The organism is Geodermatophilus sp. SYSU D00700 (genome assembly GCF_054050255.1).
The window spans coordinates 1-57,671 of record NZ_JBJGZA010000026.1 but is presented as its reverse complement, the minus strand read 5'-3'; the positions used below and the strand labels follow the sequence as shown (position 1 = coordinate 57,671).

At 75.7% G+C, this 57,671-nt stretch carries 45 protein-coding genes (1 of these 45 running past the window's edge); 13 read left to right on the top strand and 32 right to left on the bottom strand.

Features of this window, described 5'->3' with window-relative positions; translation table 11 throughout:
- The 6 genes from ACI79V_RS17290 to ACI79V_RS17265 all read right to left on the bottom strand — a co-directional run.
- Nucleotides 1-218, bottom strand: partial view of a hypothetical protein gene (locus tag ACI79V_RS17290; protein WP_456891144.1) — the beginning only. 712 nt of this gene lie to the left of the window's left edge; 218 of the gene's 930 nt are visible here — the first part of the coding sequence; the start codon lies at nucleotides 216-218; its stop codon lies beyond the left edge, outside the window.
- 136 nt (nucleotides 219-354) lie between these two features.
- Entirely contained in the window at nucleotides 355-1,356 is a 1,002-nt protein-coding gene (gene meaB / locus ACI79V_RS17285) for a methylmalonyl Co-A mutase-associated GTPase MeaB (protein ID WP_456891143.1), read from the bottom strand.
- A complete protein-coding gene (gene scpA / locus ACI79V_RS17280) occupies nucleotides 1,356-3,563 on the bottom strand; it encodes a methylmalonyl-CoA mutase (protein ID WP_456891141.1) in 2,208 nt (735 codons plus the stop codon). The genes meaB and scpA overlap by 1 nt, the downstream gene beginning before the upstream one ends.
- Nucleotides 3,560-5,455: a methylmalonyl-CoA mutase family protein gene (locus ACI79V_RS17275; RefSeq protein WP_456891139.1), complete on the bottom strand. Its 1,896-nt coding sequence runs from the start codon at nucleotides 5,453-5,455 to the stop codon at nucleotides 3,560-3,562. Before ACI79V_RS17275 ends, scpA begins: the two co-directional genes overlap by 4 nt.
- Before the next feature lie 38 nt (nucleotides 5,456-5,493).
- Nucleotides 5,494-6,753: an amidohydrolase gene (locus ACI79V_RS17270; RefSeq protein ID WP_456891138.1), complete on the bottom strand. Its 1,260-nt coding sequence runs from the start codon at nucleotides 6,751-6,753 to the stop codon at nucleotides 5,494-5,496.
- Nucleotides 6,750-7,955, bottom strand: coding sequence for a glutamate--cysteine ligase (locus ACI79V_RS17265; protein WP_456891136.1), 1,206 nt, complete (start codon nucleotides 7,953-7,955; stop codon nucleotides 6,750-6,752). Before ACI79V_RS17265 ends, ACI79V_RS17270 begins: the two co-directional genes overlap by 4 nt.
- Before the next feature lie 146 nt (nucleotides 7,956-8,101).
- Between ACI79V_RS17265 and ACI79V_RS17260 the strand changes: the two genes are divergently transcribed.
- On the top strand, nucleotides 8,102-8,359 hold the full coding sequence (locus ACI79V_RS17260) for a hypothetical protein (RefSeq protein WP_456891134.1): 258 nt from the start codon (nucleotides 8,102-8,104) through the stop codon (nucleotides 8,357-8,359).
- A gap of 134 nt (nucleotides 8,360-8,493) precedes the next feature.
- Here the strand turns inward: ACI79V_RS17260 and ACI79V_RS17255 are convergent, their stop codons facing one another.
- Together ACI79V_RS17255 and ACI79V_RS17250 are read right to left on the bottom strand one after the other, a co-directional pair.
- Nucleotides 8,494-12,909 (bottom strand): nSTAND1 domain-containing NTPase, encoded by a 4,416-nt coding sequence (locus ACI79V_RS17255; RefSeq protein ID WP_456891132.1) that lies wholly within the window; start codon nucleotides 12,907-12,909, stop codon nucleotides 8,494-8,496.
- A 168-nt stretch (nucleotides 12,910-13,077) separates the two neighbouring features.
- A complete protein-coding gene (locus ACI79V_RS17250; protein WP_456891130.1) occupies nucleotides 13,078-17,526 on the bottom strand; it encodes an nSTAND1 domain-containing NTPase in 4,449 nt (1,482 codons plus the stop codon).
- Nucleotides 17,527-17,697: 171 nt separating this feature from the next.
- Between ACI79V_RS17250 and ACI79V_RS17245 the strand changes: the two genes are divergently transcribed.
- The gene (locus ACI79V_RS17245) at nucleotides 17,698-17,979 is read left to right on the top strand and encodes a hypothetical protein (RefSeq protein WP_456891129.1); all 282 of its coding nucleotides are present in this window, start codon (nucleotides 17,698-17,700) and stop codon (nucleotides 17,977-17,979) included.
- 97 nt (nucleotides 17,980-18,076) lie between these two features.
- On the opposite strand, the gene ACI79V_RS17240 is transcribed toward ACI79V_RS17245, so the two are convergent.
- A complete protein-coding gene (locus tag ACI79V_RS17240) occupies nucleotides 18,077-19,555 on the bottom strand; it encodes a hypothetical protein (protein ID WP_456891127.1) in 1,479 nt (492 codons plus the stop codon).
- Nucleotides 19,556-19,628: 73 nt separating this feature from the next.
- On the bottom strand, nucleotides 19,629-20,912 hold the full coding sequence (locus ACI79V_RS17235) for a hypothetical protein (protein ID WP_456891125.1): 1,284 nt from the start codon (nucleotides 20,910-20,912) through the stop codon (nucleotides 19,629-19,631).
- Between the two features lie 175 nt (nucleotides 20,913-21,087).
- Between ACI79V_RS17235 and ACI79V_RS17230 the strand changes: the two genes are divergently transcribed.
- Genes ACI79V_RS17230 through ACI79V_RS17220 form a run of 3 tightly spaced genes read left to right on the top strand, consistent with a single transcriptional unit; the run spans nucleotide 21,088 to nucleotide 24,241 of the window.
- Nucleotides 21,088-21,900 (top strand): purine-nucleoside phosphorylase, encoded by an 813-nt coding sequence (locus tag ACI79V_RS17230; RefSeq protein ID WP_456891123.1) that lies wholly within the window; start codon nucleotides 21,088-21,090, stop codon nucleotides 21,898-21,900.
- Entirely contained in the window at nucleotides 21,897-23,546 is a 1,650-nt protein-coding gene (locus tag ACI79V_RS17225) for a phospho-sugar mutase (protein WP_456891121.1), read from the top strand. The genes ACI79V_RS17230 and ACI79V_RS17225 overlap by 4 nt, the downstream gene beginning before the upstream one ends.
- A 2-nt stretch (nucleotides 23,547-23,548) precedes the next feature.
- A complete protein-coding gene (locus ACI79V_RS17220; protein WP_456891119.1) occupies nucleotides 23,549-24,241 on the top strand; it encodes a haloacid dehalogenase type II in 693 nt (230 codons plus the stop codon).
- Between the two features lie 109 nt (nucleotides 24,242-24,350).
- Here ACI79V_RS17220 and ACI79V_RS17215 read toward each other — a convergent pair whose 3' ends face one another.
- The 3 genes from ACI79V_RS17215 to upp all read right to left on the bottom strand — a co-directional run bounded on the left by ACI79V_RS17215 (nucleotide 24,351) and on the right by upp (nucleotide 26,447).
- Nucleotides 24,351-24,818, bottom strand: coding sequence for a DUF805 domain-containing protein (locus ACI79V_RS17215; protein ID WP_456891117.1), 468 nt, complete (start codon nucleotides 24,816-24,818; stop codon nucleotides 24,351-24,353).
- A 112-nt stretch (nucleotides 24,819-24,930) separates the two neighbouring features.
- Entirely contained in the window at nucleotides 24,931-25,821 is an 891-nt protein-coding gene (locus ACI79V_RS17210; RefSeq protein WP_456891115.1) for a Gfo/Idh/MocA family protein, read from the bottom strand.
- 2 nt (nucleotides 25,822-25,823) lie between these two features.
- Nucleotides 25,824-26,447: a uracil phosphoribosyltransferase gene (upp, locus tag ACI79V_RS17205; protein ID WP_456891114.1), complete on the bottom strand. Its 624-nt coding sequence runs from the start codon at nucleotides 26,445-26,447 to the stop codon at nucleotides 25,824-25,826.
- A gap of 106 nt (nucleotides 26,448-26,553) precedes the next feature.
- On the opposite strand from upp, the gene deoC reads away from it, so the two are divergent.
- From deoC to ACI79V_RS17185, 4 genes are read left to right on the top strand one after another with little or no spacing between them, the layout of a single operon-like run.
- Nucleotides 26,554-27,549 (top strand): deoxyribose-phosphate aldolase, encoded by a 996-nt coding sequence (gene deoC, locus ACI79V_RS17200; protein ID WP_456891112.1) that lies wholly within the window; start codon nucleotides 26,554-26,556, stop codon nucleotides 27,547-27,549.
- A 2-nt stretch (nucleotides 27,550-27,551) separates the two neighbouring features.
- Entirely contained in the window at nucleotides 27,552-29,015 is a 1,464-nt protein-coding gene (locus ACI79V_RS17195; protein WP_456891110.1) for an aldehyde dehydrogenase family protein, read from the top strand.
- Nucleotides 29,015-29,881 (top strand): aldehyde dehydrogenase family protein, encoded by an 867-nt coding sequence (locus tag ACI79V_RS17190; RefSeq protein WP_456891108.1) that lies wholly within the window; start codon nucleotides 29,015-29,017, stop codon nucleotides 29,879-29,881. The genes ACI79V_RS17195 and ACI79V_RS17190 overlap by 1 nt, the downstream gene beginning before the upstream one ends.
- 54 nt (nucleotides 29,882-29,935) lie before the next feature.
- Nucleotides 29,936-31,414: a hypothetical protein gene (locus ACI79V_RS17185; RefSeq protein ID WP_456891106.1), complete on the top strand. Its 1,479-nt coding sequence runs from the start codon at nucleotides 29,936-29,938 to the stop codon at nucleotides 31,412-31,414.
- Between the two features lie 141 nt (nucleotides 31,415-31,555).
- Here ACI79V_RS17185 and ACI79V_RS17180 read toward each other — a convergent pair whose 3' ends face one another.
- From ACI79V_RS17180 to ACI79V_RS17135, 10 genes are all read right to left on the bottom strand, one after another.
- Entirely contained in the window at nucleotides 31,556-33,064 is a 1,509-nt protein-coding gene (locus ACI79V_RS17180; RefSeq protein WP_456891104.1) for a DEAD/DEAH box helicase, read from the bottom strand.
- Nucleotides 33,065-33,286: 222 nt separating this feature from the next.
- Entirely contained in the window at nucleotides 33,287-34,363 is a 1,077-nt protein-coding gene (locus ACI79V_RS17175; RefSeq protein WP_456891102.1) for an adenosine deaminase, read from the bottom strand.
- Between the two features lie 160 nt (nucleotides 34,364-34,523).
- Nucleotides 34,524-35,345, bottom strand: coding sequence for an ABC transporter permease (locus ACI79V_RS17170; protein WP_456891100.1), 822 nt, complete (start codon nucleotides 35,343-35,345; stop codon nucleotides 34,524-34,526).
- Entirely contained in the window at nucleotides 35,342-36,322 is a 981-nt protein-coding gene (locus ACI79V_RS17165) for an ABC transporter ATP-binding protein (RefSeq protein WP_456891098.1), read from the bottom strand. The genes ACI79V_RS17170 and ACI79V_RS17165 overlap by 4 nt, the downstream gene beginning before the upstream one ends.
- 83 nt (nucleotides 36,323-36,405) lie before the next feature.
- A complete protein-coding gene (locus ACI79V_RS17160; protein WP_456891096.1) occupies nucleotides 36,406-37,686 on the bottom strand; it encodes a thymidine phosphorylase in 1,281 nt (426 codons plus the stop codon).
- Nucleotides 37,686-38,129 (bottom strand): cytidine deaminase, encoded by a 444-nt coding sequence (locus tag ACI79V_RS17155; RefSeq protein ID WP_456877500.1) that lies wholly within the window; start codon nucleotides 38,127-38,129, stop codon nucleotides 37,686-37,688. Before ACI79V_RS17155 ends, ACI79V_RS17160 begins: the two co-directional genes overlap by 1 nt.
- On the bottom strand, nucleotides 38,130-39,410 hold the full coding sequence (locus tag ACI79V_RS17150; RefSeq protein ID WP_456891094.1) for an ABC transporter permease: 1,281 nt from the start codon (nucleotides 39,408-39,410) through the stop codon (nucleotides 38,130-38,132).
- Entirely contained in the window at nucleotides 39,407-40,618 is a 1,212-nt protein-coding gene (locus ACI79V_RS17145; protein WP_456891092.1) for an ABC transporter permease, read from the bottom strand. The genes ACI79V_RS17150 and ACI79V_RS17145 overlap by 4 nt, the downstream gene beginning before the upstream one ends.
- Nucleotides 40,615-42,210: an ABC transporter ATP-binding protein gene (locus tag ACI79V_RS17140; RefSeq protein WP_456891090.1), complete on the bottom strand. Its 1,596-nt coding sequence runs from the start codon at nucleotides 42,208-42,210 to the stop codon at nucleotides 40,615-40,617. Before ACI79V_RS17140 ends, ACI79V_RS17145 begins: the two co-directional genes overlap by 4 nt.
- A 246-nt stretch (nucleotides 42,211-42,456) precedes the next feature.
- The gene (locus ACI79V_RS17135; RefSeq protein WP_456891088.1) at nucleotides 42,457-43,527 is read right to left on the bottom strand and encodes a BMP family lipoprotein; all 1,071 of its coding nucleotides are present in this window, start codon (nucleotides 43,525-43,527) and stop codon (nucleotides 42,457-42,459) included.
- Between the two features lie 261 nt (nucleotides 43,528-43,788).
- Between ACI79V_RS17135 and ACI79V_RS17130 the strand changes: the two genes are divergently transcribed.
- Nucleotides 43,789-45,138 (top strand): D-alanyl-D-alanine carboxypeptidase family protein, encoded by a 1,350-nt coding sequence (locus ACI79V_RS17130; RefSeq protein ID WP_456891086.1) that lies wholly within the window; start codon nucleotides 43,789-43,791, stop codon nucleotides 45,136-45,138.
- On the opposite strand, the gene ACI79V_RS17125 is transcribed toward ACI79V_RS17130, so the two are convergent.
- The 4 genes from ACI79V_RS17125 to hisC all read right to left on the bottom strand — a co-directional run bounded on the left by ACI79V_RS17125 (nucleotide 45,023) and on the right by hisC (nucleotide 48,952).
- On the bottom strand, nucleotides 45,023-46,039 hold the full coding sequence (locus ACI79V_RS17125) for a YihY/virulence factor BrkB family protein (protein WP_456891084.1): 1,017 nt from the start codon (nucleotides 46,037-46,039) through the stop codon (nucleotides 45,023-45,025). The genes ACI79V_RS17130 and ACI79V_RS17125 overlap by 116 nt on opposite strands.
- A 160-nt stretch (nucleotides 46,040-46,199) precedes the next feature.
- Nucleotides 46,200-46,772: a 2'-5' RNA ligase family protein gene (locus ACI79V_RS17120; RefSeq protein WP_456891082.1), complete on the bottom strand. Its 573-nt coding sequence runs from the start codon at nucleotides 46,770-46,772 to the stop codon at nucleotides 46,200-46,202.
- Nucleotides 46,769-47,791, bottom strand: coding sequence for a tryptophan--tRNA ligase (gene trpS, locus ACI79V_RS17115; protein ID WP_456891080.1), 1,023 nt, complete (start codon nucleotides 47,789-47,791; stop codon nucleotides 46,769-46,771). Before trpS ends, ACI79V_RS17120 begins: the two co-directional genes overlap by 4 nt.
- A gap of 15 nt (nucleotides 47,792-47,806) precedes the next feature.
- Nucleotides 47,807-48,952: a histidinol-phosphate transaminase gene (gene hisC / locus ACI79V_RS17110; protein WP_456891078.1), complete on the bottom strand. Its 1,146-nt coding sequence runs from the start codon at nucleotides 48,950-48,952 to the stop codon at nucleotides 47,807-47,809.
- Between the two features lie 59 nt (nucleotides 48,953-49,011).
- Between hisC and galE the strand changes: the two genes are divergently transcribed.
- Nucleotides 49,012-49,974, top strand: a complete 963-nt coding sequence (gene galE, locus ACI79V_RS17105; RefSeq protein WP_456891076.1) for a UDP-glucose 4-epimerase GalE — start codon at nucleotides 49,012-49,014, stop codon at nucleotides 49,972-49,974.
- Between the two features lie 45 nt (nucleotides 49,975-50,019).
- On the opposite strand, the gene ACI79V_RS17100 is transcribed toward galE, so the two are convergent.
- Nucleotides 50,020-51,333, bottom strand: a complete 1,314-nt coding sequence (locus tag ACI79V_RS17100) for a hemolysin family protein (RefSeq protein WP_456891074.1) — start codon at nucleotides 51,331-51,333, stop codon at nucleotides 50,020-50,022.
- Between the two features lie 183 nt (nucleotides 51,334-51,516).
- On the opposite strand from ACI79V_RS17100, the gene ACI79V_RS17095 reads away from it, so the two are divergent.
- Nucleotides 51,517-52,569, top strand: a complete 1,053-nt coding sequence (locus tag ACI79V_RS17095; protein WP_456891072.1) for a CAP domain-containing protein — start codon at nucleotides 51,517-51,519, stop codon at nucleotides 52,567-52,569.
- Between the two features lie 829 nt (nucleotides 52,570-53,398).
- Here ACI79V_RS17095 and ACI79V_RS17090 read toward each other — a convergent pair.
- From ACI79V_RS17090 to ACI79V_RS17075, 4 genes are read right to left on the bottom strand one after another with little or no spacing between them, the layout of a single operon-like run.
- Nucleotides 53,399-54,622, bottom strand: coding sequence for an NADP-dependent isocitrate dehydrogenase (locus ACI79V_RS17090; protein ID WP_456877486.1), 1,224 nt, complete (start codon nucleotides 54,620-54,622; stop codon nucleotides 53,399-53,401).
- A 55-nt stretch (nucleotides 54,623-54,677) separates the two neighbouring features.
- Nucleotides 54,678-55,631: a malate dehydrogenase gene (gene mdh / locus ACI79V_RS17085; protein ID WP_456891070.1), complete on the bottom strand. Its 954-nt coding sequence runs from the start codon at nucleotides 55,629-55,631 to the stop codon at nucleotides 54,678-54,680.
- Nucleotides 55,632-55,682: 51 nt separating this feature from the next.
- On the bottom strand, nucleotides 55,683-55,985 hold the full coding sequence (locus tag ACI79V_RS17080; RefSeq protein WP_456891068.1) for a DUF3017 domain-containing protein: 303 nt from the start codon (nucleotides 55,983-55,985) through the stop codon (nucleotides 55,683-55,685).
- Nucleotides 55,982-56,851 (bottom strand): bifunctional methylenetetrahydrofolate dehydrogenase/methenyltetrahydrofolate cyclohydrolase, encoded by an 870-nt coding sequence (locus ACI79V_RS17075; RefSeq protein WP_456891066.1) that lies wholly within the window; start codon nucleotides 56,849-56,851, stop codon nucleotides 55,982-55,984. The genes ACI79V_RS17080 and ACI79V_RS17075 overlap by 4 nt, the downstream gene beginning before the upstream one ends.
- Nucleotides 56,852-56,945: 94 nt before the next feature.
- Here ACI79V_RS17075 and ACI79V_RS17070 point away from each other — a divergent pair, with 94 nt between their 5' ends.
- A complete protein-coding gene (locus ACI79V_RS17070) occupies nucleotides 56,946-57,584 on the top strand; it encodes a hypothetical protein (RefSeq protein WP_456891065.1) in 639 nt (212 codons plus the stop codon).
- Nucleotides 57,585-57,671 lie beyond the last annotated feature (87 nt).

The following is a 57,671-nucleotide window of genomic DNA, read 5'->3' as shown; positions in this document are numbered from 1 at the left end:
ACGAGGTCACCGCCCAGCCACAGCGACGCGGCACGCACCACCGCCGCAGCCGGGTCCTCGACGCCGCCGTCGACGTAGACGCCCGGCCACGGCGTTGCCCGCCACGTCCCTTGACGCAGCAGCCGGCGCACCTCGGCAGGCGTGGCGACCGTCAGGGCCTGGTCCCTCGTGAGGACACCACCCTGACCGTCGATGGTCCTGAGCAGTCCGGATCGCACCCGACCGACCCTGGCGCGACCCGCCTCCGCGGCCGCCGCACGACGTGAGCCCGTGGACAGTCGCCGACCTGGGGATACGCCCGATCATGGCGCGGTGACCACTCCGGAGGCCCCGGACGCGGTCACGGCGCCATGATCACGGCGAAGAGGCGCCGGTCCGGCCGAGGAAGGTCTCCAGCAGCTGCCGCGCGGCCAGCGCCGGGGTGAGCTCCCCGGCCAGCACCGCCTCCTCCAGTCCGGGCGCCGACGCCCGGACGGCGGGGTGCGACCGCAGCCGGTGCTCCAGGCCGTCGCGCACCAGCTGCCAGGTCCAGCGCACCTGCTGGGCGCGGCGCCGCTCGTCGAAGGCGCCCGACGCCCGTGCCCGGTCCTGGTGCTCGACCAGCTTCCCCCACACCTCGGCCAGGCCCTCGCCGGTCAGCCCGGCGCAGGTGAGCACCGGGACCGTCCACTGCTCGTCGTGCCCGCGCAGCATCCGGATCGCCCCCGCCAGCTCGCGGGCGGCCTTGCGCGCGTCGGCAGCGGCCGGCCCGTCGGCCTTGTTGACGGCGATGACGTCGGCGATCTCGAGGATGCCGCGCTTGATGCCCTGCAGCTGGTCGCCGGTGCGGGCGAGGGTGAGGAACAGGAAGGAGTCGACCATCTCCGCGACGGTGACCTCGGACTGCCCGACGCCGACGGTCTCGACCAGCACGACGTCGTGGCCCGCGGCCTCGACGACGACCATCGACTCGCGCGTCGCCTGCGCCACCCCGCCCAGCGTGCCCGCGGTCGGGGCCGGCCGGATGAACGCCCGCGGGTCGACCGCCAGCCGCGCCATGCGGGTCTTGTCGCCGAGGATCGACCCGCCCGAGCGCGCCGACGACGGGTCGACGGCGAGCACCGCGACCCGGTGACCGGCCGCGGTCAGGTCCACCCCGAGCTGGTCGATGAAGGTCGACTTGCCCACGCCGGGCACCCCGCTGATGCCCACCCGTCGCGCTCCCCCCGCGTGCGGCAGCAGCTCGACCAGCAGCTCCTGCGCGCGCTCGCGGTGGTCGGCGCGGCGCGACTCGACCAGGGTGATCGCGCGGGCCAGCGCCCGGCGGTCCCCGCCGAGCACCCCCTCGACGAGCGCCGGGACGTCGGGAGCGGGCATCAGTGCCCGAGTCGCTGCGACAGCGTCCGCAGCAGCTCCTGCGCCGCGTCGGCGATGACCGTGCCGGGCGGGAACACCGCGGCCGCGCCCATCTCCCGCAGCCGCGGGACGTCGTCGGGCGGGATGACCCCGCCGACCACGACCAGCACGTCGTCGGCCCCGAGGTCGGCGAGCGCCTGCTTCAGCGCCGGCACCAGCGTCAGGTGGCCCGCGGCCAGCGAGGAGACGCCGACGACGTGCACGTCGGCCTCGACCGCCTGCCGGGCGACCTCCTCCGGCGTCTGGAACAGCGGGCCGACGTCGACGTCGAAGCCGAGGTCGGCGAACGCGGTGGCGATCACCTTCTGCCCGCGGTCGTGGCCGTCCTGGCCCATCTTGGCGACCAGGATCCGGGGACGGCGACCCTCGGCCTCCTCGAAGGCCGCGGTCAGCCGGCGGGTCTCCTCGAGCGGCCCGGAGCGGCCGGCCTCGTCGCGGTACACACCGGAGATGGTGCGCACCTGGCCGGCGTGCCGCCCGTAGACCTCCTCCAGCGCGCCGGAGATCTCCCCGACCGTCGCCTTCGCCCGCGCGGCGTCGACGGCCAGCGTGAGCAGGTTGGCGTCGAGCTCGCGGCCCCGGCGCCCCTCGGCCGCGGCCCGGGCGGCGTCGGTGAGCCGGCGCAGCGCGTCCCGGACGGCGGCGTCGTCGCGCGAGGCCCGCAGCTGCTCGAGCTTGGCCTTCTGCTGGGCGAGGACGTCGGCGTTGTCGACGCGCAGCACCTCGATCGCCTCGTCGGCCTCGACCCGGTACCTGTTGACGCCGATCACCGGCTGGCGGCCGGAGTCGATGCGCGCCTGGGTGCGGGCGGCGGCCTCCTCGATGCGCAGCTTGGGGATGCCGTCGTCGATGGCCTGCGCCATGCCGCCGTGCTCGGCGACCTCCTCGATGTGCGCCCAGGCGCGGCGGGCCAGGTCGTAGGTGAGCTTCTCGACGTACGCCGACCCGCCCCACGGGTCGATCACCCGCGTCGTCCCCGACTCCTGCTGCAGCAGCAGCTGGGTGTTGCGGGCGATCCGCGCCGAGAAGTCGCTGGGCAGCGCCAGCGCCTCGTCCAGGGCGTTGGTGTGCAGCGACTGGGTGTGCCCCTGGGTGGCGGCCATGGCCTCCAGGCAGGTGCGGACGACGTTGTTGTAGACGTCCTGCGCGGTCAGCGACCAGCCCGAGGTCTGCGAGTGGGTGCGCAGCGACAGCGACTTGTCCTGCCGGGCACCGGCCTCCCGCATCAGCCGGGCCCACAGCAGCCGGGCCGCGCGGAGCTTGGCGACCTCCATGAAGAAGTTCATGCCGATCGCCCAGAAGAAGCTCAGCCGCGGCGCGAACGCGTCGACGTCGAGCCCCGCGTCGGTGCCCGCCTTCACGTACTCCACGCCGTCGGCCAGCGTGTACGCCAGCTCCAGGTCGGCGGTCGCCCCGGCCTCCTGCATGTGGTAGCCGGAGATGGAGATCGAGTTGAACCGCGGCATCTCCTGCGAGGTGAAGGCGAAGATGTCGCTGACGATCTGCATCGAGGGCCGGGGCGGGTAGATGTAGGTGTTGCGGACCATGAACTCCTTGAGGATGTCGTTCTGGATGGTCCCGGCCAGCTGCTTCGGGGCGACGCCCTGCTCCTCGGCGGCGAGCACGTAGAGCGCCAGCACCGGCAGCACCGCGCCGTTCATCGTCATCGACACCGTCATCCGGTCCAGCGGGATGCCGTCGAACAGCTGCCGCATGTCCAGGATCGAGTCCACGGCCACGCCCGCCATGCCGACGTCACCGACCACCCGCGGGTGGTCGGAGTCGTAGCCGCGGTGGGTGGCCAGGTCGAAGGCGATCGACAGGCCCTTCTGGCCGGCGGCGAGGTTGCGCCGGTAGAACGCGTTCGACTCCGCCGCGGTGGAGAAGCCCGCGTACTGGCGGACGGTCCACGGCTGGGTCGTGTACATCGTCGGGTAGGGCCCGCGCAGGAAGGGCGGCAGGCCGGGGTAGGTCCGCAGGAAGTCCAGCCCGGCCAGGTCGGCCGGGGTGGCCAGCGGCGGGACGGCGATGCCCTCGGGGGTCTCCCAGGTCGCCTCGCCGACGCCGCGCCCGGTCGCCTCCTCGAACGCCTTCGCCCAGTCGTCGGCGCCGGCGCCCGCCGCCGGGCGGCCCAGCTCGACGGAACCGAAGTCGGGGATCCCGCTCATGCCCGCTCCTCAGTGCCATTTGCGCGATGAAGGCCCAGCTGCTCGTGGACCGTCCGGAGCACCGCCAGCGCGTCGCACCCGGCGTACACGTACCCGTCGACGCCGTCCACCCCGAGCGACGGCTTGCCGGCCAGCCACACGGAGCTCGCGCCGGCGGCCCGCAGGTCCGCGGCCAGCCCGGCGGCCGACTCCGCGTAGTCGGCGTCGGTGCCGCAGATGCAGGCCACCGTCGTCCCGGCGCCGGCGAGGCCGGAGGCCCCGTCGCCAGCAGGTGTCGCCACGCCCCCGGCCTGGAACAGGTTGCCCGCGAAGGTGGCCCGGGCGGTGTGCCGGGCGACCGACCCGATCGTGGCGAGGTAGACCCGCGGCCGCTCCGCGGCGGCGTCAGCGCGGTCGCGCAGCTCCTCGTACTCCTGGGCGGCGCGCACGCGCGGCAGCCCGCCGGTGGGGCGGAGTTCGGCGGCCGGCTGCCGATCGGGCAGCTCCTCGGTCGGGTTCGGGAACTCGCTGACACCGGTGATCGCGTCGGCGCGCGTGGCCAGCCGCTTCGCGCGGGCGTCCCAGGCGGCAGCCAGCCGGTCGCGGACCAGCCCCGACGACAGCGCCGCGGCCAGCCCGCCGGCCCGCTCGATCTCGGTGAACCAGGCCCACGCCGCCCGGGCGAGGTCCTCGGTGAGCGACTCGACGTACCAGGAGCCGCCGGCCGGGTCGAGCACGCGGGCCAGGTGCCCCTCGTCCACCAGCAGGCTCTGGGTGTTGCGCGCGATCCGCCGGGAGAAGGCGTCGGGCAGGCCGAGCGCGGCGTCGAACGGCTGCACGGTCACGACGTCGGCCCCACCCACGCCGGCGGCGAAGCAGGCCACCGTGGTGCGCAGCATGTTCACCCAGGGGTCGCGCCGCGTCGTCATCACCGACGACGTCACCGCGTGCTGGCGCTGGGCGCGGGCCCGGGGCGAGGCGCCACTGACCTCGCCGACGCGGTCCCACAGCCGGCGGGCGGCGCGCAGGCCGGCGATGGTCGTGAACTGGTCGGCGGACGCGGCGTAGCGGAACTCCAGCTGCGCGAACGCCTCGTCCACCGCCAGGCCGCCGTCGGTCAGCGCCCGCAGGTAGGCCACCCCGGCGGCCAGCGAGCAGCCGAGCTCCTCGACGGCGGTGGCCCCCGCATCGTGGAAGACGGTGCCGTCGACGACGACGGTGCGCCAGCCCGACGGCGCCCGGCGGGCGAGACCGGCCAGCCCGGAGAGGTCCTGCTCCTCGCCGGAGGCGGCGTGCACGCCGAGCGGGTCGAGGCCCAGCGAGCCGCCGGGTGCGAGGTCGGTGCGACCGTCGACGTGGGCGAGCAGCGCCTCCGCGGCAGCCGGGCCACCGGAGACGGCGACCGGCGCGAGGTCGAGGTAGACGTCGGCGAGCACCTCGGGCAGCGCCGCCACCGGCACGGCGCCCTCGCCGAGGACCAGCCACAGCGAGGTGACGCCGTTCTCCAGGTCGGCCGCGACCGCCTCCTTCGTGACGGCGACGTCGGGGTGCGCGTGCCGCTGCCGCACGTCCCAGCCGGCCGGTGTGCCGCGGTCGGGGTCGGCGCCGGCGCGGGCGCCGCGGACGAAGGGCGGCAGTCCCGGCACGCCGACGGCGGCAGGCAGGTCGCCGGCGTCGTCGGCGTCGTAGAGCGGCGCGACGGTCACCCCGGTGGCCACGGTGCGCCGCAGGGCGTCCTCGACCGGGTCGGGCAGCTCCTCGCGGCCGGCCTTGCGCAGGACGCCGGCCACCAGCTCGCGCCACCGGTCGCGGTCGACGGCCGGGAAGCCGCCGGCGAGGGACAGCTCGTCGGGGACGGCGTGCTCGGCGGGGACCTCGTCCTCGCCGGGTGTCGCGGTCTGCTGGCTGTTCATCGTCGAACCCCCGGCGTCGGCTCCTCGTCGGGACCGTTCTACCGGCGCTCGCCGGGCCGTGGACGCGCGGGGTGGGTGGCGGTCGGCGCGCCGGCCGCGTGCCCCGTCGTGCCGGCGTCGGCGGTCAGGGCGTGCAGCGCGGTGCGGACCAGCAGCCGCACGCCCACCCCGATGGCGCGCTCGTCGACGTCGAAGGTGCCGCGGTGCAGGTCGAGCGGGGCACTGCCGCCGTTCGTGCCCAGCCGGGCCAGCGCGATGGGCAGGACGTCGGCGAACCAGCCGAAGTCCTCCCCGCCCATGCTCTGCGGGGACTGCCGGACGTTCTCCGCGCCGACGGTCTGGATGGCCGCGGCGCGCAGCAGCGCCACCGCGCGCGGGTCGTTGACCACCGGCGGCACGCCGGGCACGTACTCGACGTCGACGCGCGCCCCGGTGGGGGCGATGACCTGCTCGACCAGCCGGCGCAGCAGCGCCTCGGCGTCCTTCCACTGCTCGCGGTCGAGCACCCGCACGGTGCCGCGCAGGGTGCCGCGCTGCGGGATGGCGTTGGGCGCGACGCCGGCGTTGACCGCGCCCCAGACGAGCGAGAAGCCGGCCCGCGGGTCGACCTGCCGGGAGAGCAGCCCGGGCAGGTCGGTGATGAGCCGGCCGAGGGCGTCGACGAGGTCGACGGTCAGCTGCGGGCGCGCGGTGTGCCCGCCGGGCCCGGTCAGCGTGACGTCGACCCGGTCGCAGGCGGCGGTGATCGAGCCGGTGCGCAGGCCCACGGTGCCCACCGGGATGGCCGGGTCGCAGTGCAGCGCGAAGGCCCGCGACGCGCCGTCGAGGACACCGGCGGCCACCACGTGGGTCGCCCCGCCGGGGACGGTCTCCTCGGCCGGCTGGAACACGCAGCGCACCCGGCCGGGCAGGGAGTCGAGCGCGGCCAGCGCCAGCGCCGCGCCGAGCACCACGGTGGTGTGCACGTCGTGGCCGCAGGCGTGGCACATGCCCTCGCGGGTGGAGGCGTAGGGGACGTCCTTGAGGTCGGCCAGCGGCAGCGCGTCGATGTCGGCGCGGAGCACGACCGTGGGGTCGCCCGAGCCGACCTCGACCACCAGCCCGGTGCCGCTGGGCAGCCGCCGCGGCGAGAGGCCCACCTCGACCAGCCGCTTCTCGAGGTAGGCGGTCGTCTCCACCTCGGCGAAGGCGAGCTCCGGGTGCGCGTGCAGGTGCCGGCGCACGCCCACCAGGGAGTCGAACCGGTCGGCCACCCACGTGTCGAGTCCGGCGGCCAGCTCCTCGGGGTCGCGGGTCATGCGGCGTGCCCGCCGGCGCACGCCGACGGACCCGGCACGGGACCGTCCGGGCCGCTGGCGGGGCCGGCGGCGGGCAGGCCGTCCCGGAGCTCGGTGAGCAGCGCGTCGACGACGGCGCGCAGGTCGCCGCCGGAGGCCTGCGCCGCCGCCCGCTGCCGCTGGTAGGAGGCGCCGACGGCGAGCACCCGTTCCACGCCGGCCAGCTCCGCCTCGCAGCCCAGCCGGCGCGCGGTGGGCGCGAGGTCCTCGGCGAGGTCGAGCAACGCCTGCCGCACCGGCCGCACCGTGCCCTTCTCGTCGACGATGACGTCGGCGTCGAGGCCGTAGCGGGCCGCGCGCCACTTGTTCTCCCGCAGCACCCACTCCGGCGGGGTGGGGAGGGTGTAGCCGCGGTCGAGCTGGCCGTCGAGCTGCTCGACCAGGCACTGCGACAGCGCCGCGACCACGCCGACCTCCTCGAGGGTCGGCAGCCCGTCGCAGATGCGCAGCTCCACCGTGCCGAAGCCCGGGTGCGGGCGGATGTCCCACCAGACCTCGCGCACGCTCTCGATGGCCCCGGTGGTGATCAGCGTCTCCATGTAGGTCTCGAACCCGGGCCAGTCCGGCAGCTGCATGGGCAGCCCCGCCGTCGGCATGCCCTCGAAGACCTTGCTGCGCGCCGAGGCCAGGCCGGTGTCGCAGCCGACCCAGAACGGCGAGGACGCCGACAGCGCCAGGAAGTGCGGCACGTACTGAGTCAGCGCGTTCACGATCGGCATCGCCTTGTCCGGCGAGCGGACGCCGACGTGCACGTGGACGCCGAAGATCTGCAGCCGCCGCGCCAACCACTGCATGCGCTCCACCAGCTGCAGGTAGCGCTCCTTGGGCGAGATCAGCTGGGTCTGCCAGTCGGTGAACGGGTGGGTGCCCGCGCACAGCAGGCCCAGCCCGCGCCGGTCGGCGGCGGCGGCGACCTCGGCCACCGTGGCGGCGAGGTCGGCGGTGGCCTCCTCGACCGTCGTGCACACGCCGGTGATGACCTCGACGGTGGACTGCAGCAGCTCGTGCTTGGCCTTGGGGTGCTCGTGCTCGCCCTCGGGGCAGATCTCCTCGAGCACCTCGATCGCGCCGGCGGTCAGCTCCCGGCTGTCGCGGTCGACCAGCTGCAGCTCCCACTCCACGCCGAGACTGGAGCGCTCCGAGGAGGAGAACGGGATCTGCACGCCGGTGAGTGTAGGGAGGTTCACGGCCGTCGGCCGGGCCACCGCAACCGGACCGCAACCGCTGCCGACCGCTTCCGCAACCGCCTCCCGCTGCCCTGGTCACATCGCCGGGACCCGCCCGGCGCCGCCGCCCGGAGGTACCCGTCATGTCCAGCCGCCGCCCGACCCGCACCCGCGTCCTCACCGGTGCCGCCGCCGTCGCCACCGTCCTCCTCGCCGGTCTGACCGGCTCGGCGGCGCTGGCCGACCCGCCCGCCCTCGACGACCGGACGCCCTCCTGCAGCGAGCTCCTCGGCCAGGTCGACGACTGGCCCGGCACCGGCCCCGACGGTCAGCAGCTGTACTCCGACGCCTTCGAGCAGCACCTGCTGTCCCAGCCGGCCTGCGCCACCCCGTCGGCCTGAGCCCGGGCCGTCGGGTCCACGACGCCGACCGCGGACCCTCCCGGCCCCGCCGTCCCGTCGACGGCGGGGCCGGAGCCCGTCCGGAGCTCCGCCCCACCGTCCCCGGGCGGCGGACGGTGGGGCGGCCCGGCGCCTCAGCCGAGATCCGTGCAGGTGGGCGCCCACTCCCGGTCGGGCAGGTACCGGTCCCACTCCGCCGCGGTGAGGTCCCGTCCGACCACGGCGCAGGCCCGGTCGAGCCACGCCGACGGGTCGAGCGGGTACCGCCGCCCCGGACGCTCCCCGCCGAGCGCCACGAGCTCGTCACCGGCACCGGGGACCAGGTGGGCGAACCCCTCCCCCGGCTCGGTGGAGGCCGGTAGAGGGCGTGCCCGGACCAGCTGGCGGGCCGTGTCGAAGAGGGACACGCGGCCGTCGGCACCCGCGGTCACGGCCGTGCGGTCGTCCGGCAGCCACTCGACCTGCAGGACCGCGTCGTCGTGCACGTCCACCGGGTCGCCGGACCACTCCCAGGAGCCGGTGTCCAGCACGTGGACGAGCCCCAGCTCGCCCCCAGCGGCGAGCCGGCGCCCGTCCGGCGAGAACGACAGGTCGTAGAGCCTGTCGTCCTCGGCCAGCGGCAGGATCCGGTCGATCTCGAGGGTCCGGGCGTCCAGCACCACCAGCTCGGCCGCCCCGGCATGCGCCACGGCCAGCCGGCTGCCGTCCGGGCTCGCCTCGATCGACTGCGGCGCCCCGATCTCCAGCCGGTCCAGGCGCTGCCAGCTGCCGACCTCGACGACGACGAGGCCACCGTCGAGGTTCGACCCGAGGCGTCCCTCGGCGCACAGCAGCAGGCGAGAGCCGTCGGGTGTCCAGCCGGCGCACCAGACGGGCTCAGCCGTCAGCGGCTCGCCCTGCAGGTCCGTGTCGCCCGTGGGCTCGAGCGCGATCCGGGTGAGCTCATCCCGGGTCCGCGTGTCCAGGACCGTCGTCGCCAGTCCTGACGTGACCGCGACCGTGCGCCCGTCCGGGCTGACCGCGACCGAGGAGCCGTGGGACGCCCCCTCCAGGGTGTCCCCCACCACGACCTGGTCGACCACCTCCCCGGTGGCCGGGTCGAGGAAGGCGGCGGCGACGCTGCGCGTGTCCGGCCGCGGGGCGAGGCGGTCGATCGGGTCCTCACCCACCCCCGGGTCGGCGCCCACCGCCCGGGTCGGCGCCACCAGGAGCCCCTCGGGCTCGACCAGTTGAGGCCGGTTGGAGACGTAGCGGTCGGGCAGCGGCGGGTATGTCCCGCCGAGGCCCCCGTCGGCGGCCATGTCCCACTCGACGACCGTGTCGTCCACCGACGCGGTGAACAGGCGGCTGCCCGTGCCGTCCACGAAGGCCTCGACGACGTCCGCGTCATGTCCCGGCAGCGACTCGCGCCGGGTCCAGCGCCCGGTCGCCGGGTCGACGTCCCACACCACCACGGCCGCGCCGTCTCCGACCGTGGCGGCCCAGCGGCCGTCCGGGGAGACGGCGACGTCGCGCACCGTCTGCTGGTGACCGGTGAGCAGCTGCACGGGGCGGCCGGTCCGGTCGTAGAGCGTCACCGCGCCGTCGTCCCAGAGCTGTGCGGCACCGGAGGCCAGCGCGCGGAAGGCCGTGGTCCGCGCGTCGCGCGACTGCCACTGCACGGGTACCCCACTCGCGTCGGCGAGGCCGACGAGGCTCGCCAGCGGCTCGTCCATCGCCCACAGCACCGCGGCCGCGGGGTGGTCGCCGGCGACGTGGCCGAGCACCTGGTCCGGTGGGATCGGCAGGGAACCCCCTGGCCGGGACTCCAGGCGGGTACCGGTCCCGGGGTCGAGCACGGTCACCGCCCACTCGGCCGCAGGAGCCTCCCCGCCGCCGGCGTCCGCCACGACGAGCAGCTGCACCTGCCGCCCGTCCGCCGTGAAGGACCCCGCCACGGGGGTGCCACCGACCTCGTCCCCGCTCAGCAGCAGCCGGTCGGCGCCGGCCACGTCGGCGCGGCGGACCCACGGGCCCACCTCCGTGGCCCCGAAGCCCACGATGACGTCGTCGACCGGTGAGGCGGCGGCCGCCCGCCAGCCGCCCCACTCCTCCAGCCCCTCGACGGCCCGAGGTAGCGACGTCGGCCCCACCTCCCAGGTCACCAGCTCGCTACCGACCCCCAGGAACAGCGACCGCCCGCCGCCGGCGAGGACCCCGCCACGGACGCGCCCGGGGACCGGGACGGCGCGGACCGCCCGCTGGTGCGCCAGCACGGCGGTCAGGAGGGCGTCCTGGGTCTCCGGGGTGTCGGCGAGCCGCTCGGCCTGGGCGGCCAGGAGGAGGGAGACGTCCAGCCGCCCGGCCGTCGTCGACAGGGCGGCCAGCCGGTTGGCGTCGGCGACCAGGGACGCCCGCTGGGCGTCCCTCTGGGCGCGTACCGCGACCACCGCGACGAGGAGGACGGCGACCAGCACCGCCGCGAGCCCCACGGCCAGCGAGCGGGTCCGCCGCCGGGCCGCCGCCTCGCGGTCGGCGCGGCGGTGCGCCGCCTCGAGTTCCGCGTCGGCCGCGGCGCGGGAGGCGTCGATGAAGGCCCGCTCGACCGGGGTGGGCTCGTCGCCGGCGCCGGCCGCCCAGTCCAGCGCGGCGGTCAGCCGGGCGCCGCGGTACAGCTCGTCGTCCGGGCGCCCGGCGCGGTCCCAGTCGCGGGCGGCCGGGGTCAGGTGCCGGCGCACCGCCCGCCCGGCGGCGTCCTCCTCCAGCCAGCGGGCCAGCCGCGGCCAGGCGGTCAGCAGCGCCTCGTGGGTGACCTCGAGGCGGTCGGCGTCGACCGACAGCAGCCGCCGGGCGAGGAACTCCTCCACGACGGCGCGCCGCGCCCCGTCGGTCCCCAGGTCCGCGGTCGGCAGCGGCCGGCGGACCAGCGCGCCGGCGTCGTCGACGTCGGCCAGTCGGACGAACAGCCGGCGGGCGAGCTCGCGGCCCGGCTCGTCGAGCGCGGCGTACGCGACCTCCGCGGAGCGGGCCAGCGCTCCCGCGACCCCGCCGGCGGACACGTAGCCGGCCAGGGTCAGCAGGTCGCCGCGGCGCCGCTCCCAGGTGGCGACCAGCGCCGCCGACAGCAGCGGCAACGCCCCGGGCCGGCCCAGCCCGTCGGCCACCACGGCGTCCACCAGGTCGTCCTCCGCCCGCAGTCCCACCGCCGCCGCCGGGTCCCGGACCACCGCCCGCAGCTCGGGGTCGCTCATGGGCGGCACGAGGACGAGGGCCGCGCCGAGGCGGTCGACGAACCCGGGGTGCTCGGCCAGCCGGCCGACGGCGTCACCGCGGACGACGACCACGCAGCGGGCCACGGCGCCGTCGTCGAGCAGGGCCAGCACGGTGTCGAGGAACGCCGTCCGCTCGGCCGGGTCCACCCCCGGGGCCCACAGCTCCTCGAACTGGTCGCAGACGAGCAGCACCGGACGCGGCGGCGGGTCCTCCGCGGTCAGGTCGGCGAGCGCGTCCACCGGACGGCGGCCGGGCAGCAGCACCAGCGGCTGCCAGCCGGCGCTGTGGGGCAGCGCGCCGGCGGCCAGGGCGGGGACCAGGCCGGCCCGGACCACCGAGGACTTCCCCGCGCCGCTGGGCCCGGACACGGCGAGCAGCGGCGCGTCGACCAGCCGGGCGACCAGCGTGGCGACCAGGCGCTCCCGTCCGGCGAACAACGACGCGTCCTCGGCCCGGTAGGCCCGCAGCCCCATGTACGGGCAGGCGCCCGACGCCGGTGCCGGCGGTGGGACGGGGGCCGGTGCAGGGACCGGGTCGAGGGCCGGGTCCTGGGCGAGGACGGCGGCCTCCACCGCGCGCAGCGCCGGCCCGGGGTCCGCCCCGAGCTCCTCGGCGAGCACCGCCCGCGCCCGGCGGGCGGCGCCCAGGGCGTCGGCCTGCCGGCCCGCGCGGTACAGGGCGAGGACCAGCAGCCGCCACCACTCCTCGTGCAGCGGCTGCTCGGCGACCATCCGCTCCAGCTCGGGGACGAGCGCGGCGGCCTCCCCCAGCGCCAGCCGGGCCTCGGCGAGGGCGGTCAGCACCCCGTCGCGGAGCTCGGTGAGGCGGCGCCGCTCGGCCTGCGCGAAGGCCGCGTCCGGCCAGTCGGCGTACGGGTCGCCCCGCCACAGGTCCCGGGCCGCGCACAGCAGCTCCGCCGCCGCGGCCGGGTCCCCCGCGGCGAGGGCGGCGCGGCCGCGGGCGGCGAGATCGGCCAGTGCCAGCGCGTCGAGGTCGGCCCGCTCGACGGCCAGCGCGTACCCGGGCCCGCGGCGGACGACGTGCCGGCCGGTGGAGCCCCGGGGGCGGTCCGGCTCGAGGGCGCTGCGCAGCCGCACGAGGTGGGCCTGCAGCGACTTGCGGGCGGAGGCGGGCGGGTCGCCGTCCCAGAGCTCCTCGGCGATGCGGTCGGTGGACACCACCCCGGGCGCACCGGCGGCGAGGACGGCGAGCAGCAGCCGCTCCTTGGCGCCGGGCACCGGCACCGGGGCACCGTCCTCCCCCCGGACCTCCAACGGTCCGAGAACCGCGATCCGCACCCGGGAAACGGTAGGAACCGCCCCCGCCCGGCGGCGGGTCCGCGGCACCGCCGGTGGGCCCCGCGCGCGCCGCCGTCCCGCTGTACCCGGTCGGCGCCGGTACGTGAGGACAGCCGGTCCAGCCGGCGGGTACGGCCTCCGCGGTCCGGCGCAGCGGCACGGCCGGCTTCAGCCGCCGTCGGTGCAGGTGGGTGTGTAGGGACGCCCCGGCAGGTACCGCTCCCACTCGGCGCGGGTGAGGTCACGGTCCACGATCGCGCACGCGGCGCGCACCCAGGCCGACGGAGTCATCGGGTAGCGCATGGCCCACTCGTTGTCGCTGAGGACGACCAGCTCGTCGATCGGATCGGGCACCATGAAGGTCGACGCCTGCAGGTTCCCGGCCCCCGCCGGCAGTTCGTTCCGGACGACCCCACGTTCGAGGTCGAACACCGTGAACGTCCAGGCGGCGATCACGGCGGTGCGACCGTCGGGCAGCAGCTCCACCTGCATCGGCGGTCCGAACGCGTCGAGTGTCGTGGCCTGGGCCTCCCACGTGGTGGTGTCCACCACGTTGAGATCCCCGCCCTCACTGGCGACGAGGAGCGACCCGCCGTCCGGCGACCAGGCGAAGTCCCGGGCCCGGATCGGGTTCTCGACGCCGACGGCGGACTGCACCTGCAGCGTTGCCGTGTCCCGGATCTCCAGCACGGTGCCCCACCCGCCGCCCACGGCCAGGCTGCGGCCGTCCGGGCTGACCTCGAGCGCCTCTGGTACGACGTCCGTCGCCGCCTCGTCGGAGATCTCCCAGCTCCGGGTGTCGACGGCGAGCACGGCTCCACCCGCGGCCGACACGACCGGGTCACCGCTCTGTACCCCGACGAAGAGCCGCGAGCCGTCAGCCGCCCACGCCACGGCGCCCACCACTCCCACCGGGAGCGGCCGGCCGTCGGGACCGGGATAGCCGGCTGGGGGCACCTCGAACGTCGTGACGGAGTCGCGGGATCGTGCGTCGAGGACGGTGACGGCCAGGCCGGAACTGACCGCGATCAGGCTGCGGTCGGGGCTGACCGCGACGGACGCTCCGGACCACGCGTCCTCCAGTGTGTTCCCGACCGGGACCTCGTCGACGACCTCCCCGGTCCGTGGGTCGATGAACGTCGCGACGACCTCGGCGGTGCCGGGGCCGGAGTACGGCCAGTCACCCCGGACGGCGCTCCCGAACGGGCGGGTCGGGAGGACGACGAGTTCTCCCGGCTGCACGACGGCCGGCTCATCGGTGATCCACCGGTCGTCCAGCCCCGGGCGGGGTACGCCGAAGCCACCGGTGGGCGACACGTCCCAGACCGTCAGCATGCCGTCGCTCGAGAGGGTGTACATCCGGTCGCCCGACGGATCGATCATCGCCGTCCCCACGATGCCGCCGGCACCGGTCAGTGCCTCCTTCTCCGACCACCGCCCCGTCGCGGCATCGATGTCCCACAGCACCACCGACCCCTCCGCGCCGGTCGTGACGCCCCACGTGCCATCCGGGGCCACGTCCAGGTCGTTCATCTGGCCGGGCGCCGCGTCGAACTGCTGCCGGATCCGGCCGTTCCCGTCGTACAGCCGCACGCCGCCGTCGCTGCCGAGGAGGGCCGCCCCCGTGGGGAGTGCGCGGACCTCGAAGTAGATCGCCGGATCGTCCGTCGGGGCCTCGAGTCGGGCCTGCCGACCGGTGTCCAGCTCGACGAAGACGGCCGTCCGGCTCGGCGGGTCGACCAGCACGGCGGTGCTGCCGTCGGCCGCCATGAGCGCCGCCACGTCGGGCAGCGCGCCGGGCGCGACTCCCTGTACGCCCGTCTCCCGCCGGCCCCCGTCGACGAGGTCGACCTCGACCAGCCGCCACGTCGTCCGCGGCCCGTCGCCGGCCCCGGCGACGAGCAGCCGAGCACGGAGGCCGTCGGGCAGCACCACCGCGCCGATCGGCTCCCCGCCCACCTCCGAGCCGCTGAGTATCTCGCGGACGCCTCCGTCGGCGTCGACCGCGCGCACCCACGGCCCCGACTCGCCGGTACCGGCGGTCAGCAGCAGCGGGTCAGTCGGCGATGCGGCGGTGGCGCGCCAGCCCTCCCAGCCCTCCTCCACGTCCGCGATGAGGCGCGGCGGGTCCGGCGAGTCGACCGACCAGCTGTAGATCTGACCGCCGATGATCTCGTGACCGATGAAGATGGTCTGGCCGCCGTCGGCCAGGGAGCCGAGCGGCCCGCCGCCGTTGAGGTTCTCCGCGCGGACCACCCGTCGGCGCTCGACGAGCGTGCCCAGCAGGGTGCCCCGCGTCTCCGGCGTGTCCCGCAGCCGGAACCCCTGGACCGCCAGCAGGTAGGTCAGGTCCAGCGACTCCGCGGTGCCGGACAGCGCTGCGAGGCGGTTCGCGTCGGCGACGACGGAGGTCTCCTCGGCCACCGCCGTCGCGCGGTCGGCCGCCTGCTCGGAGCGCACGGCCAGCACGGCCGTCACGAGCGCGACGACGAGCACGCCCGCCAGCCCAACGGCCAGCCACCGCAGCCGCCGTCGGCCACGGGCTTCGGTCACGGCACGCTGCTGCGCGGCCCGCAGCTCCGCATCCGCCCGCGCCTTCGACGCCTCCAGGAACTCACGTTCCCCAGCGGTCAGCTCGTCCCCCGCCCCGGCCCAGTCGAGGGCCGCACCCAACCGGGCGCCGCGGTACAGCTCGTCATCGGGGCGGCCGCGGCGCTGCCACTCCTGGGCGGCGGGCGTCAGGTGCCCGCGGACGGCGCGACCCGCGGCGTCGTCGTCCAGCCACCGGGCCAGGCGGGGCCACCCGGTCAGCAGCGCCTCGTGCACGACGTCGAGGCGCTCGCCGTCGAGCGACAGCAGCCGCCGCGCCACGAAGGCGTCGATCACCCTGCGGCGAGCGGCACCGGTGTCGCCGTCCAGGTCGAGTTCCGCCAGCGGAACCGGTCGGCGGACGAGCGCTCCGCCCTCGTCGGTGTCGGCCAGCCGGACCAGCAGCCGCCGGGCGACCTGCTGCTCCTCCTCGTCGAGCGCCGCCCATGCCTCCTCGGCCGACCGGATCAGGGACGCCGTGACCCCGCCCGCCTCCAGGTAGCCGGCGAGGGTGAGCCGATCCCCCCGGCGGCGCTCCCAGGTGCCGACCAGGGCGGTCGACAGCAGCGGCAGGGCGCCCGGCCGGCCGAGGACGTCGACGACGACCGCGTCGACGAGCTCCTCCTCGACGGTCAGGCCGACCGCGGCGGCGGGCTCGCGGACGACGTCGCGCAGTTCCGCCTCGGTGAGCGGGGGGACGAGGACCAGCGCGGCGCCGATGCGGTCGGCGAAGGCGGCGTGCTCGGCGAGCCGCCCGACGTGGTCACCGCGGACCGCGGCCACGCACCGGACGACGACCCCGTCGTCGATCAGCCCCAGCACGGTGTCGAGGAAGGCGGCCCGCTCCCCCGGGTGGACGCCGGGCGCCCAGAGCTCCTCCAGCTGGTCGCAGACCAGTACCACCGGCGCATCCGGGCGGGCGTCGCCGGGCAGTGCGGCCAGGGCGTCCACCGGGGAGCTCCCGGGGGTGAGCACGACGGGGGTCCAGGCCGCGCTCCCCGGCAGGGCCCCCCTGGCCAGGCCGGGCAGCAGGCCGGCCCGGACGAGCGACGACTTCCCGACGCCGCTCGAGCCCGACACGACCACCAGAGGCGTGTCGACCAGCCGCGCCACCAGTGTGGTCACCGTCCGGTCGCGGCCGTGGAAGAGGTCCGCGTCGACGGCCTGGTAGGGGGCCAGCCCCTTGAAGGGGCACGTCGCCGCCGCCGGTCGCGGCGGCCGCACGGGCGAGCGTCCGTCCACCGGTGCGAGGGCGTCAGAGGCGTCGAGAGCCGGGTCCTGGGCGAGGACGGCCGCCTCGAGAGCGCGCAGCTGCGGCCCCGGGTCGGCGCCGAGCTCCTCCGCCAGTACCCGCCGGGCGCGCTGCAGCGCGGCCAGCGCATCGCCCTGCCGTCCCGAGCGGTAGAGCGCGAGCACGAGGAGACGCCACCAGTCCTCGCGCAGCGGGTCCTCCGTGACGAGGGCCTCCAGGTCGCCGACGACCTCGGCCTGCCCCCCCAGCGCCAGCCGCACCTCGAGCAGTGCGGTGCGGGCACCGGCCCGCAGTTCGGCCAGCCGCCGCCGTTCGGCCGCGGCGAACCCCGCGTCCGGCCAGTCCTCGAAGGGCTCGCCCCGCCACAGACCGAGGGCGGCGGTCAGCACCTCCTCCGCCCCCGCGGCGTCGCCGGTGACCAGCCGCGCCCGGCCCCGGGACACCAGCTCGCCGACGCCCAGCGCGTCGAGTTCGTCGGCGGTCACGGCCAGGGAGTAGCCGGCGCCTCGGCGCACCACGTAGCGCCCGGGCGACCCGCGCGGCCGCTGCGGTTCCAGGGCGCGGCGCAGCCGCACGAGGTGGACCTGCAACGACTTGCGGGCGCTCGGCGGGCGGTCGCCGTCCCAGAGGTGCTCGACGAGCCGGTCGACGCTGACAGCACCCGGTGCCTCCGCCGCGAGCAGCGCCAGGAGCAACCGTTCCTTGGCGCCCGGCACCGTCACCGGGCCGCCGGTGTCGCTGCGGACCTCCAGCGGTCCGAGGACCGCGATGCGCATGGCGCAGAAGCTAGCGCCGCCGGACGCACGTGGACAGCCGCGCCCGCGCGGATCGCACGGGTCGCTGCAGCCGGACCGCAGCCGTTCCGCACCCGGTCCGCAGGCGGGCGGCGCTGCGCTCGCCGCGTCGCCGGGACCAGCCCGGCACCGTGGTCCCCGGAGGAACCGGACATGTTCACCCGCCGCCCGATCCGCAGCCGCGCCCTGGCCCGCGCCGTCCCCCGACGCCGCCTCGCCGCCCTCGCCGTCCTCACCCCGCTCGTCACCGGCGGGGTGCTCACCGCCGCCGGTCCCGCCGGTGCCGTCCCCTTCGAGGGGAACCCCGACACCACTCGGTGCGAGCGCCTCGTGTCCCGGTCCGAGCTGACCGGGGAGCCGACCGCCCTCCCCGCTGACCGGCCGTTCGGGGCCGTCCCGCTCGTCGCCGTCCTGGTGCCGCTGTCCGAGTGCTGACGCCCGGCCCCGGCCCCGCCGTCCCCGGACGGCGGGGCCGGGGCTCGTCCGGAGCCCCGCCCCACCGTCCTCGGGCGGCGGGCGGTGGGGCGGCCGGTCAGACGGTGGCGAGCTCGGGCGCCTCGGTGGCGGGCCGGCCGAGCAGTGCGGCGGCCGGTGCCCGCTCCAGCACGGCGGCCAGCGCGCGGCGGCCGTAGAGGTCCGGGTGCACCCGCACGCAGCACAGGTCGCGGCTGACCACGGTCACGCCCCGGCCGTCGTCGGTCGGCACCAGCGCCTCGACCCGGGACCACGGCAGGCCGTGCACGTCGCCGTCGGCGTCGCGGTGGGCCAGACCCTCGCCGGAGACGACCAGCGCCACCCGGGCGGCGGGGTCGAACAGGCGCCGGTGCAGCGGCGGGCGGAACACGGTGCCCTCGGGCAGCGCCGGGAGGGTGCCGCACAGCGGCCGGCGGACCACGCCGGCCGGTCCGTCCCAGGGGACGGTGTCGGGCACGGCGAGGACGGCGGTCGGCTCAGCGCGGCGCAGCGCGGCGGTGACGTCGGCGGGGGTCACCGCACGCCAGGCCGCCAGCGCCTCCGCCGGCGGGCGGAAGGGCAGCCCGGTCGCCGCGCAGTAGGCGGCGTCGGCGAGCTCGGCGCCGACGGCGTCCTCCTCGTCGAGCTCGGCCTCCAGGCCCGCGACCGCGTGCGCCACCTCCTGCGGCGTCGGGCCGGCGGCGCACAGCTCGCCGAAGGTGCGCCACACCAGGTCGGCGACCTCGGCGTCGCGGCCGGAGCGGGCGTCGACGACCAGCGCCACCTCCCGCCGGTCGGCGGCGAGGTCGAGGGCGAGGGAGTCGACGGCGTAGGACAGCCCGCGGTCGTGCCGGGCCCGGTCGCGCAGCCGCTCGCCGGCCACCTGCACCCCGACGGCGAGCGCGGCGCCGGCCGGCCGGTCGGTGGCCAGCAGCAGGCCGACGCCTGGGACGTCGGTGCGGGTCCACACCGGCCCGTCCTGCGGGCGCGGCACCGGCAGCCGGCGCACCGGGCGCGGCCCGGCCGGCAGCGGCAGCCGCAGTCCGCCGGGAAGCGGACCGTGGCACCACAGCGCGGCGTTGCCGCGGACGAACCAGCGGGCCGCGTGCGCGCGCACGGTCTCCTCGGTCAGGTGCTCCGGGCCGGGCCCGGCCGACACCGTCAGCCCCGGGCCGGTGAGGCCGTAGCGGGCCGCCCACAGCGCGCTGACCGTGGAGGACGCCGAGCCGCAGCCCTCGGCCTGCAGCACCCCGGCCTCGGCGGCCATCCGCTCGGTGGGCAGGTCGGCCAGCGCCCGGCAGACCCCCTCGAGGAAGGCACGCACCGCCTCGGGCCGCCCGGTGGCGAAGAACGCGGTGCTGTCGACGTCGGTGACGGCGTTGCAGCGCAGGTGCGTGCGCGGCAGCGCGGCCATCGCCAGGTGCTCGACGAGGTGGGTGACCTCGATCGTCGCGAACGTCTCGTCGCGCAGGCCGACGCCGAAGACCAGCGCCGCGGTGGTGCGCTCCCGCCCGCCCGCGGTGAACACCGGGACGCCGTCGATGACCGTTCGCTGCACCGGCCCATGGTCGGGGCCCGGCGCCGCGCCGTCCCCGGCCGACACGCGGCCGGGGACGGCTGGGACGGGTGGGTCAGCGGGTCAGGCCGAACACCGAGATCGTGCCGTCGTCCTCGTTGCTGGCCAGGAACAGCCCCCGGCCCGGGACGGCGAGCAGCCCCTCCGGGGCGTCCCCGGTGGGCAGCACCTGCAGCAGCACCGGCCGCCGCTCGTCGCGGAGGTCGTACACCAGGACGGCGTCGCCGCGCTCGGAGCCGACGAACGCGTGGGTGACGCCGCGCACGCGGGCCACCTCGGCGCCCTCGAACTCCGCGCCCTTGTCGTCACTGCGGCCGTCGGGGTACAGACCGGCGTCGGCCAGCGCCTGCTCGGCCGAGCCGCCGGAGGAGAACAGCACCTCGCCGGCGGTCGAGAAGACCGTCCAGCCCCGGCCGCCGCTGGGCTCGGCGGCGAGGTCGCCCTCGTCGGCGGTGAGCAGGTTCCCGTCCGGGGTCCACTGGACGGCGTCGGGCTCGCGGGGCGCGGAGAGCTCGTCGTCGAAGGCGACCGCGCCGTCGTCCTCGACGTCGGCGTCAGTCCGGGTGACGCGGCCGGCGGTGAACGAGCCGGCCACCGTGCGGCTGCGCAGGTCGACCAGCGCGACGGCGTTGTTCTCCTGAAGGGTCACCGCGGCGACGTTCCGCCGATCGACGTCGACGTACTCGGGCTCGGGGTCCCCGGGGAACGCGAGGCCGGGCAGGCCGGCCAGCTCGACCCGGTCGACCGTCCAGTCGGCGGGCGGTCCCTGCAGCTCGACGACGGCGAGGAACCCGCCCGGCGCCTGGGGCAGCCCACCCTCGACGCCGTCCACGACCAGCTCCTCGTCGCGCTGGTTCTCGATCGCGATCGCGGCGAACCGGCCGTCGGGGCTCAGCGCGATCGAGTCCGGCTGCCCGCCGAGGTCCACCTCCTCGACGACCGCGAGGGACCGGAGGTCGACGACCACCAGCCGGCCCGACGGTCCGGTGAGGTCGTCGGTGCGGTCGACGACGGCGAGGGCGTACCGGCCGTCCCGGGTGGCGGTGACCGACGTCGGCTCCCCGCCGACGTCGACGGCACCGGCCTGCCGCGGCTGCTCGGGCCGGCTCAGGTCGACCACGCCGACCTCGCCGGCCGCCGAGTCGGTGTAGAGCACGGTGCGGCCGTCAGGGGTGACGGCGAGGATCTCGGCGACCTCGCCGGCGACGTCGAACGTGGCCAGCTCGGCGAACGACGGCACGGCGCGGCCGGGCGCGGCGGCGGCGGTGGTGCCGACGGCGAGGGCGAGCACCGCCGCGGGGACGGCGCGGCGGAGGAGGCGGAGGGACGAGCGCGTCACGGAGGGTCCTCGGGGTCCGGGGTCGGGTCGCGCCGACCCTCGCGGCCGGCGGTGACGGGCGGGTGACCGCCGGGCGAACGCCGGTCGTGCCGCCGGTGACCGGCTCGGCTCCCGGTGGCCGCGCTCCCCGGCCGGAGCGTGCGACGTCCCCTGCGGGCTGGGTTAGCGTCGCCGGGTGAGTGACAGCCTCCCCGCACCCGATCCCGCGGCCCTGGCCGCGACCGCCGCGACCGCCCTCACCGACGCCGTCGGCGGCGACCACGACGTCGCCGTCGTCATGGGCTCGGGGTGGGCGCCCGCGGCCGACGCCTTCGGCGAGCCGCTCCGCTCGGTCCGCATCGGCGACCTGCCCGGCTTCGCCGCCCCGACGGCGGTCGGCCACGGCGGCGAGGTGCGCTCGGTGCGCGCCGGGGACCGGAAGGCGCTGCTCTTCCTCGGCCGCACCCACCTCTACGAGGGCCGCGGCGTCGACCCGGTCGTGCACGGTGTGCGCACCGCCGCTGCCGCCGGGGTGCGCACCGTCGTCCTCACCAACGCCGCGGGCGGCCTCGACCCGCAGCACCGGGTCGGGCAGGCCGTGCTCATCAGCGACCACCTCAACCTCACCGCCCGCTCCCCGCTGGTCGGCGCGACCTTCGTCGACCTCACCGACCTCTACTCCGCCCGGCTGCGGTCCCTGGCCCGCGAGCTCGACCGGGAGCTGACCGAGGGCGTCTACGCCGCGCTGCCCGGCCCGCACTACGAGACGCCAGCGGAGATCCGGATGCTGCGCACGCTGGGTGCCGACCTCGTCGGCATGTCCACCGCGCTCGAGGCGATCGCCGCCCGCGCCGCCGGCATGGAGGTGCTGGGCCTGTCGATGGTCACCAACGCGGCCGCCGGCGTCACCGGCGAGAAACTCGACCACCAGGAGGTGCTCGCCGCGGGCAGGGCGGCGGCGGGACGGCTGGGGAAGACGCTCGTCGAGTTCACCGGCCGGCTGCCGTGACCGTGTCCGACGGCGTGCTCGACCGCCTGCTCGACGACGCCCGTGCCTGGGCCGCCGCCGACCCCCACCCCGGCGACCGCGCCGAGATCGAGGCCCTGGTCGCGGCCGGGGACACCGCCGAGCTCGAGCGCCGCTTCGCCGGGCCGCTGACCTTCGGCACCGCCGGACTGCGCGGCCCGCTGCGGGCCGGGCCGGCCGGGATGAACGCCGCCGTCGTCACCCGGGCGGCCGCCGGGCTCGGCGCGTGGCTGACCGACGCCGGCTCCGGCCGGGGCGCCGTGGTGGTCGGCTTCGACGCCCGGCACCGCTCCGACGAGTTCGCCCGGATCACCGCCGCGGTGCTGGCCGCCGCCGGGTTCGAGGTCCGGGTGCTGCCGCGGCCGCTGCCCACGCCGGTGCTGTCCTCCGCGGTGCGGTCGCTGGGCTGCGTGGCCGGCGTGATGGTGACCGCCAGCCACAACCCGCCGCAGGACAACGGGTACAAGGTCTACCTCGCCGACGGCGCCCAGCTGGTGCCGCCGGCCGACCGGGAGATCGAGGCCGCGATCGCCGCCGTCGGCCCGGCGTGCGAGGTGCCGCTGTCCGACGAGTGGGTGACCCTCGGTGACGACGTCGAGACCGGCTACGTGGCCGCCGTCGTCGCGGCGCTCGAGCCCGACCGGGTGCCGGCCGCCGACCGCGCGGCGGTCACCGTGGCCTACACCGCCATGCACGGCGTGGGCGCGGCGACGACCCGGGCGGTGTTCACCGCGGCCGGGTTCGCCCCACCGGAGAGCGTGCCCGAGCAGGACGGCCCCGACCCGGCGTTCCCGACGGTCACCTTCCCCAACCCGGAGGAGCCCGGCGCGGTCGACCTGCTGCTCGCGCTGGCCGCCCGCACCGGCGCCGACGTCGCCATCGCCGAGGACCCCGACGCCGACCGCTGCTCGGTGGTCTGCGAGGGCCGGCAGCTCACCGGCGACGAGGTCGGCGCGCTGCTGGCCGACTGGCTGCTGCGCCGCGGCGTGCGCGGCACCTACGCGGCCTCGCTGGTCAGCGGCTCGCTGCTGCACGCGCTGGCGCAGGAGCACGGGGTCCGGTTCGCCGAGACGCCGACCGGGTTCAAGTGGATCATCCGCGCCGGCACCGACCGCGACCCGCTGGTGTTCGGCTACGAGGAGGCGCTGGGCTACGCGGTCACCCCCGACGTCGCCCGCGACAAGGACGGCATCTCCGCCGCGCTCGCGGTCGCGCTGCTGACCGCGGAGCTCAAGGCGAGCGGGCGCACGCTGGTCGACCGGCTCGACGAGCTGGCGGTCGAGCACGGGCTGTTCGCCACCGGCCAGCTCTCGGTGCGGGTCGAGGACCTCTCGCTGATCTCCGGTGCGATGACCCGGCTGCGCGCCGACCCGCCGCGCCGGCTGCTCGGCCGCGAGGTCACCGCGGCCGACCTGCTGGACGAGGACCCGCCGGTCGACGCCGTCCGGCTGCTCGGCGACGGTGTCCGGGTGGTCGTGCGGCCCAGCGGCACCGAGCCGAAGCTCAAGGCCTACCTGGAGACCGTCGTCCCGGTGCACGAGGACGCCGGGGTGATCGCCGCGCGCGGCCGGGGCGAGGACGAGCTCGACCAGCTGCGCGGCGAGATGGCGCACGCGCTGGGGCTGTAGCGGTGGACGTCGGCGCGCTGGTCTTCGACGTGTTCGGCACGGTCGTCGACTGGCGCGCCGGCGTGGCCCGCGAGGCGGCGCGGCTGCTCGGGCCGTCGGTCGACGCGCCTGCCCTCGCCGACGCCTGGCGGGCGCGCTACCAGCCGTCGCTGCAGCGGGTGCGCGGCGGGGAGCGGCCCTTCGCCCCGCTCGACGAGCTGCACCGCGAGTCGCTGCCCGCGGCGCTGGCGGCGGTCGGGGTCGACGGCGTGCCCGACGACGTCGCCGACGAGCTGGTGCTGGCCTGGCACCGGCTCGACCCGTGGCCTGACGCGGTGCCGGGGCTGACCCGGCTGCGGCGGCGGTTCGTGCTCGCGCCGCTGTCCAACGGCGGCGTGCGGCTGCTCGTCGACCTGGCGCGGCGGGGCGGACTGCCCTGGGACCTGGTGCTCGGCGCCGAGGTCGTCGGCCGCTACAAGCCCGACCCGGAGGTGTACGACTCCGCGCCGCGGCTGCTGGCGCTGCCGCCGTCGCGGGTGTGCATGGTGGCCGCGCACGCCGACGACCTGGCCGCCGCGCGCGCCCGGGGGCTGCGGACGGCGTACGTGCACCGACCCGGGGAGTTCGGCGGCGACCCCGTGCCCGCCGCGACCGACCCCGGCGCCGACCTGTCGGTCGCCTCGTTCGAGGAGCTGGCCGACGCCCTCGGCTGCTGACCGCCGCCGACCGTGCGGTCGTGGTCGCCCACGGCGGCGTGTCCGCGCGCGTCGGCGACCACGACTGCGCTCTCGACCCGGCGGCGCACTGCCGCCGGGTCGAGAGGGTTCACCAGGTGGCGAGCTGGGGCTCCCGCGCCGCAGGCCGGGCGACGCCGTCGTACTGGTTGGGCCCGGGCCGGCCGGGCAGGCAGCCCACGACGACGAACAGCACGATCGGGCCGGCGATCGGCACCAGGCCCCACAGCAGGAACCAGCCCGACCGGCCGGTGTCGTGCAGCCGGGTCACCGCCGCGCTGATCGAGGGGACGAACAGCACCAGAGAGACCAACAGCGTGATCGGCCCGCCCGAGAAGCTCGCTTCGGCGCTGTAGGAGTAATAGCCGTCGTAGGCGTAGGACCCGCTGTACCAGGCCGTCCCGAGGGCGACGTCGGCCGCGATCGCCGCGACGCTGGCCGCCCACAGTGGCAGCGCGTAGTGCAGCCAGTAGGTGCGGCGGTCGATCCGCCCGCGGCGGACGTACCAGGTGCTGCGCTCCGGCGCTCGGGTGTGGCCGAGGTGGGCGTACTCGCTCATGTCCGTCTCTCCCTGTGCGGCCCCGGTCTGCGGGGCTCCGTGTCGTCGGGAGGGACTGTCGCGGCCGGCGCTTGACCTGCCCTTGTGGCCGACTGGAGGCCGACCTGCGACGTCAGGCCGGCACGGACTCCCGGCAGCCGGAGGCCAGGGCACGGGAGGCGGTCTCGAGCACGCGGACCACGTCGCGCCCGAAGCCGACGTCGCACGGGTGGGTGCCGCCGGTCAGCGCCGCCGCGGTCAGCTCGTCGACCGCCGCCGACAGGGACTCGACCGGGCTCTCGGTGTCGGGCAGCAGCACCAGCCGGCCGGCGTCACCGTGCAGCGAGAACTCGATCCCGGTGGCCAGCGGCGCCACGGTGTGCGACAGCGTCACGGTCGAGGCCACGCCGGGCGTTGCGTGCTGCAGCACCAGGTGCACGGTGTCCCCCGCGCCCGCGCCGGCCTGCACCGAGACGACCGGGCCGAGAGCCGGCACCAGCAGCGACAGCGCGTGCGGACCGATGTCCCACAGCGCGCCGTGCTCGCGGCGCCAGGGCGAGTCGAAGGGGCTGCCGGCCAGCGCGGACAGCCACGAGGCGGCGCCGCCGGCCAGTCGGGTGCGGGCGGCCTGCGCCAGCCACGTCGTCGTCGCGGCCTGGAAGCGGAAGGTGAAGAACACGACCGAGGCGACGCCGGCCGACCGCACCGCCGTCACCACCCGGTCGGCCTCGGCGGTCGACAGGCCGATCGGCTTCTCCAGCAGCAGGTGCCGCCCGGCCGCCGCGGCCTGCTCGGCGAGGGACACCTGCACGTCGGGCGGCACGGCGACGGCGACCGCGTCGACCCGGTCGAGCAGCGCGGCGAGGTCGTCGGTGCCCGGGACGTCGAACTCCGCGCCGACGGCGGCGGCCTTCTCCGCATCGCGACCCCAGATCCCGGCCAGCTCGGCGTCGGGGTGCGCCGCGATCGCCGCGGCGTGGACGGTGCGGGCCCAGTGACCGGTGCCCAGGACCGCGAAGCGCACGGTCAGACGGCGCCGAACTGGCGGTCGCCGGCGTCCCCGAGGCCGGGGACGATGTAGGCCTGCTCGTTGAGCCCCTCGTCGATGCTGGCGGTGAACACCCGCAGCGGCAGTCCGCTCTCCTCCAGCCGGCGCAGGCCCGGCGGGGCGGCCAGCGCGCACAGCACCGTGATCTCCGTCGCGCCGCGGTCGGTGAGCAGCGTGCAGCAGTGCACCAGCGACCCGCCGGTGGCCAGCATCGGGTCGAGGACGAACACGTGCCGGTCGACCAGCGACTCCGGCAGCGAGGCCATGTAGGCCTCGGGCTGGAAGGTCACCTCGTTGCGCGCCAGCCCGACGAAGCCCATCTGCGACTCCGGCAGCATCCCGTGCGCGGTGTCGGCCATGCCCAGACCCGCCCGCAGCACCGGCACGATCAGCGGCGGGGCGGCCAGCCGGTAGCCCGTCGTCGTGGTGACCGGGGTGGTGATCGGCTCCTCGGCCAGCTCGAGGTCGCGGGTGGCCTCGTAGACCAGCATCTGGGTCAGCTCGCGCAGCGCCGCCCGGAAGGCGGCGTTGTCGGTCCGCTCGTCGCGCATCCGCGAGAGCCGGGCACGGGCGAGCGGGTGGTCGACGACGGTGATCTGCACGGCCGCCACCGTATCGGTCGGCTCCGCCGCCCCGGCCGGGAAGCGGCCCACCCCCTCGGGGCGACCGCGTGCCCGGGACGGCGGGCCGGACAGGGAGAATGGCGGCATGACCCACGTGCTCGACCCCGGGACACTGGCGGCCGGGACCCGGCCCGGCCCGGGGCCCGGGGAGCCGTTCGACGACGTGACCCGCTCGGACGCCGCCCTCCGCGCCTTCCTGCACGGCCTGCCCGGTGTCGACCAGGTCGGCGCCGAGCAGCGCGCCGCCACCCTCGGCACCCGCTCGATCAAGACCACCGCCAAGGCGTGGGCGATCGACACCGCGATCGCGATGGTCGACCTGACCACGCTCGAGGGCGCCGACACCCCGGGCAGGGTGCGCAGCCTGGCCGCCAAGGCCCGCCGCCCCGACCCCACCGACCTCTCCTGCCCGCCGGTCGCCGCGGTCTGCGTCTACGGCGACCTCGCCGGCGTCGCGCGGGAGGCCCTGGCGGGCACCGGCATCCACGTGGCCGCCGTCGCCACCGCCTTCCCCAGCGGCCGGGCCAGCCGGGAGGTCAAGCTCACCGACGTCCGCGACGCCGTGGGCAACGGCGCCGACGAGATCGACATGGTCATCGACCGGGGCGCGTTCCTCTCGGGCCGCTACCTGGAGGTGTTCGACGAGATCGTCGCGGTGAAGGAGGCCTGCGGGGACGCGCACCTCAAGGTGATCCTGGAGACCGGTGAGCTGGTCACCTACGACAACGCCCGCCGCGCCTCATGGCTGGCGATGCTCGCCGGCGCCGACTTCATCAAGACCTCCACCGGCAAGATCTCCCCCGCGGCGACCCTGCCGGTCTGCCTGGTCATGCTCGAGGCGGTCCGCGACTTCCGCGCCGCCACCGGCCGCCAGGTCGGCGTCAAGCCCGCCGGCGGCATCCGCACCACCAAGGACGCGATCCGGCACCTGGTGCTGGTCAACGAGACCGTCGGCGCGGACTGGCTGTCCCCCGACTGGTTCCGCCTCGGCGCCTCCAGCCTCCTCAACGACCTGCTCCAGCAGCGGCAGAAGCTGCGCACCGGCCACTACTCCGGCCCCGACCACGTATCGGTGGACTGATCATGATCTCACCCGCCCCACCCCGTCCCGTGTTCGAGTACGCCCCCGCTCCCGAGTCGCGGTCGATCGTCGACGTCGCGCCGTCCTACGGCCTGTTCGTCGACGGCGAGTTCGTCGACGGCTCCGGGGAGCCGATGAAGACGGTCAACCCGGCCACCGAGGAGGTGCTCAGCCAGATCGCGGTGGGCACCGAGGCCGACGTCGACCGCGCGGTGCGGGCCGCCCGCCGCGCGTTCACCCGGGTCTGGGGCCCGATGCGCCCGGCCGACCGGGGCAAGTACCTGTTCCGCATCGCCCGGATCCTGCAGGAGCGGGCCCGCGAGTTCGCCGTCCTGGAGTCGCTGGACAACGGCAAGCCGATCCGGGAGTCCCGCGACGTCGACGTCCCCCTGGCCGCGGCGCACTTCTTCTACCACGCCGGCTGGGCCGACAAGCTCTCCTACGCGGGGCTGGGCCCGGACCCGCGCCCGCACGGCGTGGCCGGCCAGGTCATCCCGTGGAACTTCCCGCTGCTGATGCTGGCGTGGAAGGTCGCGCCGGCGCTGGCCACCGGCAACACCGTCGTCCTCAAGCCGGCCGAGACCACCCCGCTGACGGCGCTGCTGTTCGCCGAGGTGTGCCGCCAGGCCGACCTGCCGCCGGGCGTGGTCAACATCGTCACCGGCGCCGGCGACACCGGCCGCGCGGTCGTCGAGCACCCCGACGTCGACAAGGTCGCGTTCACCGGGTCCACCGAGGTGGGCCGCTCGATCGCCCGCGCCGTCGCCGGGACCCGCAAGGCGCTGACGCTGGAGCTGGGCGGCAAGGCGGCCAACATCGTCTTCGACGACGCCCCGATCGACCAGGCCGTCGAGGGCATCGTGCGCGGCATCTTCTTCAACCAGGGGCACGTCTGCTGCGCCGGCTCCCGGCTGCTGGTGCAGGAGTCGGTCCACGACGAGGTGGTCGCCTCGCTGCAGCGCCGGATCGGCACGCTGCGGGTGGGCGACCCGCTGGACAAGAACACCGACATCGGCGCGATCAACTCCGCCGAGCAACTGGCCCGCATCCGGGAGCTGTCCGAGATCGGCGAGGCCGAGGGCGCGCAGCGCTGGCAGCCCGCCTGCGACCTGCCCGACCGCGGCTTCTGGTTCCCGCCGACGGTGTTCACCGACGTCTCCCCCGCCCACCGCATCGCCCGCGACGAGGTGTTCGGCCCGGTGCTGTCGGTGCTCACCTTCCGCACCCCCGACGAGGCGGTGGCCAAGGCCAACAACACCACCTACGGGCTCTCGGCCGGCATCTGGACCGAGAAGGGCTCGCGGATCCTGGCCATCGCCGACCGGCTGCGCGCCGGTGTGGTGTGGGCCAACACGTTCAACCAGTTCGACCCGACGTCGCCCTTCGGCGGCTACAAGCAGTCCGGCTACGGCCGCGAGGGCGGCCGGCACGGGCTTGCCGCCTACCTGAAGGGGGCCTCCCACTGATGTCGGACCGGCTGGCCGTCCGCAAGACCTACAAGCTCTACGTCGGCGGGGCCTTCCCCAGGTCGGAGTCCGGCCGCACGTACGAGGTCACCGACGCCCGGGGGGCGTTCCTGGCCAACGCCGCGCAGGCCTCCCGCAAGGACGCCCGCGACGCCGTCGTCGCCGCCCGCGCGGCGTTCGGGAAGTGGTCCCGGGCCACCGCCTACAACCGCGGCCAGGTGCTCTACCGGGTGGCCGAGGTGATGGAGGGCCGGCACGCGCAGTTCTGCGAGGAGGTCGCCGCCGGCGAGGGGCTGTCCTCCGGGCGGGCGCGGGCCGTCGTCGACGCCGCGATCGACCGCTGGGTCTGGTACGCCGGGTGGACCGACAAGCTGGCCGCCGTGCTGGGCAGCGCCAACCCGGTCGCCGGGCCGTTCTTCGACTTCTCGCTGCCCGAGCCCACCGGCGTCGTCGCGGTGCTGGCGCCGCAGCGGTCCTCGCTGCTGGGCCTGGTCAGCGTGCTCGCGCCCGTCCTCGCCGGCGGCAACACCGCCGTCGTGGTGACCTCCCGCCGGCGGCCGCTGCCGGCGGTGACGCTGGGCGAGGTGCTGGCCACCAGCGACGTCCCCGGCGGCGTGGTCAACCTGCTCACCGGTGACGCCGCCGAGGTCGGCCCGTGGCTGGCCGAGCACGACGACGTCGACGCCGTCGACCTGACCGGCGCCCCGGCCGACCGGTCCCTCGAGCTCGAGCGGCTGGCCGCGGGCAGCATCAAGCGGGTGCTGCGGCCGCCGGCCGAGGAGCCGGACTGGACCGCCGACCCGGGCACCTCGCGGATGACGCCGTTCCTGGAGACCAAGACGGTCTGGCACCCGAAGGGCGTGTGACCGGAACCCCGCCCCGGGGTCGCGCTCCGGAGCGGGACGGGCAGGATGTGTTCCGTGGCCAGGCCCAGCATCGTCCCGATCGCGCTCACCGTCGACGACCGAACCGGTTACACGCTGTGGGCGCCGCCGTGGGAGGAGGACGGTGAGGAGTGGCAGGCCTTCCTCGGCACCTCCGTCGGGGACACCGCCTCGGTGCACCTGTTCCCCACCCCGGCCGCGCTGGCGGCGTTCTGCCGGACCGCCACCGACCACGACCTCGCCGACCACCCCGTCTGGCCGGTCGTGACCGGGCTGGGCGCGGCCGACCTGACGCCCGACGACGACCACCGCTACGACCTCGACGGCGTCTACGACATCGCCGCCGAGAACCCCGACCGGTGGGCGGTCGAGGAGCTGGCCGCCACGATCGACATCGTCAGCCGGCTCGCCGAGTGCCTGGACGGCGGCGGCGACACCGACGACGCGGACGACACCGCCGACGAGGTCGAGGAGCTCGACGAGGAGACCGAGTTCCCGGCGCTGGCCGAGCTCGTCGCCCGGCCCGAGATCGGCTCGCTGGGCCTGGGCGTGGACGCGTTCGTCGGCCGCTCCGGCGAGGACGCGTGGGTCGGCGTCGGCGGGGCGTTCGACGAGCTGTGGGAGGACGTCCTCGAGGAGCTGTCGGGCCACCTGGACTGGACCGGCGCCGGCACCACCACGATCGACGCCTACCCCTCGGCGGCCGAGGACGACGACCTCGACGCCGACGAGCCGGCCGACGACGCCGTCGACACCACCGACGAGGAGTCCGGCGGGACCGCCCGGGCGGCCGGGGCCACCGCCGTCGGCTCGCAGCGGACCGTGGCGCGGGGCTCGGACGGCTCCGGCGAGCGGCCGGCCGCCGGGTCGACCGCTGCCGCACCGGCGGAGGCCGCGACCGCGGGCGTGAGCACCATCCGTGGCGGGAGCCGGATCACCGCGACGCCGGCGGCGGTGGCGGCCGCGGCGGAGTTCTGGGAGGCCGTCGGGATCCTGCCGGTGGAGCTGGTCGTCCCCGAGGGCGCCGGGGTGACGCTGCGCTGCTACGTGGAGGACGTCGCCCGCTTCCTCGGCCGCGACGGCGAGATCTGGCTGTTCAACACCCCCGCCGACCTCGCCCGGTTCCTCGCCGGGGACGAGCAGCACGACCTCACCGAGATCGCCTCGTGGCCCGAGGTCGCCGACACCGACACGCTGCCGCTGCCGGCCGAGCAGGACCGCTACGACCTCACCGAGCTCACGGAGGTCCTCACCGAGGTCGCCGGCGGGGCCGCGGGCCTGGTCGACCACGGCATCCTGGCCCAGCCGGTCGAGGGCGCCCGCGACGTCGCCGAGTACGCCGGGCTCTCCCGCGTCGACGAGCTGCTCGCGCCCTCCGCTCCGCTGGGCCGGGCGGTCGCCATCGGCGAGCAGGCGTCCGCCACCCCGCTGCGCGCGGAGGACGCCGCCGCGCTGCGCCCCGCGTGGGACGAGGTCGTCACGCAGGTCGGCAGCGCCCTGGTCTTCCGGCACTGAGGGCCCGACCGGCTCCCTGTTCCTGGCACGGTCGTGCTCTGCACACACCTGTGTGGAGAGCACGACTGCGCGCAGGACGGCACAGCGGCCGGTCCCGGGACCCGGGACCAGCCGCTGGTGAGGTGATGGAACGGCCCCGCGTCAGTCGCGCGCGGGCGCCGGACGGTCGGGACGGGGACCGCGCTCACCGGGACCGCGGAACCGGTCGCGGTCACCGGCGGGACGGCGCGGGCGGTCCCCCTCGCGACGGCCGCGCTCACCCTCGCCGTGGGACCGGCGGTGCCGGTCGCCGTCCCGGCGGGGGCGGTCGCCGTCCCGGCGCGGACGCCGGCCACCGGGGCCGCCGTGCGGGCGCCGCGACTCCCGGGCCGGCCGCTCGACCGGCTCCACCGGCACGCCGCTGGCGACGAGCTCGGCGATCGGGGCGTCGCCCGGCCGGAGGCGGCTGACCTGCGGGTCGACCTTCGCCTGGCGGAACCGCCGCTTGGCCTGGCCCACCTGGTCGGGCAGCAGCAGCGAGACCACCACACCGGCGGCACCGGCGCGGGCGGTGCGGCCCGAGCGGTGCAGGTAGGTCTTGTGGTCAGCCGGCGGGTCGTAGTGCAGCACCAGCGAGACGTCGTCGACGTGGATGCCGCGGGCGGCGACGTCGGTGGCCACCAGCACCGGGCTGCGGGCGTCGGTGAACGCCTCCAGCGCCCGGCGGCGCGCCGACTGCGGCAGGCCGCCGTGGATCGCCTCGGCCTTGATGCCGGCCGCCCGCAGGTTCTCCGTCAGCCGGTCGACGCCGAGCTGGGTGCGGGCGAACACGATGGTCCGGCCCGGCCGTGCGGCGAGCTCCTGGGTCACCGGCACCTTGTCGCGGAAGGCGACGCTGTAGGCGCGGTGCTCGGCCGGCGGGGCGTCGTCGCCGGGGCGCTTGACCTCGTGGCGGGCGGGGTCGGTCAGGTAGCGGCGGACCAGCGCGTCGACCTCGCCGTCCAGCGTCGCCGAGAACAGCAGCCGCTGGGCGTCGGGGCGGGTCTGGTCGAGCAGTTCCTGCACGACCGGCAGGAACCCGAGGTCGGACATGAAGTCGGCCTCGTCGACGACGCTGACCTCGACCTCGGCGAGGGTGGCCTCGCCCTGGGCGATGAGGTCCTGCAGCCGGCCGGGCGTGGCGACGACGACGTCGACGCCGCGGCGCAGCTGGCTGATCTGCCGGTACATCGGGGCACCGCCGTAGACGGTGACGAGCTGGGCGCCGATGGCCTGACCCAGCGGTGCCAGGTTGTCGGCCACCTGCTGGGCGAGCTCGCGGGTGGGCACCAGGACCAGTGCCCGCGGGGCGCGGGGCCCGCGGCGGGCGGTCAGGCCCATGCGGGCCAGTAGCGGCAGGCCGAAGGCGAGGGTCTTGCCCGAGCCCGTGGCGGCCTTGCCCAGCACGTCACGCCCGGCGAGGGCGTCGGGCAGGACGGTGGCCTGGATGGCGAACGGCGAGTGGATGCCACGCCGCTCCAGCGCCGTCACCAGCTGCTGGGGCAGGCCCAGCTTCGCGAAGGTGGGACCCGCGGGAGCGGAGGTCGGGGCGGCCGGCTCGGGGGTGGTCTGGGGGTCGATCGGGGTGTCGTCCTGGGTGTCGACGGCGTCGACGGGGGCGAACGAGGACATGCGGGTGTGGGACTCCGATACAGCTCGGGCGCGTCCCGTGGAGTGCGCGGGCGCCGTCTCGGCGTCCTCACTGGCGATCGCGGGCGTCGTGGGACGCGGCGGATCTGCACGGATGCGCTCGTGCCCGGACGGACCGTCCGGGAGGATGTCCGGCGAGTGCCGGCACACCCACCGTAACAGCGGAGGTCGTCCCGCCGTTCCGCGAACGGGCGGTGGCCGTGCTCACCCGCGCAGGGCGGCGAATCCCGGTCGGACGACGTCGTCGAGCAGCCGGGTGCGCTCGGACTCGTCGAGGAAGGCCGCGGCCAGCGCCCGCTCGGTGACGCTCTGCACGTCGTCCCAGCCCCAGCGGTGCGCGGCGGTGACGTCGGCCAGCTCGCTGGTCACCGACACCCCGCTCATCAGCCGGTTGTCGGTGTTGACCGTGACGGCGAAGCCGAGCCGGTGCAGCCGGCCGACCGGGTGGGCGGCGATGGAGGTGTAGGCGCCGGTCTGCACGTTCGACGACGGCGCGACCTCCAGCGGTACCTGCTCGTCGAGCACCCGCTGCGCCAGCGGACCGAGCGGCCCCTCCCCCGGCACCTCGTCGGCGATGCGGACGCCGTGGCCCAGCCGCTCGGCGCGGGCGCCGTCGAGCGCGGCACGGATGCTGTCCACGCCGGCGGCCTCGCCGGCGTGGACGGTGCGGTGCGCCCCGGCCCGGTCGAGCAGCGCGATCGCCTCCGGGTGCCGGTCGGGCGGGAAGCCGATCTCCGGTCCGGCCAGGTCGAAGCCGACGACGCCGGCGTCGCGGTACCGCACGACCAGGCCGGCGACCTCCTCCCAGCGGTCGGCCTGCCGCATCGCGCACAGCAGCGTGCCCACGCCGATCGGGGTGCCGGCCGCGGCGGCCTCGGCGCTGCCCTGCGCGAAGCCGTCGAGGATCGCCTCGACCGCCTCCTCGATCGGCGTGCCGCCCGTGGTGAGCAGCTCCGGCGCCATGCGCACCTCGGCGTACACGACGCCGTCGGCGGCCAGGTCGAGGGCGCACTCGCGGGCGACCCGGCGCACCGCGTCGGGCCGCTGCATCACCCCGACGGTGTGCGCGAACGTCTCCAGGTAGCGCACCAGCGAGCCGGAGTCGGCCGCCTGGCGGAACCACGTGCCCAGGGCCTCGGCGTCGCCGGCGGGCAGGTCGCGGTAGCCGGCCTCGTCGGCGAGCTCGAGCACCGTCTGCGGCCGCAGCCCGCCGTCGAGGTGGTCGTGCAGGAGGACCTTGGGGGCGCGGCGGAGGGCGTCGGCGTCGAGCGGGGCGGGCACCGCGACATTGTCGCCCCACCGGCCGACACCGCCGCCACGTGCCGTCCCCAGCGGCGCGGAGCCCTGGCCCGCGTCCAGGGGCCCGCCCTGAGCTCGCGAAGGGTGGGGAGGACGGGGTCCTTCATTCGTCGTGGAGGCCTCCGGCCCCCACTCCTCGGCCTCACCGCGTCCCGCGGTCCTGCCAGCGGAAGGTCAGGACGCAGAGCACCAGCCCGGCCACGCACCAGGCACCGAGGACCAGCGCCACCCGGCCGAGCTCCCACGACCCGGCCGGCTCGGAGGCGGCGAGCGCGTCGGGCAGGAACACCGACCGCAGCCCCTGGGCCATCCACTTCACCGGGAACAGCGAGGCGAGGTCCTGCAGCCAGCCGGGCACCTGGTCGAAGGGCAGGAACACCCCGGACACGAACTCCAGGACCAGCGCGATCGGGGTGACCGTGGCCGACGCGGACCGCCCGTTGCGGGCCAACGAGGACACCGCGATGCCCAGCAGGGTGCAGGCGGCCGCGCCGAGCACCGTGACCCACACGAAGGTCAGCCAGTCCGCGCCCGCGGGCAGGTCGATGCCGTACACGGCGACGCCGACCAGCAGGAGCAGCGCGACCGTCGCCGCGGTGACGGCGAGGACCTGCACGACCTTGCCCACGAAGTAGGCGCTCTTGGGCATCGGCGTGCCGGCCAGGCTCTTGAGGGTCCCGTCGGAGCGCTCCCCGGCGATGTGGATCGCCATGTTCTGCAGGCTGGCGCCGACCACCCCGGCGGTGATGACCCCGGCCATGAAGTACTGCGGGAAGTCCACGCCCGACCCGAGGTCGTAGTCAAGCACGGCGCCGAGCGCGAGCAGCAGCACGACGGGGAAGACGAGGGTGAAGACCACCGACTCCCGCTGCCGGAAGAACTCCTTGAGCTCCACGCCGGCGCGGGTGCGGTACACCCGGACCGGCGAGGGCAGCGCGCCGCGCCCCGGGGCCGCCGTCGTCACGACGACATCCCCTCGCTCCGCTCGGCCGCTCGATCCGCTCCTCGCTCGCCGGCGCTCGCTGCGACGCCCACTCCCTGGGGCCTGCCGATCATCTTCAGGTACACGTCCTCCAACGTCGGGCGGCTGACCGCCAGGTCGGGCACCTCGCCGGGGAACCGGGCGGCGAGGTCCCGCACGAACGCGGTGGGGGTGGTGGTCTCGGCGCTGCGGCGGACGCCGTCCTCGGTCCAGCTGACGACGGCCGGCGCGGTCTCGCGGCCACCCAGCGCCGAGGGGACGGCGACCTCCGCCAGCCGGCCGTGGGCGAGCACGCCGACCCGGTCGGCCAGGGCCTCGGCCTCGTCGAGGTAGTGGGTGGTCAGCAGCATCGTCGTGCCCAGGTCGCGCAGCGAGCGGACCAGCGCCCAGAACTGCCGCCGCGCCTCCGGGTCGAAGCCGGTCGTGGGTTCGTCCAGGAACAGCAGCCGCGGCCGGCCGACGATGCCCAGTGCGACGTCGAACCGGCGCCGCTGGCCGCCGGAGAGGGTCCGCCCGCGGGCACCGGCCTGCTCGGTGAGCCCGACCAGCTCGAGCACCTCGGCAGGGTCGCGGGGGTCGGCGTAGTAGGACGCGCGCGCCTCCAGTTGCTCGCGCACCGACAGCTGGCTGTCCCCGCCCCCGGACTGCAGGACGATCCCCAGGTCGGCCCGCCACCGGCGGCCGCCGCGCGCCGGGTCGACGCCGAGCACGCGCACCTCGCCGCCGTCGCGGGACCGGTAGCCCTCGAGCACCTCGACGGTCGTCGTCTTGCCGGCGCCGTTGGGGCCGAGCAGCGCGAAGATCTCCCCGCGCCGGATGTCGAGGTCCAGCCCGTCGACGGCGGCCCGGTCGCCGTAGCGCTTCACCAGGCCGCGGACCGAGATCGCGGCGTCCGGGTCGAGCGGGTCACCGGGACGCGGCCGGTCGTCGGCCACGACGTGCGCGGACGTGCTCGTCACGAGGGTCCAGTGTTCCACCTCGGCACGGCGCCCCTGCGGGCCGCACCGGGGCCGTGCACTTCCGCGGAAGTGCACACAGGGGCCTACGCCGAGATGCGGTCCAGCAGCAGCGGGAGCGGGTCGTCGCCGGTGTCGACGCCGATCGCGCCCTCGAGCGCCTCCAGTGCCCGCGGGATGCGCGCGGGGTCGTCGGTGTGCAGCTCGAGCAGCGGCTGGCCCTCCGTCACCTGCTCGCCCACCGCCGCCGTCCAGGTGACGCCGGCCGCGGCCGACACCGGGTCCTCCTTGCGCGCCCGGCCGGCACCCAGCCGCCACGCGGCGACGCCGAGGGCGAAGGCGTCCAGCCGGGTCAGCGTGCCGGTGGCCGGGGCGGTGACCACGTGGCGCTCGGCCGGCCGGGGCAGCGCGGCGTCGGGGTCCCCGCCCTGCGCGGTGATCATCCGCCGCCACACGTCCATGGCCCGGCCGTCGCGCAGGGCGTCGGCAGGGTCGACGTCGGGACGCCCGGCCGCGGTGAGCATCTCCCGGGCCAGGGCCAGGGTCAGCTCGACGACGTCGGCCGGGCCACCGCCGGCGAGGACCTCCACCGACTCGGCGACCTCGACGGCGTTGCCCGCGGCGCGGCCCAGCGGCCGGTCCATAGCGGTCACCAGGGCCACCGTGGTGACCCCCGCCGCCTCGCCGAGGCCGACCATCGTGCGGGCCAGCTCGCGGGAGGCCTCGGGGTCCTTCATGAACGCCCCGGACCCGGTCTTGACGTCGAGCACGAGCGCGTCGGCGCCCTCGGCGATCTTCTTGCTCATGATCGAGCTGGCGATCAGCGGGATCGACTCCACCGTCGCCGTCACGTCGCGCAGCGCGTAGAGCTTCTTGTCGGCCGGCGCGAGGTCGTGACCGGCCGCGCAGATGACCGCGCCCACCTCCGCCAGCTGGCGCAGGTAGGCCTCCTCGTGCACGTCGGCGCGCCAGCCCGGGATCGACTCGAGCTTGTCCAGCGTCCCGCCGGTGTGCCCCAGGCCCCGGCCCGACAGCTGCGGCACCGCCACGCCGCACGCGGCGACCAGCGGGGCCAGGGGCAGGGTGGTCTTGTCCCCGACGCCGCCGGTGGAGTGCTTGTCGGCGGTGGGCCGGCCCAGCGAGGACAGGTCCTTGCGCTCGCCCGAGTCGATCATGGCCTGCGTCCAGGCGGCGAGCTCGTCGCCGTCCATGCCGCGGAAGAACACCGCCATGAGCAGCGCACTCATCTGCTCGTCGGGGACGGTGCCGTCGGTGTAGGCCCCGATCACCCATCGGATCTGCTCGGGGGTGAGCCGGTGGCCGTCACGCTTGGCGCGCAGGACGTCGATCGCGTCGAACGCCGCCATCAGCCCTGCCCCCGCTCGGCTGCGGCGACCAGGTCCTCGGGACCGAAGGCGTCGGGCAGCACCTCGCGCATCGGGACGATGCCCAGCGAGACGGTCTCGATGAGCATGTCGGCGCCGCCGTGCTCCCACAGCAGCTGCCGGCAGCGCCCGCAGGGCATGAGCGGCTGCCCGTCGCCGCCGACGCAGGCCACCGCGACCAGCCGGCCGCCGCCGGTGCGGGCGAGGTCGCTGACCATCCCGCACTCGGCGCACAGCCCCAGCCCGTAGCTGGCGTTCTCGACGTTGCAGCCGGTGACCACCCGGCCGTCGTCGACCAGCCCGGCCACGCCCACGGGGAACCGCGAGTAGGGCGCATAGGCGTGGGTCATCGCCTCCCGGGCCGCGCTGCGCAGCGCGTCCCAGTCGACGGTGTCGTCCACCCGCCCCACCACCCCGTCGCTCACCTAGTGCTCTCCTCTTCGATAGACGAGCCCGTCGGCCTTGGGCATCCGCAGCCTCTGGGAGGCCAGGGACAGCACCAGCAGGGTGGTCAGGTGGGGAGTGAAGAAGACGATCCCCTCGGGGAGTCGTTCGATCGTCAGGAAGCCCACCAGGCTCAGGACGGCGAACACCCCAGCGATGGCGGCCACGAGCGGCCGTCCCCGCCTCACCTGCAGGACCGCCACCACGGCCAGCAGGACGGCGACCAGCAGGAGGAGCGCGACGACCGCCGTCCGGCTGCGCAGCTGGAGGGCGTCGGCGAAGCCGAACAGTCCGGCCCCTGCCGCCAGGCCGCCCGGCCTCCAGTTGCCGAAGATCAGGGCGGCCAGACCGATGAAGCCGCGCCCGCCGACCTGCCCCTCCCGGTAGATGTTGGCGATGAAGACCAGGAAGACGCCACCCAGCCCGGCCAGGGCCCCGGAGATCACCACCGCGATGTACTTGAGCCGGTAGACGGGCACGCCGAGGCTGTCGGCGGCAGCGGGGTTCTCGCCGCAGGCGCGCAGCCGGAGACCGAAGGCCGTCCGCCAGAGGACGAGGTAGGCGGCCGGGATCATGAGGACGGCGACCACGGTGAGGACGCCGACGCCGTTCGTCACCCCCCGGAGCAGGCCGGCGAGGTCGCTGACCAGGAACCAGCGCCGTTCCTCCAGCGCCCCCAGCAGGTCCGGCCCGGAGGAGAGCACGGGGAGGGAGAAGTCCGGGGGTTGACTCGACAGCGGCGGTGACTGGGCGGCACCACCACCGGCCGGGTTGTCGACGTAGAGCAGTTCCGACAGGAACCGCACGACACCGGCGGCGAGGATGTTGATCGCCACACCGGAGACGACGTGGTCGACACCGAAGGTCACCGTGGCCACCGCGTGCAGCAGGCCGCCGATCGCCCCGAACAGCAGCCCGCCGACGACGGCGGCGCCCCAGCCCCACTGGTAACCGGCGAACCCGGCGCCCCAGGTGCCCAGGATCATCATCCCGTCCAGGCCGATGTTCACCACGCCGGCCCGCTCGGAGAACAGCCCGCCGAGCGCGGCGAGCGCGATGGGCACGGCCAGCAGCAGCGCAGCGGCGATGGTCGACGACGACGTCAGGGCCTGTTCCCCGGAGATGACCCGGACGGCGGAGACGACGACGAGGACCCCGAGCGCCAGCCACAGGAGTCGCCGGGACCGCCCACCACCGGTGAGCAGGTCGGTGACGGGGCCGCGACTGGGCCGGGTACCGGGTGTGCCGGTCGCGGTGCTCATGCTCGGGCTCCCTGCTGCTCACCGGGGACGGCGGGGTGCGGCCGCACCCCGTCGGGTCCACCGTCCGACGGACGGGTGCCGTCGGGACCGCCGTCGCCGGAGGGCGGGGCGGCGGCCACCGCCCCGGCCCGCTCCGCCGAGCGGAGGGCCAGCCGGCGGGCGATCTCGTTGGCGATCACGACGGCGAGCACGATCGTGCCCTGGATGATCGTGACCACCGACGACGGGATGTCGGCGAACTGGAGCGGCAGGGCGGCGCGGTCGAGGAAGGCGAACAGCAGCGCGGCCACCGCGATGCCCAGCGGACTGTTGCGGCCCAGCAGCGCCACCGCGATGCCGAGGAAGCCCAGTCCAGCGGTGAACTCGGTGCCGAACTCGTGAGTGTCCCCGAGCAGCTCGGGCAGGCCGATGAGACCGGCGACCGCGCCGGAGAGCAGCATCGTCTTGATCACCATGCCACTGGAGTCGACACCGCTGGCCCGTGCCGCCGACGGGGACAGACCGCTGGCCCGCAGGTCGAACCCGAACCGGGTCCGCTTGAGCACGACCGCGATCACCACGCCCACGACGATCGCGACGAGCATGAAGCCGTAGAGCTCCGAGCGGGGTTCTGCCAGGCCCAGCCCGGTGAGGATCCCGTTGAGCCCCGGGAACCAGCCCGACTCGGGGATGGTCCGGGTCGTCACGATCGACTGTCCCTCGGTGCTCCCGCGGAGCGGACCGGTGAGGAGGAACGACGCCGTCCCCAGGGCGATGAAGTTGAGCATGATCGAGCTGATGACCTCGCTCACGCCGCGGGTCACCTTGAGGACGCCGACGATGCCCGCCCACAGTGCCCCCACCAGCACGGCGACGACGATGATGAGCAGGACGTGCAGCGGCGCCGGCAGCGTGACGGCGGCGCCGACCGCCGCCGCGAGGATCGTGGCGAGCCGGTACTGGCCCTCGACGCCGATGTTGAACAGTCCCATCCGGAACGCGATGGACACCGCCAACCCGGCGAGGAACAGCGGGACCGCCCGGTTGAGGATCACCACGATCGACTGCACCTGCTGCGAGGGGGAGTCGCCGAGGTCGGTGATCACGCCGAGCGCCTCGATCGGGTCCTCCCCGATCAGCGCGACGATGATGCCCGAGACGACGAGCGCGACGACGAGCGCCAGCGCGGGCCCGAGGAGGGCCAGCCCGAGGCGGCGGAGCCTGTTCACGCTGCACCCACCGCCGTCCGGGCCCCGGTCATGTACCCGCCCAGCTCCTCGGGGGTGACCCGAGCGGGATCGAGGGTGGCCACGAGGGAACCGCGCAGCATGACGTGCAGCGTGTCGGACAGACCGATGAGCTCGTCGAGGTCCGCGGAGACGAGCACGATCCCCAGCCCCTCCGCGCGGGCGTCCTTGAGCAGCTCCCAGATGGCCGCCTGCGCACCGATGTCGACACCGCGCGTGGGGTGCGCGGCGATCAACAGCCGCGGATGGGCCTCCATCTCCCGGCCCACGATGAGCTTCTGCTGGTTGCCCCCGGACAGCGCGACGGCGAGGGTGTCCGGTCCCGGGGCGCGGACGTCGTACTGGCGCATGATGCGCTCGGTGTCCGAGCGCGCGCCGCGGCGGTCCAGGAACCAGCCCTTGACCGCCGGCGGCCGGGTCTGGTGGCCGAGGATGCGGTTCTCCCAGAGCGGGGCGTCGAGGAGCATGCCCTGGCGGTGCCGGTCCTCGGGGATGAACCCGACCCCGGCCTCGCGACGCGCACGGGTGGACCAGGCGGTGACGTCCTCGCCGGCCAGGGAGATCGTCCCGCCGGCGAGCCCCCGCAGGCCCATGACGGCCTCGACGAGCTCGGCCTGGCCGTTGCCCTCGACGCCGGCGATGCCGACGACCTCGCCCTCCCGGACGGTGAGGCTGACGTCGTCGACGACGGGGCGGCCATCCGCTGCCGTCACCGTCACGGAGGACAGCTGCAGCACCGGTGTCGCCCGCACCGTGGAGGTACGGGTCTCCGGTGTCGGCAGCTGGGAGCCGACCATCATCTCGGCCAGCTCGCGCGTGGAGGTGGTCCTGGGGTCGGCCGTACCGACCGTGGTGCCGCGGCGGATGACGGTGATCGAGTCGGCCACCCTGCGGACCTCGTCGAGCTTGTGCGAGATGAAGATGACCGTCAGGCCCTCTCGCTTGAGCTCGGCCAGGTTGCCGAACAGCTCGTCGACCTCCTGTGGCACGAGGACGGCGGTCGGCTCGTCGAGGATGAGGATGCGGGCGTCGCGGTAGAGCACCTTGGCGATCTCGACCCGCTGCCGGTCGCCGACGCCCAGGTCCTCCACGAGCGCGTCGGGACGCAGGCCCAGTCCGTAGCGGTCGGAGATCTCGGTGATCCGTCGGCGGGCCTCGGCCCGGTCCAGCCGGCCGCCGCGGGTGGGCTCGCTGCCCAGCACGACGTTCTCGAGGACGGTGAAGTTGTCGGCCAGCATGAAGTGCTGGTGCACCATGCCGATCCCCGCGGCGATCGCGTCGGCCGGGCTGCGGAAGGACACCTCGCGCCCGTGGACCAGGATCTCGCCCTCGTCGGGACGGTGCTCGCCGTAGAGGGTCTTCATCAACGTCGACTTGCCGGCGCCGTTCTCACCGACGATGGCGTGCACCTCACCGCGGCGGACCCGTAGCTCGATGTCCTTGTTCGCCACCACGCCGGGGAAGCGCTTGGTGATCCCCCGCAGCTCGACCGCCAGCGGCGCCTCTTCGCCGGCCCCGGTCGCGCCCTTGCTCAGGCCGGCCGGCTCGCCGACCGGGTTGCCCGCTGTGGCCATGATGGGCCCTTCCCTGTCGCTGCGGCCCGCGGGTGCGCGGGCTCGCCTCCACTCTGCTGTACCGGTGGCGCGGCATGGACCGCGCCCCTGCCGCCGCCACTCCTCCGGCGCGGGTGTCGACTGCGCATTCTGCCCACCTCCGCACCGGGCGGGTGCCCCCCTCAGCACGACGGCGGGTCCGGGGGGCGCTCCCCCGGACCCGCCGTGTGCGTGTGGTCGGTCAACCGGCTCGCCGGCTGCCCGGCGTCACGGGGTGGTCGGGACCTCGATCTCGCCGTCGATGATCTGCTGACGGTAGGTGTCGAGGTCGCCCTGGATGTCGTCGATGAAGCCGCCGGTGGTGGCCAGGCCGACGCCGTCGCTCTCGAGGTCGTACAGGATGTCGGTGCCGCCCTCGACGCTGCCGTCCACGAAGGAGCCGACGAAGGACAGCACGGCGTTGTCGACCCGCTTCAGCATCGAGGTCATGATCACGGCCTGCTGGGCCGGGTCGTCGACCGTCTGGTACTGGTCGGAGTCGACGCCGATCGCCCGGCCGCCCGCCTCCGCGGCGGCCTGGAAGACGCCGGTGCCGGAGCCACCCGCGACCTGGAAGACGATGTCGGCACCCCCGGAGTACATGCCCTGCGCGAGGATCTGCGCGCGCGCCGGGTCGTTGAACCCCGTGAAGTCGCCGGCGGGGGAGATGTACTGGGTGTCGATCGTGATGTTCGGGTTGACCGCGCGCGCCCCGGCCTCGTAGCCCGCCTGGAACGTCTGGATGAGCGGCACGTTGACGCCGCCGACGAACCCGATCCGGCCGGACTCGCTCTTCAGCGCGGCGGCGGCGCCGGCCAGGAAGGAGCCCTGTTCGGAGGCGAAGATCAGCCCGGTGACGTTGTCGCCCTTGCTGGTCCCGTCGGGCAGCTGGTAGGAGCCGTCGACCTGCGCGAACGTGGTGTCGGGGTACTCGGCCGCGACGTCGGCGATGATCGTGTCGTAGGCGAACCCGACGGCGATGACCGGGTCGTACCCCTGCTCGGCGAGCTGGGCGAGCAGCTCGGCGCGGTCGGAGCCGTCCTCGTTCGGGGTGACCTCGCGGTACTCGCCGCCGTACTCCTCGATGGCGGCCTGCGCGCCGGCGAAGGCGGAGTCGTTGAACGACCGGTCACCGCGCCCGATGGCGTCGTAGGCCAGGCCGATGCGCACCTCCTCCGCGCCGCCCTCGCCGCCACCGCCGCCGCTGCCGCCGTCGGGCTCGTCGCTGGCACAGGCGGCCAGGGCCATGCTGCCGGCGAGCAGCAGCGCCGCCACCTTCGTCTTCCGCGCTCGGCGCAAGAGGCACTCCTTCCTCGGGGGAGCTCCGCACAGACGGAGGGGAGCTCCCGTGGGTCCTTGGTCCGTCACGCCCGGGCTCCCCGGCCCGGCCGGGGACGCCGGACGCGTCGACTGGGCACGCTAACCGCGGTCGGCGCCCCGCCCGCCATGTCGGCGGCGGACCGAGATGCGATCGTTGCGAAGCAGCAGGCGGCCCGGAGCACCCGCCACCGCCGTCGCGCGCCCGCCCGGTGGGCCGGGCCAGCGCACTAGCGTGGTCCCGTGCGGCGACAGCGGGAGACCCGGCGCCCCGTGCGGGCGCTGCTGGGCGCGCTGGTCGTGGCGGCGGGGCTGGGTGCCGGGGTCGCCACGGCGGCGCCGGCCGCGGCCGCTCCGGCCCCCCAGGCGCCGGTGTCCGAGGCTCCCCGGCCCACGGTCGACGCGGCCGCGCCGACGCCCACCGCGCCGCTGCCCGGCGGACCGCCGCAGGGGTACGGGCCCGGCGGCGTCACCGTCGGCGGCGAGCGGCTGGACACCCGCGGCACGGTCGTCGTCGACGGCGCCCCGCCGCTGCCCGACGGGATCGCCGCCGCGGGCTGGCTGGTGGCCGACGCCGGCACCGGCGACGTGCTGGCCGCCCGCGACCCGCACGGCCGCTACTACCCGGCGAGCACCCTCAAGACGCTGACGCTGCTCACCCTCGTCCACCGGCTGGACCCGGCGCTGGTGGTCGAGGGCACCGTCGAGGACGAGGCGATGGAGGGCAGCAAGGTCGGCATGGTCGCCGGCGGGCGCTATCCGGTGTCGCTGCTGTTCCAGGCGCTGGTCATGCAGTCGGGCAACGACGCGGCCAACGGGCTGGCCCGCGCGGCCGGCGGCGTGGAGGCCACCGTGGCGGCGATGAACGCCCGCGCGCTGGAGATGGGCGCCTTCGACACGGTGGCGGGCACGCCGTCGGGTCTCGACGTCGCCGGCCAGTCCTCCTCGCCCTACGACCTCGCGCTGTTCTTCCGGGCGCTGGTCGCCGACCCGGTCACCGCGGCCCTGCTGGTGACGCCGACCGCGCAGATGCCCGGGGTCGAGGGCCGCTCGACGGGCTTCCAGATCCAGAACGAGAACCCGCTGGCGGACTACCCGGGCGGGCTGGGCGGCAAGACCGGCTTCACCGACGCCGCCCGGCACACCTTCGTTACCGCCGCCGAGCGCGACGGCCGGCGGCTGGTGGTCAGCGTCATGGGCACCGAGAGAACCCCGCTGCGGGCCGCCGACCAGGCCGCGCGGCTGCTCGACTGGGGGTTCACCGTGCCGGCGTCGCTGGGCGGCGTGGGCAGGCTGGTCGGCTCGGCGGCCGAGGTCCCGGCTCCGTCGACGACCCCGGCCCCGGCGGCCACGCCCACCGCGGCGGCACCGGTGGCCGCGGGGCCCACCGGACGGGCTCCCGCGGCCGACGACGGCCCGCCGGCCCTCGGCGGGGTGGCCCTGGGCGCGGCCGCCGTCGCGGTGGTCGTCGCCACGGTCATCGGCGTGCGGCGGGCCGTGCGCCCGAGCCCGCCGGCACCGGCACCTCCTCCGGCGCGACGGCGGGGACCGCCGGGGACAGGGACGGCAGGGTCGCGGTCCAGGCCGCGGTGAAGAAGGCGAACCTGGCCACCAGGTTGATCCAGACCAGGATGCCGACCGCGCCGCCGAACGCCGAGGCCGTGACGCTGCCGTCGATGAGGGTCAGGTAGAGCGCGCCGGCCAGCTTGAGCACCTCGAGGCCAACCGCGCCGAACAGCGCCCCGGACAGCAGGCGCCGCAGCGGGGAGCCGGTGGCGGGGACCACCCGCAGCAGCCAGAGGAACACCAGCACGTCGGTGAGCAGCGCCAGCGCCAGGCCCAGCACGGTGGTGAGCACACCGAGGCCGGGGACGCCGGCCAGCCCGAGCAGGTCGAGGAACCAGGCGGTCGCCCGCGTGCCGACGCCGGTGAGCGCGAGGCTCGCCAGCCCGACCACCCCGAGCAGCAGCAGGGCCACGAGGTCCTGCAGGTTGTCCCGGAGGAACTCGGGCTCGTCGGCGCGCCCCTTCCAGATGCGCTCCATGCCGATGCGGAGCTTGTCCATGGCGCGCAGGCCGGCGTACAGGACACCGGCGAGGCCGACCAGGCCGGTGATGCCGGCCGAGCCCACGGCCGAGCGCAGCTCCCCGACGATCTGGCGGCCGGTCGAGCCGGGGAACGCCTCGCGGATGGCGGTGTAGAGCTCCTTCTGCAGCAGCGCGTCACCGGAGAGGACCAGCGCGATGACCGACGCGACCAGCAGCAGGACCGGGAACAGGCCGAGGAAGACGAAGTAGGTGACGCCGGCGGCCATGAGGTCGCCCTGGGTGCGCCGGTAGCGGCCTCCGGCCCGCGCCAGGTGGTCGAACCACGGCAGCCGGCGGCGGAGCCGCCCGACGCCCGCGGTGATCCGGGGGCCCGCCCCCGCGATGCGGGCCCAGGGCGCGCGGACGGCGTCGCCGGCCCGCAGCCGGTCGTCCCGAGGTGCACCCACCCCGCCCAGTCTGGGGCCGAGTGCACCGGGCCGCCCGGTGACGTGCTGTGGCCCCGTCTCGAAGCCCGCTCTGAGCCTGCGAAGGGTGGGGAGGACGGGTCCTCCTGCTGCAGGGTCCCGCCGCGAGCCTGCGAGTGGCGGGCGGCAGGAGGGTCCTCCGTCAGCGGTACGGCGGTCCGGTCAGCGGGTACTCGCGCGCGACCGTCCAGGTGCCGGCCGGTGTCTGCTCGAACTCGGTGAACGACTCGACCCGGAACTCCGCGGTCAGGTCGGCCAGGCCGCTGTAGGCGAGGTCGAGCATGTCCTCCGGGACGTCGTGGGCCACGGTGACGTGCGGGTGGTACGGGAACGACAGCGTCCGGGTCAGCGGCCCGGTGCGGACGTCGGAGGCCAGCAGCTCGCAGTTGCCGATGCCCTTGGCGACGGCGACGAAGACGACGTCGCTGACCGGGGTGAAGGTGCCGGTGCCCGACAGGTGCATGTCGAAGGGCGGGTGTGCGGCGGCCACCCGTGTCAGGTGCTCGGTGATCGCGGGCCGGTCGGTGCAGGGCACCTCGGTGGGCGGCAGCAGCGTCACGTGCGGGGGGACGAGCGTGGCCTGGGCGTCGCCGACCTTGGTCCGCCAGTCGACGAGCACCTGCGCCCACGGCTCGGGGACGGGCACCAGCACCCCGACGACGGAGGTCTGCGGCGGCGGCGTCGAGCTGCGCGGGACGAAGGTGTCGTCGTTCACGACGCCACTCCCGCAGGAGGCAGGAAGCCGACCCGGTCGTAGACGGTGCGCACCGTCCGCGCGGCGACCTCGCGGGCCCGGGCCGCGCCGGCGGCCAGCAGCCGCTCGAGCTCGGCGCGGTCGTCGAGCAGCTCCTGGGTGCGCTCGCGCACCGGGGTGACGAACTCGGTGACGACCTCGGCGAGCTCCTTCTTCAGGTCGCCGTAGCCGCGGCCGGCGAAGCGCTCCTCCAGCTCGGGCACGGCGGTGCCCGACAGTGCGCTGTGGATGGCCAGCAGGTTGGTGACCCCCGGCTTGCCGACCGGGTCGGCGACCACCTCGCGGCCGGTGTCGGTGACCGCCGAGCGGATCTTCTTCGCCGTCACCTTCGGGTCGTCGAGCAGGAAGACGCAGCCGGCCGGGGGCAGGCTCTTGCTCATCTTCTTCTCCGGCGACTGCAGGTCGAGGATCCGCGCCGCGCCCTGCGGGATGCGGGCGGCGGGCACGGTGAACGTCTCACCGAAACGGCCGTTGAAGCGGGTGGCGAGGTCGCGGGTCAGCTCCAGGTGCTGGCGCTGGTCCTCACCCACCGGGACCTCGTCGGCCTGGTAGACGAGGATGTCGGCGGCCTGCAGGACGGGGTAGGTGAACAGCCCCACCGAGGAGCCCGCAGCACCCTCGCGCTGGCTCTTGTCCTTGAACTGCGTCATCCGGCTGGCCTCGCCGAAGCGGGCCACGCACTCGAGCACCCACGACAGCTGCACGTGCTCGGGGACGTGGCTCTGCACGAACAGCGTGCTGCGCTGCGGGTCGACGCCGAGCGCCAGCAGTTGGGCCGCCGAGACCAGGGTGCGGCGGCGCAGCTCCTGCGGGTCCCACTCCATGGTGATCGCGTGCAGGTCGACGACGCAGTAGAACGCCTCGGCCGTCTCCTGCAGCGCGACCCACTGCCGCAGCGCACCCAGGTAGTTGCCGAGGTGGAACGAGTCCGCCGTCGGCTGGATGCCGGAGAGCACACGGGGAAGGGGCACGGCGGCCATCAAACCAGCCGCGGCTCAGCCGACCGGTGCGCCGCTGCGCACGTCGTCGGCCGCCGTCCCGGACACGCCGGGGAGGACGTCGTCGAGCGCTTCGAGGAAGACGTCGTCCTCCTCGGGCGTCCCGACGGTGACCCGCAGCCCCTCGCCGGCGAAGGGGCGGGTGATGACCCCGCGTCCCTCCAGCGCCCGGGCGACCGCGGCGGTCGGCTCCCCCAGCGGGAGCCACACGAAGTTGGCCTGGCTGTCGGGGACCTCCAGCCCCCGGTCGCGCAGCGCGGCGGTGAGCCGGTCGCGCTCGGCGACGACGGCGGCCACCCGGCGGCCGACCTCCTCCTGGCTCTGCAGCGCCGCGACGGCGGCCGCCTGGGCCAGCGTGGAGACGCTGAAGGGCACGTGGGTGCGGCGGACGGCGTCGGCGACGGCGGGGTCCTCGGCGACGAGGTAGCCGACCCGCAGCCCGGCCAGGCCCCAGGCCTTGGAGAACGTGCGCAGCACGGCGACGTTCGGCCGGCCGCGCATCACCTCGAGCCCGTCGGGGACGTCGGGGTCGGTGACGAACTCGCGGTAGGCCTCGTCGAGCACGACGAGCACCGACTCCGGCACCCGGTCGAGGAAGCGCTCGAGCTCCGCGCGGCGCACCGCCGTCCCGGTGGGGTTGTTCGGGTTGCACACGAACAGCAGCCGGGTGTCGTCGTCGACCACGGCGGCCAGGCCGTCGAGGTCGTGGGTGTCGGGCGAGCTGCCCGGCCGCGAGGGCACCAGGGGCACCTGCAGGCTGCGGGCGCCGGCCACCTGCGCGAGCAGCGGGTACATCTCGAACGAGCGCCACGCGAAGGCGATCGCCGTCCCGGGGTCGTTGAACGACTGGGCGAGCTGCTGGCAGAGCATCACCGCCCCGCAGCCGGGGACGACCTGCGCCGGGTCGACGCCGTAGTGGCCGGCCAGCGCCCGGGTCAGCACGGCGGCGCCGTTGTCGGGGTAGCGGTGGGTCTCCCCCGCCGTCGTGGCCAGGGCCTGGACGACGGCCGGCAGCGGCGGGAACGGGACCTCGTTGCTGGCCAGCTTGACAGCACGGTCGACACCGAGCTCCCGCGCCAGGTCGGCGGGGTTGCGGCCCGGCTTGTAGGCCGGCAGTGCCTGGACGGCCGGACGTGCACTCACCACGGGTCAGTCCTCCGGCGCACCCGGTGCTCCCGGGCGCGGGCTCCTAGGGTGGCCCCATGCGCGTTCTCGTCGCCGGTGGGGCCGGCTACATCGGCAGCGTAGTCACCGCCGCACTCCTCGCGGGCGGCCACGAGGTCATCGTGCTCGACGACCTGTCGACCGGGCACGCCGACGCCGTCCCGGAGGGCGCCCGGTTCGTGCAGGCCACCCTGCAGGGATCGGGGCCGGTGCTGGCCGACGTCCGTCCCGAGGCGGTGCTGCACTTCGCGGCCAAGAGCCTGGTGGGCGAGTCGCAGGTGCGGCCGGAGCTCTACTGGGAGCACAACGTCGGCGGGTCGCTGGCGCTGCTCGAGGCGATGCGGGCGGTCGACTGCCGGCGGATCGTCTTCTCCTCGACCGCGGCCACCTACGGCGAGCCCGAGCAGGTCCCCATCCGCGAGGACGCGCCCACCCGGCCGACCAACACCTACGGCGCCACCAAGCTCGCCGTCGACGCGATGCTGACCTCGTACGCGACCGCGTACGACTTCGCGGCGGTGAGCCTGCGCTACTTCAACGTGGCCGGCGCCGCGTACGGCCTGGGCGAGCGGCACACCACCGAGACCCACCTCATCCCGATCGCGCTGCAGGTCGCGGCCGGGAAGCGCGAGGCGATGACGATCTACGGCGAGGACTACCCGACGCCCGACGGCACCTGCATCCGCGACTACATCCACGTCTCCGACCTCGCCGACGCGCACCTGCTCGCGCTGACCGCCCCGGAGCCGGGCGAGCACCGGGTCTACAACCTGGGCAACGGCACCGGCTTCTCGGTGCAGCAGGTGGTCGACGCCGTCCGCGAGGTCACCGGCCACCCGGTGCCGGTGCAGGTCGGCGATCGGCGGGCCGGCGACCCGGCGCAGCTGGTCGCCTCCAGCGACCGCATCCGCGCCGACCTCGGCTGGACGCCCCAGCACCCGGACCTGACCGGGATCGTGCGCGACGCCTGGGAGGTCGCGCAGGCCCGCGGCCAGGCATAGGAAGCGATACCCACGTCGAGGCGGCCCGGACGTGGGTATCGCTTCCTATGCCTCGACGTCTGCGGCGGGGGCCGGGTCGGGGGCGCGACTGACCGACAGGCGCGCGATCCGCCGCCCGTCGAGCTCGGTGACGGTGAGCGTGCGGTCCTCGACCTCCACGGCGTCGCCGGCCTCCGGGATCCGGCCGAGCTCGGCCAGCACGTAGCCGGCGACCGTCTCGTAGGGCCCCTCGGGCAGGCGCAGCCCGGTGGCCTCGGCGAAGTCGTCGAGGTTGAGCAGCCCGTCGACCTCGTGCGGGCCGCCGGGCCGCTCGTCGCCGTCGGGCGCGACCTCCTCGTCGTACTCGTCGTAGATCTCGCCGATGACCTCCTCGATGAGGTCCTCGAGGCTGACGATGCCGTCGGTGCCGCCGTACTCGTCGACGACGATCGCCAGGTGCTGGTTCTCCCGGCGCATCTCCGACAGGGCGGTGAGCACCCCCGCGGTGCCGGGCAGCCGCTTCACCTCGCGGGCCAGGTCGCCAACCGTGGCCGCCCGCCCGGCGGGGTGCGAGGGCAGCAGCAGGTCGCGCACGTGCACGAACCCGACGACGTCGTCCTGGTCGCGGCCGGTGACCGGGTAGCGCGACCAGCCGGACTCGGCGACCTGCCGGGCGGCCCGGCTGACCGTGGTCGAGGCGTCGAGGAACTCGACCTCGGTGCGCGGCGTCATCACCTCGCGGACCTCGCGGTCGCCGGCCCGGAACACCTCGTCGATCAGCTTGCGCTCGTCGCTGCTCAGCGACTCGTGGGCGGCGACCAGGTCGCGCAGCTCCTCCTGGCTGATCGCCTCGCCGCTGGCCCTCGGGTCCCCGCCGAGCAGCCGCACGAGCACGTTGGTCGACGCCGACAGCAGCCAGATGACCGGGCGGGACAGCCGGGCGATGGTGTTCAGCGGGCGGGCCACCAGCAGCGCGAAGCCCTCGGCGCGCTGCAGCGCCAGCCGCTTGGGGGTCAGCTCGCCGACCACCAGCGACACGTAGCTGATGACGAGGGTGATCAGCACCAGGGCGAGGGTGTCGGCCATCCCCTCTCCCAGCCCGCGGGAGACCAGCCAGTCGCCGAACGGCTCGGCCAGCGTGCTGGCGCCGAAGGCCGCCGACAGGAAGCCGGCGAGGGTGACGCCCACCTGGACGGCGGCGAGGAACCGGTTGGGGTCGCCGAGCAGCCGGGCCAGGGCGGCGCCCCGGCGGCCGCGCTCGGACAGCGCGCGGACCTGCGCCTCCCGCAGCGAGACCAGCGCGATCTCCGCGCCGGCGAAGAAGCCGCCGACCAGCACGAAGACGACGACGAGGACGATGTCGAGCCAGACGTCGCTCACCGCGGTGTGCTCCTCGCGTCTCGGGGTGGGCGGGCGTGCCCATGCTCCTAGGGCCGGCCACGGGTGTGGCGGGTGGGGTTCGTGGTGTGACGTCGGTCACCTCACCCTGTCGGGTGATCTTGGGCTACGGCTACTCTCGCCGAAGTCACAGATAGCGACTTGTCGACTTCGTGAGGTAATCGCGTGCGCCACCGCCGGCCTTCCCCGCCGCCTGCCCGCCCCGTCGCCGCCCGACGGCGGGCCCGGACGCCGTGGGTGCGGGCGCTGCTCGGCCGCCGCGTCCTGCCGGTGCTGGTGGTCGTCCTCGCGGTGGCCGGCATCGTGCTGGTCGTCCCGCTGATGGCGGCCGGCCGCGGTGGGCTGTCGACGGTCGAGTCCGGGGTCACCTCGGCGGCGGCCGGGACCTCCCCGCGCACCGGTGTGGTGCGGATGGGCGTCGACGGCGAGCCGGCGCCCGGGACGACCACGGTCCCGGGTGCGCCGGGCACCACCGCGGGTGGGCCGTCGACCGGCGCGCCGTCCGACGCACCGACGGCGGAGGCCCCGTCCCCGGACGCGCCGTCGCCGGACGCGCCCTCGCCGGATGTGCCGTCCTCGGACACGTCGTCGCCGGACGCGCCCTCGCCGGACGCGCCCTCGCCGGAGGCACCGTCCCCGACGGCGGGCAACCCGTCCGCGGGGTCGTCGTCCCCGAGTTCGCCCGCTGCCGGGTCCTCCGCTGCCGGGTCGCCGTCTGCCGCGGGGTCGCCGTCGGCCCGGTCGTCCGCCGCGGGGTCGCCGTCCGCCGCGGGGACCACCACCGCGACGCCGAGCACGACCCGCTCCGCGCCTGCCCCGGTGGCGGCCGCTGCCCCGGCCGCCCCGAGCACCGAGGCCGCGGTCCTGCAGCTGGTCAACCAGGCCCGCGCGGCGGCCGGCTGCGGTGCCGTCACCGCCGACCCGGCGCTGGCCGCGGTGGCCCGGGCCCACAGCGCCGACATGCGCGACCGCGACTTCTTCTCCCACACCACGCCCGAGGGGCTCTCCCCCTTCGACCGGGCCGAGGCCGCCGGGATCTCCTACGCGCGGGCGGAGAACATCGCCTACGGCCAGCCCGACCCCGCCGCGGTGATGGACGCCTGGATGAACAGCGCCGGGCACCGGGCGAACATCCTCAACTGCTCGCTGTCGAAGCTCGGCGTGGGCGTCGCGGAGGGTCCCGGCGGCCCCTGGTGGACCCAGCTCTTCGGCGCCTGACCGCTCACCGCGTGAGCGCCGCGGCCACGCGGGCGACCACCACGTCCGGTCCGCGCAGGTCGGCGGCGGTCACGAACACCACGCCCGCCAGCCCGCGGCGGTGAGCCTGGTGAGCCTCGGCCGGTCCCGCGCCGGCTGACCGGCTCCCCGTGCCAGGCGCCGTCGTACTCCACGGCCAGCCGGTGCTCGGGGAGGGCGAGGTCGACGCGCGCGACGAAGGCGCCGCCCTGGTCCCGGACGGTGTACTGCGGCACCGCGCTCCCCGGCCAGCGCGAGGAGCACGCGCACCCGGGACTCCGGCAGGGACCCGGCGCGCGGGTCGGCCAGCTCCACCGCCCGTCTCGCCCGCTGCGCCCCTCGCGGCGACGGCGGCGTGTCCAGCGACCGGCGCAGCCCGGCACGGTCGACGACGCCCCGCGCGAGCAGGACGTCGATGGCCGCCACCGCCTCCGTGGGTGGCTCCGTCCGGGCGATGTCGAGCGCCGTCCGGGTCCCGCTGGTGCTCGGGATCCGGCGCACCCGGACGACGTCGGCGGCCGGGAGCACCGTCCGGCGGACCCGCAGACGGCGACCGGTCCGAACCGCACGCCCGCGGGCACCGACACCTCCACCGGCATGGTCCCGTCCATGAGGGGCGTGGGCACCGGGCGAGCCTGCCGCGAGCCGGCGGTGGGGCGCGCTGGCTGTCCACGGGCCGCAACTGCGGGGAACACGTCGCCGCCGTGCCGCCCTGGACGACGACGCCCCGCAGTCGCGCAGGTGACCCCACCCCGGACGCACGACGGCCCCCTCACCGCGGGGGTGAGGGGGCCGCCCGGGCCGGCGAGCGTCAGGCCATGGCCTTCTGCAGGTTGGTGTCGATGGCCGCCAGGAAGTCCTGGGTGGTCAGCCACGGCTGGTCCTTGCTGATCAGCAGCGCGAGGTCCTTGGTCATCTGACCGCCCTCGACGGTGTCGATGCAGACCTTCTCCAGGGTCTCGGCGAACCGGGTGACCTCGGGCGTGTCGTCGAGCTTGCCGCGGTGGGCCAGGCCTCGGGTCCAGGCGAAGATCGACGCGATCGGGTTGGTCGAGGTCTCCTTGCCCTGCTGGTGCTGGCGGTAGTGCCGGGTGACCGTGCCGTGGGCGGCCTCGGCCTCGACCGTGCGGCCGTCGGGGGTCATGAGCACCGAGGTCATGAGGCCCAGCGAGCCGAAGCCCTGCGCCACGGTGTCGGACTGGACGTCGCCGTCGTAGTTCTTGCACGCCCAGACGTAGCCGCCCTCCCACTTGAGGGACGCGGCGACCATGTCGTCGATGAGCCGGTGCTCGTAGGTGATCCCGGCCTTCTCGAACTGGTCCTCGAACTCGGTCTCGAAGACCTCGGCGAAGACGTCCTTGAACCGGCCGTCGTAGGCCTTGAGGATCGTGTTCTTCGTCGACAGGTACACCGGGTAGCCGCGCTGCAGGCCGTAGTTCATCGAGGCGCGGGCGAAGTCGCGGATCGACTCGTCGAGGTTGTACATCGCCAGCGCGACGCCGGCGCCGGGCGCCTGGAAGACCTCGTGCTCGATCGGCGCGGACCCGTCCTTCGGGGTGAAGGTCACCGTCAGGGTGCCCTCGCCGGGGAAGCGGAAGTCGGTGGCGCGGTACTGGTCGCCGAAGGCGTGACGGCCGACGATGATCGGCTTGGTCCAGCCGGGCACCAGCCGCGGCACGTTCTGCATGATGATCGGCTCGCGGAAGATGACGCCGCCGAGGATGTTGCGGATCGTCCCGTTCGGGGAGCGCCACATCTTCTTGAGGCCGAACTCCTCGACCCGCGCCTCGTCCGGGGTGATGGTGGCGCACTTGACGCCGACGCCGTGCTGCTTGATGGCGTTGGCGGAGTCGATGGTGACCTGGTCGTCGGTGGCGTCGCGGTGCTCGATGCCCAGGTCGTAGTACTCCAGGTTGACGTCGAGGTAGGGCAGGATCAGCTGGTCCTTGATGAACTGCCAGATGATCCGGGTCATCTCGTCGCCGTCGAGCTCGACGACGGTGCCCTCGACCTTGATCTTGCTCACGTCAGACATTCCCTCTCATGCAGCTCCGGCCCGTCGGACCGGACGTCGGTCAGGTGTCGCCGCCTCACATGTCGGCGACGTCGGCCTGCTTCGCTCGCACGGCCTCGGCGGCCTCGCGCAGGCCGGACAGCTCGCTCTCGGTCAGGTCCCCCTCGACGACCCGGCGCACACCCTCCCGCCCGATCTCGGCCTCCACGCCGAGGTAGACGCCGGAGATGCCGTACTCGCCGTCGACCCAGGCGCACACGGGCATGACCGCACCCGAGTCCTCGATGACGGCGCGGGCCATGCGGGCGGCGGCGGCCGACGGCGCGTAGTACGCCGACCCGGTCTTGAGCAGCGCCACCACCTCGGCGCCGCCGTTGCGGGTGCGGTCGACCAGGTGCTCGATGCGGTCGGCGGCCAGCACGTCGGACAGCGGCTTGCCGTCGACGGTGCAGCGCGAGGGCACCGGCACCATCGTGTCGCCGTGCGAGCCGAGGGTCAGCGTCTGCACCGAGGACACCGGTACGCCGAGCTCCTCGGCGACGTTGTTGCTGAACCGGGCGGTGTCGAGCATGCCCGCCTGCCCCATGACGCGGTTGCGCGGGAAGCCGGTGGCCAGCTGGGCGAGCGCGGTCATCTCGTCGAGCGGGTTGGACACCACGATGACGACGGCGTCCGGCGAGGTCCGGGCGACGTTCTCCGCGACCTGCCGGACGATCTTGGCGTTGGTCTCGATGAGGTCCATGCGGCTCATGCCGGGCTTGCGGGGCAGGCCCGCGGTGATCACGACGACGTCGGACCCCTCGGTGCCCTCGTAGGAGCCCCCGCCGACGCCGACGACCTTCGTCTCGAAGCCCTCGATCGGGCGTGACTGGTTGATGTCGAGGGCCAGGCCCTCGGGCTTGCCCTCGACGATGTCGGTGAGCACGACCGTCTCGAAGACGTCGTACTCCGCCAGTCGCAGGGCGGTGGTGGAGCCGTAGAAGCCGGCACCGACGACGGTGACCTTGCCGTTCCTGGGCTGCTCTGCCATGGGCGTCAACCTAGACCGGCCCCCGGGTGCCCGCGCCCGCGGGCCGGGGGCTCAGCCGCCCGGGACCAGGATGCTGAGGACGGCCAGCGCGGCACCGGCACCGGCCATGAGGACGACGTCGACCGGGCGGCTGCGGACGGCGAGGAAGCCCACCCGCCGGACGGGCAGGACCAGCCGCAGCACGCCGGCCCCGACGAGCGCGAGCGCGACGACCAGCAGCCCCCGCCGCCAGTGCTCGAGCGCGACCATCCCCAGCCCGACCGCGACCGCGACCAGCACCGCGAACAGCGGGAGCTGGCGCAGCAGGCCGGCCAGGAAGGGCCGGCGGGTGTAGAGCGGGGGTCGGGTCGTCAAGCGGTGAGCACCTCGTCCGCGGCCGCCCGCTCGGCGGCCAGCACCACGTTCTGCAGGAGCATCGCCCGGGTCATCGGCCCGACGCCGCCGGGGTTGGGCGCCACGTGCCCGGCCACCTCGGCGACGTCCGCGGCGACGTCGCCGGCGATCTTCCCGTCGACCCGGCTGACGCCCACGTCGAGCACCGCGGCGCCCGGCTTGACCACGTCCGCGCTGACCAGCCCCGGGACGCCGGCCGCGGCGACCACGACGTCGGCGGCGCGGAGGTGCGCGGCGAGGTCGCGCGTGCCGGTGTGGCAGAGGGTCACGGTGGCGTTCTCGGTGCGGCGGGTCAGCAGCAGCCCGAGCGGGCGGCCGACGGTGATGCCGCGCCCCACCACGACCACCTCGGCGCCGGCGACGGGGACGTCGAAGCGGCGCAGCAGCTCGACGATGCCGACCGGCGTGCACGGCAGCGGCCCGTCGACGCCGAGCACGAGCCGGCCCAGGTTGACCGGGTGCAGGCCGTCGGCGTCCTTGGCCGGGTCGATCGCCTCGAGGACGGCGTACTCGTCGACCTGGCGCGGCAGGGGCAGCTGGACGATGTAGCCGGTGCAGGCCGGGTCGGCGTTGAGCTCCTCGACGACGGCGAGCACGTCGGCGAGGGTGGCGGTGGCCGGCAGCTCGCGCTGGATGCTGGCGATGCCGACCTGCGCGCAGTCCGAGTGCTTGGCGTTGACGTACCAGCGGCTGCCCGGGTCGTCGCCGACCAGCAGCGTGCCCAGCCCGGGCCGGTGCCCGGCCGCGGTGAGGGCCGCGACCCGCGCGGTCAGCTCCTGGCGGATGGTCGCTGCGGTGGCCTTGCCGTCGAGGATCGTCGCGGGCACCCGCCCAGTGTGCCGGAGCCGGCGACGGACGAGGCCGCGCGGCCCTACCCTCGCGGCGAGGGCCCGTCGCCGTCCCGGACACGGAGGAGAGCAGATGACCGAGCGCGACCCGTCCACCCGCGCGATGCCGGCCGGGCAGCCCGGCGACTGGCGGGAGCAGACGACGCCGGGCCTCTCCCCGGTGGGTGGCGCCTCCGCCGCGGGCCCCGGCGGCTACGGCCAGCCCGCCCCGGGCGGGTACGGCGGGCCGGGCCCGTACACGCAGCCGGACTACTCGAGCAAGCCGGTGGCGGTCCGCGGTCCCGCCTCCCTGGCCGGGCTGCTGCTGATCCTGGCCGGCATCGCCGCCGGGATCAGCCTGGCGCTGCGCTGGCTGGCCGCGGAGAACGACCTCGGCTGGGACCTCGTGGGCCGGGGGTTCGACGAGCTGGGGAGCGGGTTCGGCACGCTGGTCGACACCGGCTTCTGGCAGCCGCTCGCCGTCGTCCTCGGCGGCGGGGTGCTGTTCCTGCTCGGCATCCTGATGTGGCTGCCGGCGCGCTCCCACCGCTTCCTCGGCGTCCTCGCCCTCGCCGTGAGCGCCCTGGCGCTCGCCGCGGTGCTCGTCCCGCTGTCGCAGGAGGGGTGGGAGCCCGACGAGTTCCGGCTGGGCTTCTGGTTCGCCTGCGCGGTCGGCGTCCTGGGCCTGCTCGGCGCCCTCAAGGCGATGCTGACCGGCCGGAAGTACCGGTGAGGGGGGGGGGGGGGGGGGGGGGGGGGGGGGGGGGGGGGGGGGGGGGGGGCGGGGGGGGGGGGGGCGGCGGCGCCCGCGCGCGCCCCC

Bases quoted from the DNA above. Each gene is read 5' to 3' on its own strand.
- meaB (WP_456891143.1), bottom strand. From the start codon at position 1,356: ATGCCCGCTCCCGACGTCCCGGCGCTCGTCGAGGGGGTGCTCGGCGGG.
- scpA (WP_456891141.1), bottom strand. From the start codon at position 3,563: ATGAGCGGGATCCCCGACTTCGGTTCCGTCGAGCTGGGCCGCCCGGCG.
- ACI79V_RS17275 (WP_456891139.1), bottom strand. From the start codon at position 5,455: ATGAACAGCCAGCAGACCGCGACACCCGGCGAGGACGAGGTCCCCGCC.
- ACI79V_RS17270 (WP_456891138.1), bottom strand. From the start codon at position 6,753: ATGACCCGCGACCCCGAGGAGCTGGCCGCCGGACTCGACACGTGGGTG.
- ACI79V_RS17260 (WP_456891134.1), top strand. From the start codon at position 8,102: ATGTCCAGCCGCCGCCCGACCCGCACCCGCGTCCTCACCGGTGCCGCC.
- ACI79V_RS17250 (WP_456891130.1), bottom strand. From the start codon at position 17,526: ATGCGCATCGCGGTCCTCGGACCGCTGGAGGTCCGCAGCGACACCGGC.
- ACI79V_RS17245 (WP_456891129.1), top strand. From the start codon at position 17,698: ATGTTCACCCGCCGCCCGATCCGCAGCCGCGCCCTGGCCCGCGCCGTC.
- ACI79V_RS17215 (WP_456891117.1), bottom strand. From the start codon at position 24,818: ATGAGCGAGTACGCCCACCTCGGCCACACCCGAGCGCCGGAGCGCAGC.
- deoC (WP_456891112.1), top strand. From the start codon at position 26,554: ATGACCCACGTGCTCGACCCCGGGACACTGGCGGCCGGGACCCGGCCC.
- ACI79V_RS17195 (WP_456891110.1), top strand. From the start codon at position 27,552: ATGATCTCACCCGCCCCACCCCGTCCCGTGTTCGAGTACGCCCCCGCT.
- ACI79V_RS17190 (WP_456891108.1), top strand. From the start codon at position 29,015: ATGTCGGACCGGCTGGCCGTCCGCAAGACCTACAAGCTCTACGTCGGC.
- ACI79V_RS17180 (WP_456891104.1), bottom strand. From the start codon at position 33,064: ATGTCCTCGTTCGCCCCCGTCGACGCCGTCGACACCCAGGACGACACC.
- ACI79V_RS17160 (WP_456891096.1), bottom strand. From the start codon at position 37,686: ATGGCGGCGTTCGACGCGATCGACGTCCTGCGCGCCAAGCGTGACGGC.
- ACI79V_RS17150 (WP_456891094.1), bottom strand. From the start codon at position 39,410: ATGAGCACCGCGACCGGCACACCCGGTACCCGGCCCAGTCGCGGCCCC.
- ACI79V_RS17140 (WP_456891090.1), bottom strand. From the start codon at position 42,210: ATGGCCACAGCGGGCAACCCGGTCGGCGAGCCGGCCGGCCTGAGCAAG.
- trpS (WP_456891080.1), bottom strand. From the start codon at position 47,791: ATGGCCGCCGTGCCCCTTCCCCGTGTGCTCTCCGGCATCCAGCCGACG.
- galE (WP_456891076.1), top strand. From the start codon at position 49,012: ATGCGCGTTCTCGTCGCCGGTGGGGCCGGCTACATCGGCAGCGTAGTC.
- ACI79V_RS17090 (WP_456877486.1), bottom strand. From the start codon at position 54,622: ATGTCTGACGTGAGCAAGATCAAGGTCGAGGGCACCGTCGTCGAGCTC.
- mdh (WP_456891070.1), bottom strand. From the start codon at position 55,631: ATGGCAGAGCAGCCCAGGAACGGCAAGGTCACCGTCGTCGGTGCCGGC.
- ACI79V_RS17070 (WP_456891065.1), top strand. From the start codon at position 56,946: ATGACCGAGCGCGACCCGTCCACCCGCGCGATGCCGGCCGGGCAGCCC.